General features: G+C 71.0%; 54 protein-coding genes and 1 pseudogene (2 of these 55 only partly in view). 33 read left to right on the top strand and 22 right to left on the bottom strand.

The genetic code is table 11. The features are described 5' to 3' along the window. The 3 genes from HNO83_RS06820 to HNO83_RS06830 form a co-directional block, all read left to right on the top strand. Positions 1 to 596, top strand: partial view of a hypothetical protein gene (locus HNO83_RS06820; RefSeq protein WP_175336776.1) — the 3' portion only. 178 nt of this gene lie to the left of the window's left edge; the window shows 596 of its 774 coding nt (coding positions 179-774); the start codon falls outside the window, past its left edge; it ends in the stop codon at positions 594 to 596. 67 nt (positions 597 to 663) lie between these two features. Further along, positions 664 to 2982: a phosphoribosylformylglycinamidine synthase subunit PurL gene (gene purL, locus HNO83_RS06825; protein ID WP_175336777.1), complete on the top strand. Its 2319-nt coding sequence runs from the start codon at positions 664 to 666 to the stop codon at positions 2980 to 2982. A gap of 100 nt (positions 2983 to 3082) precedes the next feature. After that, entirely contained in the window at positions 3083 to 4084 is a 1002-nt protein-coding gene (locus HNO83_RS06830; RefSeq protein WP_175336778.1) for an alpha/beta hydrolase, read from the top strand. Here the strand turns inward: HNO83_RS06830 and HNO83_RS06835 are convergent. Continuing rightward, on the bottom strand, positions 4081 to 5001 hold the full coding sequence (locus HNO83_RS06835) for a DMT family transporter (RefSeq protein WP_175336779.1): 921 nt from the start codon (positions 4999 to 5001) through the stop codon (positions 4081 to 4083). The two genes, HNO83_RS06830 and HNO83_RS06835, sit on opposite strands and share 4 nt — an antisense overlap. A 105-nt stretch (positions 5002 to 5106) precedes the next feature. Between HNO83_RS06835 and HNO83_RS06840 the strand changes: the two genes are divergently transcribed. The 8 genes from HNO83_RS06840 (at position 5107) to HNO83_RS06875 (ending at position 13149) form a co-directional block, all read left to right on the top strand. Continuing rightward, positions 5107 to 5988 (top strand): LysM peptidoglycan-binding domain-containing protein, encoded by an 882-nt coding sequence (locus HNO83_RS06840; protein WP_249776558.1) that lies wholly within the window; start codon positions 5107 to 5109, stop codon positions 5986 to 5988. Between the two features lie 196 nt (positions 5989 to 6184). Beyond that, complete coding sequence (locus tag HNO83_RS06845; RefSeq protein WP_175336780.1) at positions 6185 to 7372, top strand: LLM class flavin-dependent oxidoreductase; 1188 nt, start codon at positions 6185 to 6187, stop codon at positions 7370 to 7372. A 53-nt stretch (positions 7373 to 7425) separates the two neighbouring features. Beyond that, on the top strand, positions 7426 to 8118 hold the full coding sequence (locus HNO83_RS06850) for a CE1759 family FMN reductase (RefSeq protein WP_175336781.1): 693 nt from the start codon (positions 7426 to 7428) through the stop codon (positions 8116 to 8118). A gap of 124 nt (positions 8119 to 8242) precedes the next feature. Continuing rightward, positions 8243 to 9721 (top strand): glycosyltransferase, encoded by a 1479-nt coding sequence (locus tag HNO83_RS06855; RefSeq protein ID WP_175337012.1) that lies wholly within the window; start codon positions 8243 to 8245, stop codon positions 9719 to 9721. A gap of 116 nt (positions 9722 to 9837) precedes the next feature. Further along, the gene (locus HNO83_RS06860; RefSeq protein WP_175336782.1) at positions 9838 to 10545 is read left to right on the top strand and encodes an ABC transporter ATP-binding protein; all 708 of its coding nucleotides are present in this window, start codon (positions 9838 to 9840) and stop codon (positions 10543 to 10545) included. After that, the gene (locus HNO83_RS06865) at positions 10542 to 11873 is read left to right on the top strand and encodes an FtsX-like permease family protein (protein ID WP_175336783.1); all 1332 of its coding nucleotides are present in this window, start codon (positions 10542 to 10544) and stop codon (positions 11871 to 11873) included. The genes HNO83_RS06860 and HNO83_RS06865 overlap by 4 nt, the downstream gene beginning before the upstream one ends. Before the next feature lie 35 nt (positions 11874 to 11908). Continuing rightward, a complete protein-coding gene (locus HNO83_RS06870) occupies positions 11909 to 12223 on the top strand; it encodes a chorismate mutase (protein WP_175336784.1) in 315 nt (104 codons plus the stop codon). 2 nt (positions 12224 to 12225) lie between these two features. Beyond that, positions 12226 to 13149 (top strand): SDR family NAD(P)-dependent oxidoreductase, encoded by a 924-nt coding sequence (locus HNO83_RS06875; protein ID WP_175336785.1) that lies wholly within the window; start codon positions 12226 to 12228, stop codon positions 13147 to 13149. Between the two features lie 84 nt (positions 13150 to 13233). Here HNO83_RS06875 and HNO83_RS06880 read toward each other — a convergent pair whose 3' ends face one another. After that, positions 13234 to 13527 carry a hypothetical protein gene (locus HNO83_RS06880; RefSeq protein WP_175336786.1) on the bottom strand — a complete coding sequence of 98 codons (294 nt, stop codon included), beginning with the start codon at positions 13525 to 13527 and terminating at the stop codon, positions 13234 to 13236. Positions 13528 to 13577: 50 nt separating this feature from the next. On the opposite strand from HNO83_RS06880, the gene HNO83_RS06885 reads away from it, so the two are divergent. Further along, the gene (locus tag HNO83_RS06885) at positions 13578 to 14864 is read left to right on the top strand and encodes a GNAT family N-acetyltransferase (protein WP_175336787.1); all 1287 of its coding nucleotides are present in this window, start codon (positions 13578 to 13580) and stop codon (positions 14862 to 14864) included. Positions 14865 to 14972: 108 nt separating this feature from the next. On the opposite strand, the gene HNO83_RS06890 is transcribed toward HNO83_RS06885, so the two are convergent. Then, positions 14973 to 16259 carry an adenylosuccinate synthase gene (locus HNO83_RS06890; protein ID WP_175336788.1) on the bottom strand — a complete coding sequence of 429 codons (1287 nt, stop codon included), beginning with the start codon at positions 16257 to 16259 and terminating at the stop codon, positions 14973 to 14975. 118 nt (positions 16260 to 16377) lie between these two features. On the opposite strand from HNO83_RS06890, the gene HNO83_RS06895 reads away from it, so the two are divergent. The 6 genes from HNO83_RS06895 (at position 16378) to HNO83_RS06920 (ending at position 21186) form a co-directional block, all read left to right on the top strand. Beyond that, positions 16378 to 17040, top strand: a complete 663-nt coding sequence (locus HNO83_RS06895) for a TetR/AcrR family transcriptional regulator (RefSeq protein ID WP_175336789.1) — start codon at positions 16378 to 16380, stop codon at positions 17038 to 17040. Further along, positions 17037 to 17735, top strand: coding sequence for a hypothetical protein (locus HNO83_RS06900; protein ID WP_175336790.1), 699 nt, complete (start codon positions 17037 to 17039; stop codon positions 17733 to 17735). Before HNO83_RS06895 ends, HNO83_RS06900 begins: the two co-directional genes overlap by 4 nt. Continuing rightward, positions 17732 to 19585 (top strand): YhgE/Pip family protein, encoded by a 1854-nt coding sequence (locus HNO83_RS06905; RefSeq protein WP_175336791.1) that lies wholly within the window; start codon positions 17732 to 17734, stop codon positions 19583 to 19585. Before HNO83_RS06900 ends, HNO83_RS06905 begins: the two co-directional genes overlap by 4 nt. A 79-nt stretch (positions 19586 to 19664) precedes the next feature. After that, complete coding sequence (locus HNO83_RS06910) at positions 19665 to 19829, top strand: hypothetical protein (RefSeq protein WP_175336792.1); 165 nt, start codon at positions 19665 to 19667, stop codon at positions 19827 to 19829. 107 nt (positions 19830 to 19936) lie between these two features. Further along, complete coding sequence (locus HNO83_RS06915) at positions 19937 to 20779, top strand: metallophosphoesterase (protein ID WP_175336793.1); 843 nt, start codon at positions 19937 to 19939, stop codon at positions 20777 to 20779. Beyond that, on the top strand, positions 20776 to 21186 hold the full coding sequence (locus HNO83_RS06920) for a DUF3052 family protein (RefSeq protein WP_249776559.1): 411 nt from the start codon (positions 20776 to 20778) through the stop codon (positions 21184 to 21186). Before HNO83_RS06915 ends, HNO83_RS06920 begins: the two co-directional genes overlap by 4 nt. On the opposite strand, the gene HNO83_RS06925 is transcribed toward HNO83_RS06920, so the two are convergent. Further along, a complete protein-coding gene (locus HNO83_RS06925; protein ID WP_175336795.1) occupies positions 21183 to 21824 on the bottom strand; it encodes a TrmH family RNA methyltransferase in 642 nt (213 codons plus the stop codon). The two genes, HNO83_RS06920 and HNO83_RS06925, sit on opposite strands and share 4 nt — an antisense overlap. 93 nt (positions 21825 to 21917) lie before the next feature. Here HNO83_RS06925 and HNO83_RS06930 point away from each other — a divergent pair, with 93 nt between their 5' ends. After that, positions 21918 to 22715 (top strand): HAD-IIA family hydrolase, encoded by a 798-nt coding sequence (locus tag HNO83_RS06930; RefSeq protein WP_175336796.1) that lies wholly within the window; start codon positions 21918 to 21920, stop codon positions 22713 to 22715. Positions 22716 to 22722: 7 nt separating this feature from the next. Here HNO83_RS06930 and HNO83_RS20720 read toward each other — a convergent pair whose 3' ends face one another. Further along, positions 22723 to 25470 carry a septum formation family protein gene (locus tag HNO83_RS20720; protein WP_175336797.1) on the bottom strand — a complete coding sequence of 916 codons (2748 nt, stop codon included), beginning with the start codon at positions 25468 to 25470 and terminating at the stop codon, positions 22723 to 22725. Beyond that, entirely contained in the window at positions 25470 to 26018 is a 549-nt protein-coding gene (gene pyrE / locus HNO83_RS06940) for an orotate phosphoribosyltransferase (protein WP_175336798.1), read from the bottom strand. The genes HNO83_RS20720 and pyrE overlap by 1 nt, the downstream gene beginning before the upstream one ends. Before the next feature lie 116 nt (positions 26019 to 26134). Here pyrE and HNO83_RS06945 point away from each other — a divergent pair, with 116 nt between their 5' ends. The 6 genes from HNO83_RS06945 to HNO83_RS06970 all read left to right on the top strand — a co-directional run bounded on the left by HNO83_RS06945 (position 26135) and on the right by HNO83_RS06970 (position 30932). Continuing rightward, positions 26135 to 26983 (top strand): exodeoxyribonuclease III, encoded by an 849-nt coding sequence (locus HNO83_RS06945; protein WP_175336799.1) that lies wholly within the window; start codon positions 26135 to 26137, stop codon positions 26981 to 26983. Between the two features lie 42 nt (positions 26984 to 27025). After that, the gene (locus HNO83_RS06950; protein WP_175336800.1) at positions 27026 to 27412 is read left to right on the top strand and encodes a DUF6264 family protein; all 387 of its coding nucleotides are present in this window, start codon (positions 27026 to 27028) and stop codon (positions 27410 to 27412) included. Positions 27413 to 27502: 90 nt separating this feature from the next. Next, positions 27503 to 28360: an ABC transporter ATP-binding protein gene (locus HNO83_RS06955; protein WP_175336801.1), complete on the top strand. Its 858-nt coding sequence runs from the start codon at positions 27503 to 27505 to the stop codon at positions 28358 to 28360. Positions 28361 to 28391: 31 nt separating this feature from the next. Then, complete coding sequence (locus HNO83_RS06960; RefSeq protein WP_175336802.1) at positions 28392 to 29429, top strand: aliphatic sulfonate ABC transporter substrate-binding protein; 1038 nt, start codon at positions 28392 to 28394, stop codon at positions 29427 to 29429. Positions 29430 to 29437: 8 nt separating this feature from the next. Further along, positions 29438 to 30328 carry an ABC transporter permease gene (locus HNO83_RS06965; protein WP_249776560.1) on the top strand — a complete coding sequence of 297 codons (891 nt, stop codon included), beginning with the start codon at positions 29438 to 29440 and terminating at the stop codon, positions 30326 to 30328. Between the two features lie 136 nt (positions 30329 to 30464). Next, positions 30465 to 30932 (top strand): SRPBCC family protein, encoded by a 468-nt coding sequence (locus tag HNO83_RS06970; protein WP_175336803.1) that lies wholly within the window; start codon positions 30465 to 30467, stop codon positions 30930 to 30932. Positions 30933 to 31002: 70 nt separating this feature from the next. On the opposite strand, the pseudogene HNO83_RS06975 reads toward HNO83_RS06970, so the two are convergent. From HNO83_RS06975 to HNO83_RS06990, 4 genes and pseudogenes are all read right to left on the bottom strand, one after another. Further along, positions 31003 to 31137 (bottom strand): annotated as a pseudogene (locus tag HNO83_RS06975) (SDR family oxidoreductase); the annotation flags it as partial. Positions 31138 to 31181: 44 nt separating this feature from the next. Continuing rightward, positions 31182 to 31709, bottom strand: a complete 528-nt coding sequence (locus tag HNO83_RS06980) for a hypothetical protein (protein ID WP_175336804.1) — start codon at positions 31707 to 31709, stop codon at positions 31182 to 31184. Between the two features lie 279 nt (positions 31710 to 31988). Further along, positions 31989 to 33443, bottom strand: coding sequence for an APC family permease (locus HNO83_RS06985; protein WP_175336805.1), 1455 nt, complete (start codon positions 33441 to 33443; stop codon positions 31989 to 31991). Between the two features lie 84 nt (positions 33444 to 33527). Beyond that, complete coding sequence (locus HNO83_RS06990; protein WP_175336806.1) at positions 33528 to 34427, bottom strand: SDR family NAD(P)-dependent oxidoreductase; 900 nt, start codon at positions 34425 to 34427, stop codon at positions 33528 to 33530. 119 nt (positions 34428 to 34546) lie between these two features. On the opposite strand from HNO83_RS06990, the gene HNO83_RS06995 reads away from it, so the two are divergent. The 5 genes from HNO83_RS06995 (at position 34547) to HNO83_RS07015 (ending at position 39293) form a co-directional block, all read left to right on the top strand. Further along, complete coding sequence (locus HNO83_RS06995; RefSeq protein WP_175336807.1) at positions 34547 to 35104, top strand: DUF488 domain-containing protein; 558 nt, start codon at positions 34547 to 34549, stop codon at positions 35102 to 35104. After that, positions 35097 to 35846: a nucleotidyltransferase family protein gene (locus tag HNO83_RS07000; RefSeq protein WP_175336808.1), complete on the top strand. Its 750-nt coding sequence runs from the start codon at positions 35097 to 35099 to the stop codon at positions 35844 to 35846. The genes HNO83_RS06995 and HNO83_RS07000 overlap by 8 nt, the downstream gene beginning before the upstream one ends. 215 nt (positions 35847 to 36061) lie before the next feature. Continuing rightward, entirely contained in the window at positions 36062 to 37507 is a 1446-nt protein-coding gene (locus HNO83_RS07005) for a DUF6421 family protein (protein ID WP_175336809.1), read from the top strand. Next, complete coding sequence (locus HNO83_RS07010) at positions 37504 to 38226, top strand: SDR family oxidoreductase (RefSeq protein WP_175336810.1); 723 nt, start codon at positions 37504 to 37506, stop codon at positions 38224 to 38226. The genes HNO83_RS07005 and HNO83_RS07010 overlap by 4 nt, the downstream gene beginning before the upstream one ends. Then, positions 38223 to 39293 (top strand): threonine aldolase family protein, encoded by a 1071-nt coding sequence (locus HNO83_RS07015; protein ID WP_175336811.1) that lies wholly within the window; start codon positions 38223 to 38225, stop codon positions 39291 to 39293. The genes HNO83_RS07010 and HNO83_RS07015 overlap by 4 nt, the downstream gene beginning before the upstream one ends. A 211-nt stretch (positions 39294 to 39504) precedes the next feature. On the opposite strand, the gene HNO83_RS07020 is transcribed toward HNO83_RS07015, so the two are convergent. Genes HNO83_RS07020 through HNO83_RS07045 form a run of 6 tightly spaced genes read right to left on the bottom strand, consistent with a single transcriptional unit; the run spans position 39505 to position 45430 of the window. Further along, entirely contained in the window at positions 39505 to 40368 is an 864-nt protein-coding gene (locus tag HNO83_RS07020; RefSeq protein WP_217498803.1) for a phytanoyl-CoA dioxygenase family protein, read from the bottom strand. Between the two features lie 9 nt (positions 40369 to 40377). Beyond that, positions 40378 to 41286, bottom strand: coding sequence for a glycoside hydrolase family 43 protein (locus HNO83_RS07025; protein WP_175336812.1), 909 nt, complete (start codon positions 41284 to 41286; stop codon positions 40378 to 40380). Then, positions 41283 to 42257 (bottom strand): glycoside hydrolase family 43 protein, encoded by a 975-nt coding sequence (locus HNO83_RS07030; RefSeq protein WP_349627101.1) that lies wholly within the window; start codon positions 42255 to 42257, stop codon positions 41283 to 41285. Before HNO83_RS07030 ends, HNO83_RS07025 begins: the two co-directional genes overlap by 4 nt. Next, positions 42254 to 43153 (bottom strand): carbohydrate ABC transporter permease, encoded by a 900-nt coding sequence (locus HNO83_RS07035; protein WP_217498804.1) that lies wholly within the window; start codon positions 43151 to 43153, stop codon positions 42254 to 42256. The genes HNO83_RS07030 and HNO83_RS07035 overlap by 4 nt, the downstream gene beginning before the upstream one ends. Then, on the bottom strand, positions 43150 to 44130 hold the full coding sequence (locus tag HNO83_RS07040; RefSeq protein WP_175336813.1) for a carbohydrate ABC transporter permease: 981 nt from the start codon (positions 44128 to 44130) through the stop codon (positions 43150 to 43152). Before HNO83_RS07040 ends, HNO83_RS07035 begins: the two co-directional genes overlap by 4 nt. Beyond that, entirely contained in the window at positions 44123 to 45430 is a 1308-nt protein-coding gene (locus tag HNO83_RS07045) for an ABC transporter substrate-binding protein (RefSeq protein WP_175336814.1), read from the bottom strand. Before HNO83_RS07045 ends, HNO83_RS07040 begins: the two co-directional genes overlap by 8 nt. Positions 45431 to 45636: 206 nt before the next feature. On the opposite strand from HNO83_RS07045, the gene HNO83_RS07050 reads away from it, so the two are divergent. Next, on the top strand, positions 45637 to 46650 hold the full coding sequence (locus HNO83_RS07050; protein ID WP_175336815.1) for a LacI family DNA-binding transcriptional regulator: 1014 nt from the start codon (positions 45637 to 45639) through the stop codon (positions 46648 to 46650). Between the two features lie 53 nt (positions 46651 to 46703). Beyond that, positions 46704 to 48500, top strand: a complete 1797-nt coding sequence (locus HNO83_RS07055) for a glycoside hydrolase family 2 protein (protein ID WP_175336816.1) — start codon at positions 46704 to 46706, stop codon at positions 48498 to 48500. Here HNO83_RS07055 and HNO83_RS20725 read toward each other — a convergent pair. Next, positions 48395 to 49240, bottom strand: a complete 846-nt coding sequence (locus HNO83_RS20725; RefSeq protein WP_175336817.1) for a GNAT family N-acetyltransferase — start codon at positions 49238 to 49240, stop codon at positions 48395 to 48397. The genes HNO83_RS07055 and HNO83_RS20725 overlap by 106 nt on opposite strands. Before the next feature lie 37 nt (positions 49241 to 49277). Between HNO83_RS20725 and HNO83_RS07065 the strand changes: the two genes are divergently transcribed. Continuing rightward, positions 49278 to 49598, top strand: a complete 321-nt coding sequence (locus HNO83_RS07065) for a hypothetical protein (protein WP_175336818.1) — start codon at positions 49278 to 49280, stop codon at positions 49596 to 49598. A 70-nt stretch (positions 49599 to 49668) separates the two neighbouring features. Here HNO83_RS07065 and galU read toward each other — a convergent pair whose 3' ends face one another. The 5 genes from galU to HNO83_RS07090 all read right to left on the bottom strand — a co-directional run. Further along, positions 49669 to 50733 (bottom strand): UTP--glucose-1-phosphate uridylyltransferase GalU, encoded by a 1065-nt coding sequence (gene galU, locus HNO83_RS07070; RefSeq protein WP_175336819.1) that lies wholly within the window; start codon positions 50731 to 50733, stop codon positions 49669 to 49671. 34 nt (positions 50734 to 50767) lie between these two features. After that, positions 50768 to 52168, bottom strand: a complete 1401-nt coding sequence (locus HNO83_RS07075) for a UDP-glucose dehydrogenase family protein (protein ID WP_175336820.1) — start codon at positions 52166 to 52168, stop codon at positions 50768 to 50770. 29 nt (positions 52169 to 52197) lie between these two features. Then, complete coding sequence (locus HNO83_RS07080) at positions 52198 to 53670, bottom strand: glycoside hydrolase family 26 protein (RefSeq protein ID WP_175336821.1); 1473 nt, start codon at positions 53668 to 53670, stop codon at positions 52198 to 52200. Next, positions 53663 to 55210 (bottom strand): glycosyltransferase family 2 protein, encoded by a 1548-nt coding sequence (locus HNO83_RS07085; RefSeq protein ID WP_175336822.1) that lies wholly within the window; start codon positions 55208 to 55210, stop codon positions 53663 to 53665. The genes HNO83_RS07080 and HNO83_RS07085 overlap by 8 nt, the downstream gene beginning before the upstream one ends. 467 nt (positions 55211 to 55677) lie before the next feature. Continuing rightward, positions 55678 to 55688, bottom strand: partial view of a DUF7144 family membrane protein gene (locus tag HNO83_RS07090; RefSeq protein ID WP_175336823.1) — the end only. The gene runs 391 nt beyond the window's last position; the window shows 11 of its 402 coding nt (coding positions 392-402); its start codon lies beyond the right edge, outside the window — the gene reads right to left on this strand; it ends in the stop codon at positions 55678 to 55680.

Raw genomic sequence — 55688 nt, forward strand, 5'->3', positions numbered from 1 at the left:
GCCTGCTCGACCCGCAGCCGGCCGCCGCCCCGACCTCCACGCCGACGCCCACGGTGACGGAGACGCCGACACCCACCCCGACGGCTACGCCCACCGAGACGGCGCCGGCGAAGGACCCGGACGACCCGGCCAACTGGCTGATCGGGTTCGACGGCGTCGGACCGCTCGCCCTCGGTGCGAGCATCGTGGACGTGCCCGCGCAGGTGCCCACCTGGTCCGATGAGACCGACGCGCAGTGCCGTCCGCGGAACCTCTCCCTGGTCACGCCCGATGGCCTGCGCGTCAAGCTCTTCGCCCAGGACACCGGAACGCTGGCCGTAAGCGAGGTCCTGCTGGGCTACAAGTTCTCCGTCGACGGCGACCGCGACGTCGCGACCCCGCACACAGCGCAGGGGATCGGCGTCGGCTCCTCGAAGAACGACCTGCTCGCGGCCTACCCCGGCATCGCCATGACCCGGGACTACGGGACCTTCGCGCAGTACGGCGTCCAGGATCCCCAGGGCACGTGGATGGTCTTCATGGTCATCGAGGGGCGCGTCGAGTGGATCCAGGTCGGGCCGTCCTCCTCCATCCCGCTCGACTCCTGCCCGGCCTGACCCCGGCGATGCGCCCGGTAGACTGGAGCCCATCCCCCGCCTGCCCCGCCCAGCCAGGAGTGCCCGCGTGACCGACACCACCACCACGCACGTCGTCGACACCGTCGCGAACGCGATCGAGACCCCGGAGCGGGAGCAGCCGTTCGCGGCGCTCGGGCTCAAGGAGGACGAGTACGCGCGCATCCGCGAGATCCTCGGCCGCCGCCCCACCAGCGGCGAGCTGGCGATGTACTCGGTGATGTGGTCGGAGCACTGCTCCTACAAGTCGTCCAAGATCTACCTGCGCCAGTTCGGCCAGAAGGTCAGCCCGGCGATGAAGAAGAACCTCATGGTCGGCATGGGTGAGAACGCGGGCGTGGTCGACGTCGGCGAGGGCTGGGCGGTCACCTTCAAGGTGGAGTCGCACAACCACCCCTCGTACATCGAGCCGTTCCAGGGCGCCGCGACCGGCGTCGGCGGAATCGTGCGCGACATCATCTCGATGGGCGCCCGTCCGGTCGCGGTGATGGACCAGCTGCGCTTCGGCGCCATCGACAACCCGGACACCGCACGCGTCGTGCACGGCGTCGTCTCCGGCATCTCGTTCTACGGCAACTGCCTCGGCCTGCCGAACATCGGCGGCGAGACCTACTTCGACCCGGTGTACCAGGGCAACCCACTGGTCAACGCGCTCTCGGTCGGCGTGCTCCGCCACGAGGACCTGCACCTGGCCAACGCGTCCGGCGCGGGAAACAAGGTCGTGCTGTTCGGCGCCCGCACCGGCGGCGACGGGATCGGCGGGGCCAGCATCCTGGCCTCCGACACGTTCTCCGCGGGCGGCCCGACCAAGCGTCCGGCCGTGCAGGTCGGCGACCCGTTCGCCGAGAAGGTGCTCATCGAGTGCTGCCTCGAACTGTTCCGCGACAAGCTGGTCGAGGGCATTCAGGACCTGGGCGCCGCCGGCATCTCGTGCGCGACCAGCGAGCTCGCGTCCAACGGCGACGGCGGGATGTTCATCGAGCTCGACAAGGTGCTGCTGCGTGACCCGAGCCTCACGGCGGAGGAGATCCTCATGTCGGAGAGCCAGGAGCGCATGATGGCGGTGGTCAGGCCCGAGCTGCTCGACGCCTTCCTCGCCGTGACCGCCAAGTGGGACGTCGAGACCAGCGTGCTGGGCGAGGTCACCGAGACCGGGCGTCTCGTCATCAACTGGAAGGGCGAGGAGATCGTCAACGTCGACCCGCGCACGGTCGCGGTCGACGGTCCGGTGTACGAGCGACCCGTCGCCTACCCGACGTGGATCGACGCCCTCCAGGACGACTCGGCCTCCGTGCTCGGCCGGCCCACGACCGGCGACGCCCTGCGCGAGCAGACGCTCGCCCTGCTGGGCAGCGCCAACCTGGCCGACAAGGGATGGGTCACCGACCAGTACGACTACTTCGTCGGCGGCAACACCGCGCTCGCGTTCCCGGACGACGCGGGCATGATCCGGGTCGACGAGGAGTCGGGCCTCGGCTTCGCCATCGCGACCGACGCCAACGGCCGCTACTGCCAGCTCGACCCGAAGCAGGGCGCGCAGCTCGCCCTCGCCGAGGCGTACCGCAACGTCGCCGCCTCCGGCGCCGTCCCGGTCGCCGTCACCGACTGCCTCAACTTCGGCAGCCCGGAGAACCCCGAGGTCATGTGGCAGTTCTCGCAGGCGGTCGAGGGCCTCTCCGACGCCTGCCTCGAGCTCGAGATCCCGGTCACCGGCGGCAACGTGTCGTTCTACAACCAGACCGGCGACACCCCCATCTTCCCGACTCCCGTCGTCGGCGTGCTCGGCGTGATCGACGACGTCGCGCGCCGCATCCCGAGCGGCTGGCAGGACGAGGGCGAGAACATCTACCTCCTCGGCATCACCCGCGAGGAGCTGGACGGCTCGGCGTGGGCGGGCACCATCCACGGTCACCTGGGCGGTCACCCGCCGGCGGTCGACCTCGCCGCCGAGCGCTCGCTCGCGGAGGCGCTGCACGCGGCCGCGCAGGAGGGGCTCATCTCGTCGGCGCACGACCTCGCCGACGGCGGCCTCGCGCAGGCCCTCGCCGAGAGCGTCATGCGCTTCGGCGTCGGCGCGCGCGTCTGGCTGACCGAGATCGAGGAGCGGGACGGCGTGGACGCGGCGACCGCGCTCTTCTCGGAGTCGACCGCCCGCGTGATCGTGAGCGTGCCGCGCGAGGACGACGTGAAGTTCCGCGGCCTGTGCGAGGGACGCGGCATCCCGGTCCTCCGCATCGGCGTCACCGACGCCGAGGTCGGCGCCCAGCCGGTGCTCGAGGTGCAGGACCTCTTCACCATCGGCGTCGAGGAGCTGCGCGGCGTGCACCGCTCCACCCTCCCCGAGCACTTCGGCCCGACGGTCGCCTGACCCGCCCACGCCCCAAGCCGTCAGCTCCTGAGTTCTTCGGGCCGACACGCCGCTCCGAGGTCGAAAAACTCAGGAGCTGACGGCGCGATACGGTGTGGGGATGACACGGGCGCGCCGGGCGGCGGGGATCATCGGAGGCGCGCTCGCCGCCGCGGGCGTCGCGGCCGGACTCGCACGCTCCACGCCGTGGCCGTCTGCGCTGGTGATCCGTCGCGTCTTCGAGAAGGGCGCCGCCGAGACGGTCGCCGAGATGGAGCCGTTCGTCCCGACCGGCGGCGTGACCGCGCGGACCGGGCTGCGGTATGCGCCCGGCACGCCCGACACGACGTTCGACCTGTTCCGGTCGGAGTGCGAGGGCGGCCCGCTGCCGGCCGTCGTGTGGATCCACGGCGGCGCGTGGATCTCGGGCGCCAGCAAGGACGTCGAGCCGTACCTGCGCATCCTGGCTTCACACGGGTACGCGACGGTCGGGCTCAACTACACGCTCGGGCCGGAGGCGTCGTACCCGACCGCGGTGGAGCAGCTGAACACGGCCCTCGCCCACCTCGACGCCCACGCCGACGAGCTCGGGATCGACCGCGAGCGGATCGTCCTCGCCGGCGACTCGGCCGGGTCGCAGCTCGCCAGCCAGCTGGCCGTGCTCACCACGAGCCCGGAGTACGCGCACCTTCTCGGCATCCGACCGTCGCTGCGGCGCGAGCAGCTGGCCGCCGTGGTGCTCACCTGCGGCGTGTACGACCTGGGGGCGCTGTCGACGCTGGACGGCATCCTGGCCTGGGGCTTCAAGACGGCGCTCTGGTCGTACGGCGGCGACAAGAACTGGTCGCAGACGTACGTCGGCTCGACGATGTCCACCATCCGGCACGTCACCGGCGACTTCCCGCCCACCTACATCTCCGGCGGCAACGGCGACGGCCTCACCTGGTCGCAGTCGGTGCCGATGGCGACGACACTGCGCGGCAAGGGAGTGGACGTGACGGAGCTGTTCTGGCCGGCCAACCACGAACCGCCACTGCCGCACGAGTTCCAGTTCCACCTGAGGTTCGACGAGGCGCACCAGGCGCTGGATGCGACGCTCGCGTTCCTGAAGCGGCACACCTAGCGCGCGGCGGCCTCCTGCGCGGCGATCTCGGCCTGCCGGCGCGTGAACAGGCGCACCCGCTGTTGCGTCAGCAGGATGCCCGCCAGCACGATCGCCGCTCCGACGGGCTCGTTCCAGGTCAGGTGCTCGCCGAGGACGAGGATGCCCAGCGCCACGCCCACCACGGGGGTGACGTAGGTGACGCCCGACGTGGCGGTCGGGCCCCACGCGCGCAGCACGTTCATGTTCCAGATGTACACGACGCCCGTACCGAGCGCGCCGAGCGCGAGCAGGGACAGCAGCACCGGCCAGCTGAACGAGATGGGATGCCACGCGACGACCGGCGTGAGCAGCAGCATGATGACCGCCGCGAGCCCGATGTTCAGGAACGCGCTCGCGGTCGCGGACACCTCGCGCGGGCTGATGAACCGGCGGATGTAGCCGAAACTGAACCCGTAGCAGGTGACCGCGCCGAGGCACGCGAGCTGGCCCCACAGGCTGCCGGCCAGCGCATCCACCGCCCACGGGCCGACGACCACGACGACGCCGACGACCCCGACCAGCACCCCGAGCACCTGGTCGCGGTTCAGCTTCTCGACCCGGAACGCGGCGGTGGCCAGGATCGCGGTGGTGATCGGCGTCACGGCGTTGTAGATGCTCGCGAGGCTGGACGAGACGTACTGCTCGGCCCAGGCGAACAGCAGGTACGGGATGACGCAGTAGGTGATGGCGACGACGGTGAAGTGCAGCCAGACGATCGGCTCCCGCGGAAACCGCACACGCGTCACGAGCGCGATCACGCCGAGCGTCGCCGCCCCGAAGACCAGCCGCGCCCACGCCACCTGGCCGAACGCGACGCCCTCGAGCGCCACCTTCATGAACAGGAAGCTGGCGCCCCAGATGAGCCCCATGGCGGAGAACTGCACGGCGATCTTCACGATTCGACGCTAGCGGCAGCCACCGACCCCCCGCGCGCGGGAATCGGACACGAATGGCTGAGATCCGGCCACCGCGGATTTGGTAGCGTTCCCGGAGGGGGGAACATGGTTCGAACGATCAGGCGAGCCCGCAGCGCGGCCGCCGCAGGGATGCTCGTCGCGCTCGCCGTCGCGCTGTCGGGGTGCGCGCTCTTCGACGGAGGGGCGCAGGCGAAGCCGGTCGCTCGGCACACGACCGCCAAGCCGAAGCCGACGCACTCCGCACCGGTGACGCCGACGCCCACCGCGACGCCGACGCCGACGACTCCGCCGGGTCCGCCGCCGACGCTGACCCCCGTCCCGTCGGGCACCGCGGTCGCCGAGGCGAGCGTGGCGTCGCCGAAGGGCAGCATCCACTTCCACTACCGGATCGTGTCGAACGGCGACAACACGTACTCGATCCAGTACTCCGGCTTCACGTCGACCGTCCCGATCCCCGTCTCGGTCACGCTCATCGACGTCCCTCCGCAGGTCGGCGACGGTCTCACCTGGCACGGCGTCGCCGACCACACGCTCGGCGGTCCGACGACCGGCACGGCCGCCGCCTCGACCGCCCCGCTCGGCTACGTCGGCAACCCGTCGTATCTCGGCACCCTCGTGACCTACTCCTCCGCCGCGTCGGCCGACGGCGTCCCGGTGGAGCTCGGCCCGGGCAAGGTGCTCGCCGTGAACACGGTCCGCTGGTCGATCCCCGAGCGTGCGACCAACGTCCATCCGGTCGACGGCGGCGAGCGAGCGGGCGCGGCCGGGCGCGTGCCGGAGACGACACCGTCGGGTGCTCCAGCCCGGTATGTCGTGGCGACCGGGGACACGTTCGACGGCGTCGCGCAGCGGTTCGGTATCACCTCGCAGGACCTGCTCTGGCTGAACCCCAGCGGTCGTGCGTACGACGGCGCCCTCAACCTGCTGCAAGACCAGTCGCTGAACCTCGACCCGCAGGCGCTCTGACCTGCTCATTCGTCTGCGACTGCGGTCGTTCGGAACAACTGCGGGCTGTCGCGCAGCCGCAATCGTTCCGAACGACCGCAGTCGCGCGGCCGCCCTACCCGTTACGGGCAGCTGGGACGAGGATGGGAATACTTCGGCCCGCCTCGCGTTATATGCGTTTGCATAGAAACGGCGAGAACAATCAGAGGAGCCAGACATGCAGTACGGAATCTTCTCCGTCAGCGACATCACCCGGGACCCGGTCTCCGGTGAGACGCCGAGCGAGGCGGAGCGCATCGACGCGATCGTGAAGATCGCGAAGCACGCGGAGGAGGTCGGACTCGACGTCTTCGCGATCGGCGAGCACCACAACCCGCCCTTCTTCTCGTCGTCCCCCACGACCCTGCTCTCGCACATCGCGGCGCTCACCGAGAAGCTCACGGTGACCACCTCGACCACGCTGATCACCACGAACGACCCGGTGCGCATCGCCGAGGAGTACGCGATGCTGCAGCACCTGTCGAAGGGCCGCATGGACCTCATGATCGGCCGCGGCAACACCGGCCCGGTCTACCCGTGGTTCGGCCAGGACATCCGCCAGAGCCTGCCGCTCGCCCTCGAGAACTACAACCTGCTGCACCGGCTGTGGCACGAGGACGTCGTGGACTGGGAGGGACGCTTCCGCACCCCGCTGCAGGGCTTCACCTCCACCCCGCGCCCGCTCGACGACGTCCCCCCGTTCGTCTGGCACGGCAGCATCCGCACCCCGGAGATCGCCGAGCAGGCCGCGTTCTACGGCAACGGCTTCTTCGCCAACAACATCTTCTGGCCGAAGGAGCACTACCAGCGGCTGATCGCCTTCTACCGTGAGCGCTTCGAGCACTACGGCCACGGCACCGCTAAGCAGGCGATCGTCGGCCTGGGCGGCCAGGCGTTCATCGCGAAGAACTCGCAGGACGCGAAGGACCAGTTCCGCCCGTACTTCAACGAGGCCCCCGTCTACGGCAACGGCCCGACGATGGAGGAGTTCACGGACGCGACCCCGCTGACCGTCGGCAGCCCGCAGGAGGTCATCGACAAGACGCTGACCTTCCGCGAGTGGGCGGGCGACTACCAGCGCCAGCTGTTCCTGATGGACCACGCCGGCCTCCCGCTGAAGACGGTGCTCGAGCAGCTCGACCTGCTCGGCGAGCACGTAATCCCCGTGCTGCGCAAGGAGACCGAGGCCCGCAAGGACCCGGAGACCCCGGACGCGCCCACCCACGAGTCGCTCGTGAAGGCCAAGTACGGCGACAGCGCGCCGCGCCAGCCGCGCCCGAACGCCAACCGCGGCGACAACGTCACCGGCGCGTCCCCCTACCAGGACACCGAGGAGCAGTTCCAGGCCAGCTACCCGTCGCTCTGACGCCGGAAGCCTGGGATTCGACAGCAGTCCGAGACTCGAGAGAAGGACAGACCATGACCACATCCGACCCGCGGCCGTTCCGCGTCGTCGTCGTCAACGCGGGCGTCAGCGACCCGTCGTCGACGAAGATGCTCGCCGACCGCCTCGCCCTGCGCGTGGAGGCCGCGGCTCAGCGCGACGGACACACGGTACAGACGCTCAACCTGGACCTGCGGGAGCTGCTGCCGGAGCTCGGCGCGGCCCTCGCGTCCGGGCACCTCGGCCCGAAGTTCACCAAGGCGATCGAGGCGCTGAAGGAGGCCGACGGCATCATCGCGACGGCCCCGGTCTACAAGGCCGGCCCGAGCGGGCTGTTCACCTCGTTCTTCCAGGTGCTCGACAACGACCTCCTGATCGCGAAGCCGGTCGTGCTCGGCGCCACCGCCGGCACGGCCCGCCACGCCCTGGTGGTCGACGGCGAGATGCGGTCGCTGTTCGCCTTCCTCCGCACCATGACCGCGCCGACCTCGGTCTTCGCGTCCACCGAGGACTGGCAGGACAAGTCCCTCGGCAAGCGCATCGACCGGGCCGCGCGCGAGCTGGTCGTGCTGATGGAGTCGGAGGTGGAGGCCAAGATCACCGACACCTCGTGGGACAGCTACCAGCACGAGTTCGGCTCCGCCGGCGGCAATGAGCTGGGCATCGACCTCGGCTCCGACCTGATGCGACTTGCCGCGGGCGGGGCTCTCCCCACCCAGCGGCGGTAGCGCGGGCCGCCTTCCGCCCGCGAACAGGCCCCGGCACCGCCGGGGCCTGTTGCCGTCTGCGGGCTCGCCCTGCACGGTAGGGTGCAGGGTAGAACAGGGAGGTCTTCGGGTGGACGTTCTCACCGTGCTGCACTGGATCGGCGTGGTCGTGTGCCTGATCCTCGCGCTCTCCGGCCTCATCCCGGTGATCGCGGCGGCCGCGACCTTCGTCGTCATCCCGTTCCACGCCTGGATCAACCACTACAAGAAGGCCGCGCCGTACCTCCCCCGCGTCGCCATCATCGTGCCGGCCTGGAACGAGGGCGCCGTGATCGGCGCATCCATCGACCGGTTGATGAAGCTGGACTACCCGCGCGAGGCGCTGCGCATCTACGTCGTCGACGACGCCAGCACCGACGACACCCCGGTCGTCGTGCGCGACCGTGCCGAGCGGTACCCCGGCAACGTGTTCCTGCTCCGCCGCGAGCAGGGCGGCCAGGGCAAGGCGCACACCCTCAACCACGGCATCGCCCGCGTGCTGGAGGACGACTGGATGGAGGCGCTCCTGATCATGGACGCCGACGTCATCTACCTGCCGGACTCCCTCCGCCGCATGACCCGGCACCTGGCCGACCCGGAGGTCGGCGCCGTGTCCGCCTACATCCGAGAGGGCAGCACCGAGCGCAACTACCTCACCAAGTTCGTCGGGGTGGAGTACGTGCTCTCGCAGCCCGCCGCGCGCCGCGCGCAGAACGTGCTGGGGGCGCAGGCGTGCCTCGCCGGCGGCGCCCAGCTGCACACCCGCGAGAACCTGATCGCGATCGGCGGCCGCATCGACACGTCGTCGCTCGCGGAGGACACGATCACCACGTTCGAGACCCAGCTGCTCGGCAAGAAGGTGGTCTTCGAGCCGCACGCGCACGTGCTGGCGGAGGAGCCGAACCGCGTCGACGCACTGTGGAAGCAGCGGCTGCGCTGGGCGCGCGGCAACGTCACCGTTACCGCCCGCTACGCGAAGGTCTGGTTCCGGCCGTCGCGGAAGCACCACCTGGGCGGCGTCAGCTTCGGGATCGTGTGGTTCAGCCTGTGGCTGCTCCCGCTCATCATGATCCTGTCGTCGGTGGGGCTCGCCGGGCTGCTGTTCCTGCAGGACGAGCTCGCCACCAACGTCTTCCGCGTGTTGTGGATCTCGGCGGCGCTGGCGTACCTGTTCGTGCTGATACTGGGCTCGCAGACCGACGGAGCGACGACCAAGCACACCCTCGGGCATGTGCTGCTGTTCCCCGGGATCGTCAACATGCTGGTCATGGTGACGGCGCTGTTCCCGCCGGTGATGCTGGTCTGGCTGCCCGGCCTGTTCGGGGTCGCACTCGACGGTCCCGCCCTGTTCGCGATCACGCTCGCGATCTACATCTGGATCCCGTTCTCGATGGTCGTCGCGTGGCTCGCCCGCAAGGCCGAGCGGACGCGCGCCGGTCGCTGGCTCGCGCCGGCGCTCATCTACCTCGCCGGGTACGGCTCGCTGCTGTGCGCGATCACGTTCGACTCCTACCTCAAGGAGCTGGCCGGCACCGAGGCCAAATGGGACAAGACCGAGAAGGTCGGGCGCGTCGCCACGAGCTGAGCGGTCGTACCTGAGCCGGTCGTACCTGGGGACCACCTCCCGAGGATGAGGACCCGGCGCGAGGATGGGCCTCCCGCCCGATGCCGCCGGAGGCGCCCGGCCGCGAGGCTGGGGGCATGACCTCAGCATCCGCCGCAGCGCCCGCCCTCTCCGCGGGCGCGCTCACCAAGTCCTACGGCAGTTCGGTCGCCCTCGCGGGCGTCGACTTCCGCATCGCCCCCGGGGAGTCGGTGGCGATCATGGGCGCCTCCGGCTCCGGCAAGACCACCTTGCTGCACTGCCTTGCCGGCATCGTCGCCCCCGACAGCGGCTCCGTCGTGCTCGCGACCCCGCACGGCCCGGTCGAGGTCACCGGCCTCGACGAGCGCGGACGCTCCCGGCTGCGGCGCGAGGCCTTCGGCTTCGTGTTCCAGCAGGGCCTGCTGCTCCCCGAGCTGACCGCGCTCGAGAATGTCGCGCTCCCGCTCATGCTGAACGGCGTCGACCGCAGGGCCGCCGAGCAGACCGCGAGCATGTGGCTCGCCGCGCTCGGGCTCGCCGGCTTCGAGGCGCGGCGCATCGGGCAGCTCTCCGGAGGCCAGGCGCAGCGGGTGGCGATCGCCCGGGCGCAGACCACGGGCGCCGCGGTGGTGTTCGCCGACGAGCCGACCGGCGCGCTCGACTCGCAGACCTCGGCGGAGGTGATGGATGCGCTCATCCGCTCCACCACCGACCGCGGCCGCTCGCTCGTGGTGGTCACCCACGACGAGACCGTGGCCTCCCGCTGCTCCCGCGTGCTGCGGCTCGCGGACGGCCGGATCGTCGACGAGGTGGTGTCGCGATGACCACGCTCCGCCTGGCCTGGCTGTTCGCACGGCGCAGCGCCTCCGCCCGCTCCACAGTCGTGCTGCCGGTCGTCGCGTTCGCGGTCGTGACCGCCCTGCTGCTCATCGTCGCCGGCGGCGCGCAGTCGTTCTTCACCTGGACCGACGACATGGCGGGGCTGTACCAGGTGCTCGCCGTCGTCGCCCTCTCGCTGCTGATCGTGCCGCTCGTGGCCCTCGGCGGCTCGGCCGCGCGCCTCTCCGCCCGCCGCCGCGACGACCGGCTGGCCGGTCTGCGCCTGCTCGGCGCGACGCCCGGGATGGTGACGGCCCTCACCGTGATCGAGTCGACCGTGCTCGCGGTCGCGGGTGCGCTGGCCGGAGCGGTCGTCGCACTGGCCGCCTCCCCGCTGGTGGCACTGATCCCGTTCCGCGGCGAACCGCTCGGGTTCTCCGTGCTGCTCGGACCCGCCTGGGTCGCGCTCGCGGTGATCGGCGTCGGCATGCTCGCCGCCGTGAGCGCGGTCGTCGGTCTCCGCGGCGTCATCCTGTCGCCGCTCGGCGTGCGCACCCGGCAGCAGGCGCCGCGCGTGCGCTGGGTGCGCGTCGTCGTCGCGATCGCGGTCGTCGCGCTCGTCGCCGGCGCCATGTCCGTGGTCTCCGCTGCGCCCGGCGTCGGCATCCTGGTGACCGTGCTCGCCGTCGGCTTCGGCGGGACGGTCGCGGTGCTCAACCTGATCGGGCCGTGGGTGCTGCGGGTGGTCGCCTCGGGGCAGGCCCGCCGCGCCAGGACCGCGCGGCGCCTGCTCGCGGCGCGCAGCATCCTGGAGTCGCCCAAGGCCGCCTGGCGGCAGGTCTCCGGCGTGGCGATGACGAGCTTCGTCGCCGTCGTGGCGGGGGTCGGCGTCGCGGTGATGGATGCGGCCGCCGGCAGCGCGGACGCGCAGTCCCGGATGCTCGTCGCCGACATCCGCACCGGCGTGCTGATCACGATCGTCGCCTCCTTCCTGATGGTGGCGTGCTCGGCCGGCGTGAACCAGGCGGCCGCCGTCCTCGACCGCCGCGACCTCTACGTGAGCCTCGACCGCATCGGGATGCCGGTCGCCGAGATGAACGCGGCCCGCGGTCGCGCGGTCCTCTCGCCGCTGCGCATCACCTCGATCGGCTCGGCCGTGACGGCGGCGGTCGTGCTGTTCCCGCTCACCGGCCTCAGCCTCCTGATCTCACCGCTGACCCTGGCGACGGTCGCGGGATGCCTCGCGACCGGCATCCTGCTGGTCTGGGCGGCCCTGCGCGCGACGCGGCCGGTGCTGACCCGGGTGCTCGCGGAGCCGGCGCCCAGCCTGTGACGGTGCGGGCATGCTCCGCCCGGTAGGGTCGGAGCATGCCCGACATCAGCGACACGGAGGCCGCACTCCAGCAGCTCCAGAGCATCCGCCAGAGCATCGACAACATCGACGCGGCGGTCATCCACATGCTCGCCGAGCGGTTCAAGTTCACGCAGCAGGTGGGGGCGCTGAAGGCGGAGCACGGGCTCCCGCCGGCCGACCCGGAGCGCGAGCGCGAGCAGATCCAGCGGCTGCGGGGCCTTGCCGAGGAGAGCCACCTCGACCCGGCGTTCGCGGAGAAGTTCCTCACCTTCATCATCGCCGAGGTCATCCACCACCACGAGCGCATCGCCGGCGAGAACGGCCGCTGAAGGTGTCATGGAACCCGGCCGAGCTGCCGGACGCCCACGACCGTACCGTGGCGATCACGGGCGCGAACGCGGGCGTCGGCTACTTCACCGCCGAGCAGCTGGCCCGCGCGGGCGCGCGGGTGGTGCTCGCCTGCCGTGACCCGGAGCGGGCCGAGGCGGCCGTCGCGGCGATCCGACGGCGGGTGCCCGGTTCGCGCGTGCAGGCGGTGCCGCTGGATGTGGCCGACCGGCGCTCGGTCGACGCGGCGGCGGAGTCGCTGCTCGCCCTCGACCGGCTCGATGCGCTCGTGCTCAACGCCGGGATCGTCCACCCGCCGCGGACGCGCCAGACCGACGCGTACGGCAACGAGCTCGTGCTCGCGACCAATGTGCTCGGGCACTTCCGGCTGACCGCCCGCGTGCTCCCGGCTCTCGAGCGCGCCGGCGACGCGCGGGTCGTCGTCCTGGGCTCGCTGGCCTCCCGGTTGGGACGGCTGCGCCTCGACGACCTCCAGCTGGAGCGCTCGTACACGGGCTGGCGCGCGTACTCCGGGTCGAAGATCGCGGCGCAGGCGTTCGGTTTCGAGCTTGACCGGCGGCTGCGGGCCTCCGGCTCCTCGGTCCGCAGCATCGTCGTGCACCCCGGGTACTCGACCTCGGGGCGCACACCCGGCATCCGCGGCGTCAACCAGCCGGGCCGGCTGAAGCGCTTCGCCGACAACCTGCAGGCGGCGTGGACGCAGGGCAAAGACGCGGGAGCCCACGTCCCGGTGCGCGCCGTGCTCGATCCCGACCTCTCCGGCGGCGACTACCTCGGCCCCGCGCTGCTGACCAAGGGCGCGCCCGTGCACGCCCCGGCGACCCGCGCCTCCCGCTCCCCGCGCCTCGGCGCCCGCCTCTGGCCGCTCCTCGAGTCCGCCGCCGACGAGCCCTTCCCCCTCCCCTGAAACCTCCACCATCGAGTCCGCAAAGACTGCACACTTTTCGACGCAAAACGTGCAGTCTTTGCGGACTCGACGGAGGGCGGAGGGTCAGGCGTCGACGACGATGGTGAGGAGGCGGTGCTCGGGCGGGACCTGCGCGCGGAGAGCGGTGCTGGCGGCGGCGTAGTCGGCGCCCTCGGCCTCGACCTCACGGACGGCCGACTCCCGGATGACACCAGACGCGATCACGCGGCCACCGCGGGGCATCGAGTTGTGCACCTGCAGCAGATCGAACCCTTCGGGCACCTGCTCCTCGATCAGCGCCCGCGCCGCCTGCGCGTCGTCGGCCTCCGCCGTCAGCTCCCGCGTACCGCTGCTCTGGATGAGACCACGCACCTTCATGCCCTCAACGCTAGCTGACATCCGACCGGCCCCGCCGATACGGTGAAGGGATGGACTACCTCACCGCACCCCTCGACGAGACCTCCCGGGCGGCCCTCGCCGCGACCGGACTCCGGTACGCCGTCCTCGACAACGACGACGCCGCCGCACTGGAGGGCTGGATCCGGGCCGACTTCCGCGGCTTCCACGGCAAGCGCCCCTCGGCGGAGGTGCTGGAGGAGGCCCGCGGCAGCTTCGCGGGCCGACGCAACACGGGCGTCTACGACGACGAGGGCGCGACCTCCGACCCGGTCGGCACCGTCAACACCTGGCCGGCACCGCTCACCGTGCCGGGCGGCGCGCGCGTCGACTCCTGGGCGATCAGCTCCGTGACGGTCGCGCCGACCCACCGCCGCCGCGGCATCGCGACCGCGCTGCTCGGCGGCGAGCTGCGCACCGCGCACGCGCTGGGGCTGCCGCTCGCCATCCTCACCGTCTCCGAGTCGGTCATCTACGGCCGCTGGGGCTTCGGCCCGGCGACCTGGGCCACCGCGTGGAGTGTCGACACCAAGCGCGTCCGCTGGGCCGGCGGCGAGACGCCCGGGCGCCTGTCGTTCGCCGAGCCCGCGGAGTACGAGGAGACCGGCGCGCGCGTCCTCGACCGCGTCATGGCGTCCCGCGCGGGCGAGATCGGCCTGGAGCCGTACCTCGCCAAGCGCCTGATCGGCCCGATGAAGGGCGACCCGGACGCCGACAAGCTGCGCCTGGTCCGCTACGACTCGGCCGAGGGCGAGCCGGAGGGTTTCGTCACCTACGTCCTGAAGGACGACCCGGAGGACGACTTCACCCGCCACACCGTCGTCGTGAACCATCTCGCCGCCGCGACCCCCGAGGCTCTCCGCGCGCTGTGGCGGTTCCTCATCGAACTCGACCTGGTCGCCGAGGTGAAGGTGTGGACGCGCGGCGTCGACGAGCCGTACCAGTCGCTCGTGAACGACATCCGCGGCGCGCGGGTGACCGAGCTGCAGGACCACCTGTGGGTGCGCATCCTCGACGTCCCGGCCGCGCTGCAGGCGCGCACCTACGAGCAGGACGGCTCGCTCGTGATCGACGTCGCCGACGACCTGGGGCTCGCCGGAGGCCGGTTCCGCCTGACCGTCCGCGACGGACGCGCCGAGGTGGAGGCGACCGAGGACGCGGCGGACGTGTCGCTGCCCGTCGCCGCGCTCGGCAGCGCGTACCTGGGCCACGACGTGGTCCGCGGGCTGGCGCTCGCCGGGCGCATCCAGGGCGATGCCGAGGCGCTCGACCGTCTCTTCCGCACGGCCGTGCCCCCGCGCCTCAGTACCTGGTTCTAGCGACCGTCAGCGCGCGGGCAACCGACCCGGCCGAGTGGCGACAAGATGTCGCCACTCGGTCGGAATGGCCGCAACTACTCACCTCTCGGCGGGCCCGCCGGGCGCGGGTCAGTCGATCAGGTCGTGGCGGACGACGATCTGGTCGCGGGCGGGGCCCACACCGATCGCCGAGATGCGGGCGCCGGAGAGGCGCTCCAGGGCGAGCACGTAGTCCTGCGCGTTCTTCGGCAGGTCGTCGAAGCTGCGGGCGCCCGAGATGTCCTCGGTCCAGCCGGGGAACTCCTCGTAGATCGGTGTCGCGTGGTGGAAGTCGCTCTGCGAGGCGGGCACCTCGTCGTGGCGCACGCCGTCCACGTCGTAGGCGACGGCCACCGGGATGCGCTCGATGCCGGTCAGGGTGTCGAGCTTGGTGAGCACGAAATCGGTGACGCCGTTGATGCGTGCGGTGTAGCGGGCGACAGGGGCGTCGTACCAGCCGGTGCGGCGCGGACGGCCGGTCGTCGTGCCGAACTCGAAGCCGCGCTCGCGCAGGAACTCGCCCCACTCGTCGAACAGCTCGGTCGGGAAGGGGCCGGCGCCGACGCGCGTCGTGTACGCCTTGACGATGCCGATCACGCGGTCGATGCGGTTCGGGCCGATGCCCGAGCCCGTCGCAGCGCCGCCGGCGGTGGAGTTGGAGGACGTGACGAACGGGTACGTGCCGTGGTCCACATCCAGCATCGTTGCCTGGCCGCCCTCGAACAGGACGTACTTGCCCTCCTCCAGCGCCTGGTTGAGCAGCAGGGAGCTGTCGACCACCATCGGGCGCAGGCGCTCGGCGTAGGCGAGCAGTTGGTCCACGACCTCGTCCACGCCGATCGCGCGGCGGTTGTAGACCTTCACCAGCAGGTGGTTCTTCTGGTCGAGGGCGCCCTCCACCTTCTGGCGGAGGATGTTCTCGTCGAAGAGGTCTTGAATCCGGATGCCGACGCGGTTGATCTTGTCGGCGTAGGTCGGGCCGATGCCGCGACCGGTGGTGCCGATCTGGCGCTTGCCGAGGAAACGCTCCGTGACCTTGTCGATCGTGCGGTGGTACGAGGTGATGACGTGCGCGTTCGAGCTGACCTTGAGGCGCGAGACGTCGACGCCGCGGGCGATCAGGGCGTCGAGCTCCTCGAACAGCACCTCGATGTCGACGACGACACCGTTCGCGATGACCGGCGTGACGCCCTCGGTGAGGATGCCGGAGGGCAGCAGGTGCAGTGCGTACTTCTCGTCCCCGATGACGACCGTGTGGCCGGCGTTGTTGCCGCCGTTGAACTTGACGACGTAGTCGATGCGGCTGCCGAGGACGTCGGTCGCCTTGCCTTTGCCTTCGTCGCCCCACTGGGCGCCGATGATCACGATCGCGGGCACGTTTGAGTCCTCTCGATGGGTGGAACGCGTCGGCGCCACGCGGACGGCCGTCGCACTCGATCCTATCGCGAGCCACGAAGTTGCACACAAGTGTGCACGAATGGCGTACACTGGACGCATGCCCACCGAATCCACCCGCGCTCCACGCCGCGACGCCACGGCGAACCGCGAAGCCCTTCTGGGTGCCGCTGCTGCCGCGCTCAACGAGGACATCGACGCATCGCTCGAGAGCATCGCCGCGCGCGCCGGCCTCAGCCGCCGTGCCGTCTACGGGCACTTCGCCACCCGCGACGAGCTGCTGGTCGAGGTGTTCACCCGCGGCGCCCGCCGGCTGGCCGCCCTGCTCGACCCGGTGTCGCATCCCGACCCCCTCGTCGAGATCGCCCTGTTCGGCGCGACCCTCTGGGCCGAGGTGGAGCACGTGCGGGTCAGCGCAGCGCTGGCCGTGCGCGGGCCGCACCGCGAGCTGGTCGGCACCGCCCTCGACCCCGCGCGTGAGCGGCTGCGCGAGACCGTGGGGCGCGGAATGGAGTCGGGCCGGATCCGCACCGACCTCGACCGCGAGACGGTCACCCGGCTGATCGAGAACGCCGCGGTGTCGGTGCTCGACGAAGCCACCCGGGCGCGGCTGACGCCGGAGGCCGGCCACCGGCTGGTCATGCTCGCCGGGCTCGGCGCGGCCGGGCTCGGCTGGCGGGAAGCGGGCCAGCTGATCGCCTCCACCCCCGAACTGGCGTTCGGCGCCGCAAGCGGTGCACCGAAGGGAGGCGACGCCCGATGAAGATCGTCCTCGACCACGTCGGCAAGGGGGCGGCGCTCCCGGAGACCTCCGCGACCTTCGAGACCGGTCGCGCCACCCTCGCCCGCGCCGAGACGGAGCAGCGCCCGACCGTGCTCGGGCTCATCGCGTCCGGGAGGATGCGGCCCGACACCGGCAGCGTCACCATCGACGGCGCCACCGACTACTCGGCGATGCGCCGCCGGATCGCCCTCATCGACGCCCCCGACGTGTCCGAGCCCGCGGCGGACGTCACGGTCGCGGGCATCGTCGCCGAGGAGCTGATGTTCGCGGGCCGGGCGTCGCATCCCGTCGCCGTCGGCCGCACCCTGCGCGAGCTGGGCGCGGCGGAATGGTCGCGCTCGGCGATCGGCACGGTTCCGCCGACGGTCCGCATCCGGCTGCTCGCCGAGCTGGCGCTGCTGCGGAAAGGCGTCGACGCGCTCGTGATCGTGTCGCCCGACCGCCACGGCGGCGACCCGGTCGAGTGGTGGCGCTTCGCCCGCGAGCTCGCGGGCCGCGACAAGGCGGTGCTGGTCGTCGCCGGCGACGCCTCCGCTGCGGCCATCGCGGCCGCCTCCCTCGTCTCCCGCATGGATGAGACGGGCCCGGACGGCACCAGACCAGACACCTTCGACGAAGACCCCGGCCGGGACGACACCGACGATCTCCCGGACCAGATCGTGGAGACAGCATGAAGATCCCGCAGATGATCGCGGCGGAGTTCCGCCGCCTCACGGCCAGCCCGATGTCCATCGTGGCGCTCATCGCCCTGATGTGCGTCCCGGTGCTCTACGGCGGCCTGTACCTGTGGGCCAACCAGAACCCGTACGCGAACCTCAACCGCATCCCCGCAGCCATCGTGGTCGACGACACCGGCGCGACGGTCGACGGCAAGACGGTCAACTACGGAGACGACGTCGCCCAGCAGCTGATCGACGACGGCTCGTTCCAGTGGCACCGGGTCGCCTCCGGGTCGGCGGCGAGCGGCGTGGACGACTCCAAGTACGACTTCAGCATCACCTTCCCGAAAGACTTCTCGTCGGCGCTCGCGTCGGCCTCCGGCACCGACCCGCACCGGGCGGTCGTCACCCTGACCACCAACGACACCAACAGCTACCTGGCCTCCACCATCGGAACCCAGGCGGCGGAGAAGATCCGCACCTCCATCGTCAAGCAGGTCAACGAGCAGGCGGCGAAGCAGTTCCTGCTCGGGCTCGCCGACATCCGCTCCAACCTGGTCACCGCCGCCGACGGTGCGGGCAAGCTCGTCGACGGCAGCGCGACCGCGCAGTCGGGCGCCTCGCAGCTCGCCGACGGCACCGCGCAGCTGTCCTCCGGGTCGCAGGAGCTGGCGACCAAGCTCGGCCAGCTCGCCTCCGGCGCCCAGCAGGTCAGCGACGGCGCCGCCAAGGTCGCCACGGGCAACCAGCAGCTGGCCGCGAAAGCCAACGACGCCGCGGCCGCCGCCGCCCAGATCGCGGCGGCCGCACCCGCCGCGCAGCAGGACCTGCTCGCCCGGCTGCAGGCCGCGGGCGCCACCCAGGCGCAGCTCGACCAGGTGAAGGCGGTGCTCGGCGACCTCGACACGAAGGTGCAGGCGGGCAACAACCAGATCCAGGGAGCGGTCGGCGAGATCAACCAGCTCGCCTCCGGCGCCGGACAGGTCGCCGACGGCGCGTCGCAGGTCGCGTCGGGGTCGCAGCAGGCCGCCGCGGGTGCAGGCCAGCTGGCCTCCGGAGCGTCGACCGCGGCGACCGGCGCGGCCCAGCTCCGCGACGGGCTCACCACCCTCCACGACGGCACGGTGCAGCTGAGCGACGGGCTCAAGTCCGGCGTCGACCGCATCCCGGACAACTCCCCCGCGCTGCAGAAGAAGCAGGCGTCGACCATCGCCGACCCGGTGAACCTGAAGAACGACTCCATCACCTCCGCCGGGACCTACGGCGCCGGCCTCGCGCCGTTCTTCGTGGCGCTGGCCGGGTGGATCGGCATCTACGCGCTGTTCCTCATCGTCAAGCCGGTCTCGCGCCGCGCCATCACCGCACTGCACTCGCCAGTCAAGATCACGCTCGCGGGCTGGCTCACGCCCGGGTTGCTCGGCGCCATCCAGATGGTCGGCCTGTTCGCCATCGTCGCGGGCGCCCTGGGCTTCCGGATCGACAACCCGCTCGGGATGTACGGGCTGATGGGGCTCGCATCGGTCACGTTCGCCGCGATCATCCTGGCGCTCAACGTCTGGCTGGGCAGCGTCGGGCAGTTCCTCGGCCTCGTGCTCATGGTGCTGCAGCTGGTGACCGCGGGCGGGACGTTCCCCTGGCAGACGCTGCCCGGTCCCCTCGCCGCGCTGCACCACGTGCTGCCCATGTCGTACGCGGTCGACGGCATCCGGCAGCTGATGTACGGCGGCAATCCGGCGACAGCGTGGGCGGACGCCGGAGTGCTCGGGCTGTGGTTGCTGATCGCGCTGCTCGTCTCGGCCATCGGCGTCACCCGGATGACGCACTTCCGCACCCTGCGCGACCTGCGCCCGTCCCTCATCGGGTAGGGGCCGGGCACCCCTGGTGGGCGCCCCGTCGCGGGGGATAGGGTTGCGCCCACCAGCATCCGACACAGGGAGGACCACCATGGCCGATCTCGAAGTGCAGGCGGCGCTCTCGCAGGCGCGACAGGCGGCCAGCGCCGCGACCTTCGACATCCAGAAGCTGCCGGAGGACTCGATCGAACGGCAGGCGCTGCACAACCTCCTCACCGCGGTCGACGCGATCATCGAGGCGCTCGACACGGAGTGAGCCGGGCGCGGCCTCGCGCCGAGTGGTGACATGCTGTCGGAACTCGGCCGGAATAACCGCATCGAGTCACGGCTCGGCGTGCCGGTGGTCGCCGGTAGGGTGGCCGCGTGACCGACGAAGTCCTCCGCATCCTGCATCTCTCCGACACGCATCTGTATGGCGACGGGCGCCTGCACTACGGGATCGTCGACACGCTCGCGGGCCTCGACCGGGTGCTGGCGCGCGCCGGCTCGCTCGCCGAGGTGGATGTGGTGGCCGCGTCGGGCGACCTGTCCGACGACGGCAGCGCCGACTCGTACCGGCGGCTGAAGGGCACGATCGAGCCGTGGGCGGCCGAGCGCGGGGCGGCCGTCGTCTACGCGATGGGCAACCACGACCTGCGCGACGGGTTCGAGGAGGTGCTCGGCGCGCGCGAGACGGTCACGACGGTGCGCGGCTTCCGGATCGTCACGGTCGACACGAGCGTGCCCGGCGCGGGCTACGGCAGCGTCGACGGCTCACAGCTCGACCGGCTGCGCGACGTGCTCGCCACCCCGGCGGAGCACGGGACGATCGTGGTGCTGCACCATCCCCCGGTCGCGCCGACGACGCTGCTCTTCCAGACCCTGCGGTTCGTCGAACCGGAGCCGCTGCTCGACGTGTGCTCGGCAGGAGACGTGCGCGTCATCCTCGCCGGGCACTACCATCACGGCCTGGTCACCGAGGCCGGCCCCTCCGGCATCCCGGTGGTCGTCGCCCCGGCGGTCGCCAACACGACCGACGTGCTGTGGCCGCCGCCGCGCGAGCGCGCGGTGCGCGGGGCCGGGTTCGCCTGGGTTCAGGTGCCGGTCGACGGCCCGGTGCGGGCGCACGCCGTGACGGCGCCGGCGCCCGACGACGGCGCGACCGTGTACGACCTCGACGCAGAGGCGGTCCGGCGGATCGCGGACGACGCGGGATGGCGGGGATGACCGCGGCCGCCGGCGGCGGCTACTCCGGCACGCCGCTATGGAAGAAGCTCGGGCTCAAGCCCGGCATGCGCGTCTCGGTGCTGCACGCCGACGAGGGCTGGGAAATCCCGCTCGACGGGGCGCCGGAGGTCACCTGGGTCGGAGACGAGCCGGCCGGGCTGATCGTCGCGTTCTTCCGCTCGGCCGCCGAGCTGCTGGCCGAGCTGGACGACCTCGGCGAGCGCATCCGGCCAGACGGGATGATCTGGGCGGCCTGGCCTCGGAAGGCCGCCGGGCACGTCAGCGACCTCAGCGATTCCGTCGTGCGCGAGGCCGCGCTGGCCCGCGGCCTGGTCGACGTCAAGGTCGCCGCGATCGACACCGACTGGTCGGGCCTGAAGCTCGTCTGGCGCCTCGCCAACCGCTAGCGCGGCGGGAACGGCACGTGCTGGGTCACCCACGCGTGCATCGCGACCGCGGCGGCGGCGGAGGCGTTGATCGAGCGGGTGGAGCCGAACTGGGTGATCTCGACCACGGCGTCCGCCGCATCCAGGGCCGCCGCCGAGAGCCCCGGGCCCTCCTGGCCGAACAGCAGCACGCATTCGCGCGGCAGGGCGAACATCTCGATCGGCACGGACCCCGGCACGTTGTCGATCGCGATCACCGGCAGCCCGGCCTCCCGAGCCCAGTCGACGAACCCGGCCACATCGTCGTGGTGCGTCACGTGCTGGTAGCGGTCGGTCACCATGGCGCCGCGCTTGTTCCAGCGGCGACGGCCGATGATGTGGACGGTGTCGGCGGCGAAGGCGTTGGCGCTGCGGACGATGGAGCCGATGTTCATGTCGTGCTGCCAGTTCTCGATGGCCACGTGGAACGGGTGCCTGCGCTGATCGAGGTCGGCGACGATCGCCTCCATGCTCCAGTAGCGGTACCGGTCGATGACGTTGCGGGTGTCGCCGTGACGGAGCAGCTCGGGGTCGTAACGCGCGTCGTCCGGCCAGTCCCCCGGCCACGGCCCGACGCCGTTCGTGCTCAGCTCGTGCGTCGGGTCAGGGGTGTCGTTCACTCGCTCAGCGTATCCGGGGCGCGGCCGGCCTCACCGCGGCGGGGATGCGGCCTCTAAGCTGGTCGCATCCGAATCCCGGCGAAAGGGGCCCGTGTGACGAGTCGCGACGAGATCGAATGCTGGCTGACCGACATGGACGGCGTGCTGGTGCACGAGAACCAGGCGCTCCCGGGCGCCTCCGATCTCATCCAGCAGTGGCGCGACCAGGGCACCCCGTTCCTGGTCCTCACCAACAACTCGATCTTCACGCCGCGCGACCTCGCCGCCCGGCTGAGGACCTCGGGCCTGGATGTGCCGGAGGAGTCGATCTGGACGTCCGCCCTCGCCACGGCGGACTTCCTCAAGTCGCAGATGCCCGGCGGCAGCGCGTACGTCATCGGCGAGGCGGGCCTGACGACCGCCCTGCACGAGGCGGGTTTCATCATGACCGACACGAACCCGGACTATGTGGTCGTCGGAGAGACCCGCAGCTACTCGTTCGACGCGATCACCAAGGCGATCCGCCTGATCGGGAAGGGCGCGCGGTTCATCACCACCAACCCGGACGCGACCGGCCCGAGCGCCGAGGGTCCGCTGCCCGCGACGGGCGCGGTGACCGCCATGATCACCAAAGCGACCGGCCGCGACCCGTACGTGGTCGGCAAGCCGAACCCGATGATGTTCCGCTCCGCGATGAACCGCATCGGCGCGCACTCCGAGAACACCGCGATGATCGGCGACCGGATGGACACCGACGTCGTCGCCGGGATCGAGGCCGGGCTGCACACCATCCTGGTGCTCACCGGCATCAGCGACCGCACCGAGATCGAGCGCTACCCGTTCCGCCCCGACGAGGTGCTCAACGGCGTGTACGAGCTGGTGTCGGCGGCGCCGATCGAGACGGAGCTCTGAGACCGGCTCAGCCCGTGGGGCCCGGGCCGGCGACGGACGAGGTGAGTGCCTCGCCGCCGGAGCGGTTGACGAAGCAGTAGTAGGAGCGCTGTCCGTCCTTCCACTGCTGCTCGGTGGCGGGGAACGACCCGACGACCTGCAGGTCCGGGTAGGCGGCGGCCGCGTTCAGGTCGACGACGCCGGAGGCGGTGCACAGGCCGGGGACCTGCGCGGCGAGCGCATCCGCACCGGGGTACGGCGCGGCCGGGTCGGCGGACAGCAGGTTCGTGTACACGAGCTGTGCGGCGTGCGGTGTCGCGCAGTCGACCACCGTGAACTCCTGCGCCCACACGGAGGTGAACGGCTGGACGCACTCCCCACCGCCGAGCGCATCCCACGGATGCGTCCCCGCGCCGACGGGAGCCGGCTTCGGCGTCACCGTGGCCACCGGGGTCGGGGTCGGCGTCGGCTTCGGGGTCGGCGTGGCCGAGGTGCTGGCAGCGGGGACCGGCTGCGCGGCGCCGAACAGCGACGGGATGCGGGTGCCGAGGGCGAACAGCCCGATCAGCACCAGCAGGACCGCCAGTCCGCCGGCCATCGAGAACAGGATGCGGTTGTTGCGCGAGCCCCAGAGGCCGGGAGCGGCCGGTGCGGCGGTCGGGCCGGCAGCGGCCGACGGCGAGGTGGAGGCCGTGACGGGGGTGGACGGCTGCGCGGCGGTGGGGGCCGCGCTCGCAGCGGCGCCGGTGGCGGCGGCGCCGGTGGCGGCGGCGCCGGTGGCGGCGGGCCAGACGGTCGCGGCGGTCGCCGCGGCCGCGGCGGAGTCGGCTGCCGGTCCGTCGGTGGCGGCGGCATCGTCGATGCCGTCCGCCTCGTCGGTGTCGGCCAGAGCGTCCGACGACGGGAGGTAGAACGGCACGGTGGGCGCGAGTTGGGGTCCCTCGAGGGCGGCCGCGGGCTCCTGCTCGGCCTCGTCGAGCGCCTCGTCGCGGGCCGCGGCCGCTGACTCGTCCTCGGTGTCAAGGGTGTCGGCCTCGGTGTCGGCGTCGGTGTCGTCAGTCGTAACCACGTCGCCGAACAGCTCGGCAAGTCCGTCCGACTCGTCGCCGTCGGCGGTCCCCTCCGCCGCGGCCGGAGCGAAGACTCCGCTCTCCGATGCCGCCGCGATGCTCGCGGCGTCGATCGGGCTGGTCGCCGGCGACGGCACGCCTCCCAGCGCGACCTCGGCCTCGGCCGCCGGGATCTCCGGCTCCGAGGGCAGCACTACCGGGAACGCCGCGGTGGGCGCAGGCTCGGGGGTCTGCTCGAAGGGCGCAGGCTCGAAGGTCAACGGTTCGGAGGGCGCAGGCTCGACCGGCCGCGTCGCCGCCTCCGGCTCGGACGGAAGGGAGTGCTCGGCCGGCAGCGTGGGCGGTTCCGGACGGCTCTCCGAGCGAAGCAGCGCATCCAGCTCCGGCGCAGCGGCGCGGTGGGCGGCCGTGTCCGTTGCGGGCTCGAACAGAGCCGCGGCGTCGATCGGCGGGAGCACCGGGTTCGTCGGAGGCTCGGGTTCGGCGGCGCGCCGGTCGAACCAGGGGTCCGGCTGGTGCGAACCCGCCCACTCGGTCGATGGCGGCTCGGCGGCGGGGCCGGGGCCGGGCGCCGGGGGCGTCGTGGGAGCAGGCGGCACGGCGCCTGGGACCAGCGGAATGATGCTCGTCGTGTCCCCGATGACGGAGCGGGCGGACGGTCCGCCCTCCTCCGGCGCGCCGAAGCCGAGCAGGGCAGCCAGGCCGTGTCCGCTCTCGTCGGCGTCGCCGGCGCTCGTCGGCGTGGACGGCGGATCGAAGATCGTGCGCGGCTGCTCCGGCTCCGCGGGCTGTGGCGGCTCCGCGGGCGGGATGACCCAGGACCCGGCGGCGATCGGTGTCTCGACGGTGGGAGGCTCCGGCTCGCCGGAGGGCGCGGCGGCCTCGGGCGACGGTTCGAACAGCGGTGAGCGGTACTCCGGCGCCGGGGTCGGCTCGACCTCAGGAACGGCGGCCGCGGCCGGTTCGTCCGGCAGCACTCGTCCGTCCTGCTCCGGACCTTCGGCGACGAGAGCGTCGAACACCGACCACGTCTCAGACGGCTGCTCCGCCGGCTGCTCGGCGCTCGGCCCCTGCGCCTCCGGCTCTGCGGCCGGCGTCTCCGGAATCGCGGGCGGAGTCTCCTGCGGCTCCGAGCCCTGGAACGACGCCCACGCGGCAGCCTGCGCCTCCGCGGCAACGTCGTGGGCAGGCTCCGGGTTCTCTGCCGGCGCCACGTCCACCGGGGGCGCGTCGTCCGGCTCCGGCTCCGGCTCCGGTTCCACAAGAGGATCGGCGCCCTCGCCGGGAGTCAGGTTCCAGTTGAAGGCGACCGGGAACTCCGTCTCCGTCTCGGTCGCGGCGGCGACTGGGGCGGCGACAGGTTCCTCCGGCACGACAGTACTGCCCAGCAGTTCGTCGAACGCGGCCGGTTCGCTGGTCGCGACGTCGTCGGAAGCCGCCGATGGCACCTCCTCGGAGGTGGGCACCTCATCCTGCGCCACGGTCGGCTCCTCAGCCGCCTCAGCCGCCTCAGCCGTCTCGGCCCAGCCGGTCCCGGCATCCCGCTCGGCCGACCGCCGCCCGACGCGGCGGCCGCCCGTCAGCTGCTGCAGCAGCCACTCGGAGCTGCCGAATTCCGGCTGTTGCGCGTCCGCATCGGGCCCCGGCTCACCGGCGCCGCCGGCACGGCCGTGGTCTGCTGCGCCCCTCCCGCGCTCGTCGGACACTAGGCCAGCCCCAGGTCCTTCAGGCCGATCGCGGCGAAGTAGGGGTAGCCCGCGGCCTCGATGGCCTCGCGTGCGCCGGTGTCGCGGTCGACGACCACCGCGACGGCCGCGATCTCGGCGCCGACCTTCTTCAGAGCCTCCGCGGCCTTGAGCGGCGAGCCGCCGGTGGTGGAGGTGTCTTCGAGCACGATGACGCGCTTGCCCTCGAGGTCGGGCCCTTCGACCTGCTTGCCGCGGCCGTGGTCCTTCGGCTCCTTGCGCACGACGAAGGCGTCGTACTCGAGGCCCTGGGCGGCGCCCTGGTGCAGGATCGCCGCGGCGACCGGGTCGGCGCCCATCGTCATGCCGCCGACCGCGAAGACGTCGGGGATGTCACGGATGAGGTCGATCATCACGCGACCGATGAGCGGCGCGACGCGGTGATCGAGGCTGACCTTGCGCAGATCGACGTAGTAGCTCGCCTTCTTGCCGCTGGTGAGCGTGAAGTCGCCGTGGAAGACGGCCTCGGCGGCGATGTAGTCGATGAGCTGCTGTCGTGTGTCGGTCACATCCACGATTCTAGAGGGGAACCCGCCGGTGACCGGGAGTTGTCCACAGGCGGTGGGCCGTCCACGAACGCCTCGCCGGCTCGGATGACGTCGGCGGCGGCCGATACGATCGGGGCATGCGCGTCGCCACCTGGAATGTGAACTCGATCCGCACCCGCGTGACCCGGGTGGTCGATTGGATGGTCCGCGAAGACGTCGATGTCCTGGCGATGCAGGAGATCAAATGCAAGCCGGAACAGTTCCCCTACGCCGCGTTCGAGGAGGCCGGGTACGAGGTCGTGCTGCACGGCCTCAACCAGTGGAACGGTGTCGCGATCGCCAGCCGCCTCCCCCTCGAAGACGTCGAGATCGGCTTCCCCGACATGCCCGGCTTCCTGAAGGACCACGACGGCCCCGACCTTCCAAAGGAGGCGCGGGCGATCGGCGCGACGGTCGAGGGCCTGCGGCTCTGGAGCCTGTACGTGCCGAACGGCCGCGCCCTGGCCGACCCGCACTACGTCTACAAGCTCGACTGGCTCGCGGCGCTCGCGGCCGACACCCAGCGCTGGCTCGCCGACGATCCGGGCCTCCAGCTCGCTCTCATGGGCGACTGGAACGTCGCCCCGCTCGACTCCGACGTCGGCGACCCCAGCCTGGTCCCCGGCCTCTCGACCCACATCTCGCCGCCGGAGCGCACGGCCTTCGCCGCCTTCGAGAAAGCCGGCCTCACCGACGTCGTCCGCCCGATCGTCCCCGACGGCTACACGTACTGGGACTACAAGCAGCTGCGCTTCCCGCGCAACGAGGGCCTCCGGATCGACTTCATCCTCGGCTCCCGTGCGTTCGCCGACCGGGTCGTGGATGCGAGCATCCACCGCAACGAGCGCAAGGGCGACGCCCCCAGCGACCACGTCCCCGTTCTCGTCGAGCTCGCGCAGCCGGCCGGCGACGAGGACGACGACGACCGTCCCATGATCTTCGGCTGAGACGCAGCGAGCAGACGCAGCGAGAGGAGACGAGACGAGACGATGACGACCCCGCCGCCCGGTTACGCACCGCCGCCCGCTCCGCGCCGTCCCGTCGAGGTGTGGGACCTCGTCACCACGATCGTCCTCCTGGTGATCGGCGGGGCGATCACCATCGGCCTGACCTTCTTCGCGTTCTTCCTCGTCTTCGCGAGCGACCCGTGCGGCGCCTCGACCGTGTGCGACACCGGCCGGATGAGCGCAGGCTTCTTCGTCGCGCTCCTCGGCCCTGGCGCGGTCGCCGTGGCGACCACCATCGTCGCGGTCGTGCTGCTCGTGCGCAGGCGGATCGCGTTCTGGGTGCCGCTCGCAGGCATCGTGCTCGCGGTCGGCGTGTGGATCGGCGGCGCCGCGCTCGTGATCTCCGGCGTCCCCGGCGCCTCGCTCTGACGCTCCCGAGGCACGGCTGGGCCGCTTTCGTTACGTAGCGTTTCAGCGGCCCAGCGGGCGGGCGCCGCCCCTCGGTAGCGTCGGAGCACCATGACCGCCGCTCCGTCCTCCGCCTTCCCCGTCGCCTTCGACGGCGTCGGGCGCGCCTTCGAGGTACGGGACACGCGCGACACGCGGTCCGCCGAGCGGCAGCGCGTGGTGCTGCGCGACGTGTCCCTCCGCATCGCGCCGGGCGAGGTCGTCGCGATCCTCGGCCCGAGCGGCTGCGGCAAGTCGACGCTGTTGCGCATCGCGGGCGGACTCGACACCCCCACGGGCGGCGCCGCCCTGATCGACGGCACCCCGGTCGCCGGCGTGGATGCGCGCTGCGCGGTCGGCTTCCAGGAGCCGCGCCTGCTCCCGTGGCGCTCGCTCGCCGACAACGTCGCGCTCGGACTCCCCCGCGGCCTCGACCGCGCCGCTGGCCGAGAGCGCGTCGCCCGGCTGCTCGACCTCGTCGGGCTCACCGCCTCTGCGGCCCTCCGGCCGCGCGAGGTCTCCGGCGGCATGGCGCAGCGCGCCTCCCTCGCCCGGGCTCTCGCCCGCAATCCCGGCGTCCTGCTGCTCGACGAGCCGTTCGGCGCCCTCGACGCGCTCACCCGGCTCCGCATGCAGGACCTCCTGCTCGACGTCCACGCGGCCGCGCCCACCACGATCCTGCTCGTCACCCACGACGTCGACGAGGCCCTGCAGCTCGCCGACCGCGTCGTCCTGCTCGGCACCGAGCCGGGGCGCGACGGCTCCACGATCCGCAGCGTCACCACCGTTCCCGGCGCTCGTCCGCGCGATCGCGGCTCGGCGGAGCTCGCCGCGCTGCGCGCGGACCTGCTCGACGGCCTGGGCATCGACCGCCACGGCCGCGCCCACGGCGAGCACCGCACCACCGCACTCCCCGTCTTCCCGTACTGAAACCCCTACGCACAGCGACCCGAGAGGCATCATGCGCCGCACATCCACCATCCTGACCGCCGCCGCGGCCATCGCCGCGGCCACGAGCCTCCTGCTGACCGGCTGCGTCGCCGGCGAGGGGGCCGCAGCCGGCTCGGAGAGCACCGCCGGCGTCACCAAGGGCGGGACGCTCAACATCGACTTCGCCACCTACAACCCGCTGAGCCTCGTCATCAAGAAGGAGGGATGGCTGGAGAAGGCGCTGAAGAAGCAGGACATCACGGTCAACTGGGTGCAGTCCGCCGGCTCGAACAAGGCCAACGAGGCCCTGCGCTCCGGTGCCATCGACGTCGGCTCCACCGCCGGCTCGGCCGCGCTGCTCGCCCGTTCCAACGGCTCCGCGATCAAGACGATCGACATCTACTCGCAGCCGGAGTGGTCGGCGATCGTCGTCGGACCGAACTCCCCGATCACCTCGGTGAAGGAGCTCAAGGGCAAGCAGGTCGCCGCCACCAAGGGCACCGACCCGTACTTCTTCCTGCTGCAGTCGCTGGAGGCCAACGGCCTGTCCGCCAGCGACGTCACCATCCAGAACCTGCAGCACGCGGACGGCTGGGCCGCCCTGCAGAACGGCTCGGTGGACGCCTGGAGCGGCCTCGACCCGATCATGGCGAACGCCGAGAAGTCGGGCGCGAAGCTCATCTACCGCAACGTGAAGTTCAACACCTACGGCTTCCTGAACGCGACCGAGTCGTTCTTGTCGTCGAAGCCGGACGTGGCTCAGACCGTCGTGAACACCTACGAGTACGCGCGGGCCTGGGCGCAGAAGCACCCCGACGAGACGGCGAAGATCCTCTCCGACGTCGCCGGCATCGACCCGGCCGTCGCCACCACGGTCATCACCGAGCGCACCAACCTGGACGTCTCCAACGTGCCGGGGAAGGCGCAGCTGGCCGTTCTGAAGAAGGTCGGCCCGATCTTCGTCCAGTCGGGCGACGTCCGCTCGCAGGCCGACATCGACAAGGCGCTCGACACGCTGCTCGACCCGGCGTTCGCCACGAAGGCCGACCCGAGCGCCATCGGGGGCTGACGGAGACCATGACGACGAGCAACGCGCCGGGAGGCGACGGCCCGCTGATTTACGTCGGCGGCACCGGGCTGGCCGGTGGAGGCGGCACCTCGGTCGCCCGCGAGCGGCCGCGCCCGGAGCCGCCGGGCTCCCGCATCCCGCGGGCCTCCCGCCGCTGGGTGCGGATCGCCGCGGGATTCCTCATCCCCGTGATCCTCCTCGTCGCCTGGCAGCTCGCCGCGACCTCCGGCGCGTTCACGTCGTCGCAGCTGCCGACACCCGCGATGGTGTGGGAGGCGGCGGTCGACCTGGCCCAGCGCGGGCTGCTCGGGCAGTACGTCGCGATCTCGACCCAGCGCGTGCTGATCGGTTTCGCCATCGGCGCGGCGCTCGGCCTGCTGCTGGGGGCGCTGGTCGGGCTGTCGCGCTGGTCGGACATCCTGTTCAGCCCGACCCTCGCCGCCATCCGTGCCGTGCCGTCGCTCGCCTGGGTGCCGCTGCTGATCCTGTGGTTCAAGATCGGCGAGGACTCCAAGATCATCCTGATCGCCATCGGCGCGTTCTTCCCCGTCTACACGACCGTCGCCGCGGCCCTCAAGCACGTCGACCGGCACCTGGTGGAGGCGGGGCGCGCGTTCGGCCTGAACGGCGTGCGCCTGTTCACCACGGTGCAGCTTCCCGCCGTGCTGCCGTCGGTCATCTCCGGCCTCCGGCTGGCGCTCGCCCAGGCGTGGCTGTTCCTCGTCGCCGCCGAGCTGATCGCGTCGTCGATGGGGCTCGGCTTCCTGCTGAGCGACTCGCAGAACAACGGCCGAACCGACCGCCTCTTCCTCGCGATCATCCTCCTGGCCGTGCTCGGCAAGATCACGGACTCGCTGCTCGGCCTGTTCGAGCGCTGGGCGGCCCGGCGCTGGGCGTGAGCACGCCGTAGCGCGGGCAGGGTCGTTGGGCTTTCCACGATCCGGCTGAGAAATCCATCCCCTACTCCCCCCGCCCTACCCGGCCTAGCGTCGGCTCCGATCGCGAAGAACGAGAAGTACAGCGAAAGGAGCCGACATGGCTGCAGTGACCGAGTCCATCGACGTGAGCGTGCCCGTCACGACGGCATACAACCAGTGGACCCAGTTCGAGTCCTTCCCCCACTTCCTCGACGAGGTGGAGGAGATCACCCAGGTGGATGAGACCACCAACCACTGGCGGGTCAAGATCGGCGGTGCTGAGCGTCAGTTCGACACCGTCATCGCCGAGCAGATCCCCGACGAGCGCGTGGCGTGGAAGTCGGTCGCCGGCGACACCGAGCACGCGGGCGTCGTCACGTTCCACCGCCTCTCCGACACGGAGACCAAGGTGACGGTCCAGCTGGAGTGGGCGCCGTCGGACGCGCTGGAGAAGGTCGGCCAGGTCTTCGGCCTCGACGACCACGCGGTGAAGAAGGACCTCAAGAACTTCAAGGAGTTCATCGAGTCGCACGGCGGCGAGACGGGCGCCTGGCGCGGCGAGGTCGACCGCGGCGAGACGGTCTGACCGCTCACCCTCGAAGACGCGAACGGCGCCGGTGGCCTGACCACCGGCGCCGTTCTCGTGCGTGCGCGGACTACAGGGCGGGGCGGCCGCCCGTCACCGCCACCCGCGCCCCCGAGATGTACGAGCCCTCGTCGGAGGCGAGGAGCACATACACCGGCGCGAGCTCGGCCGGCTGGCCCGCGCGCCCGAGGGGTCGAGCGCGGCCAGCCCCGCCACCGGGCGGGGGACGCGTAGCGGGGTACGCGGCGTCTAGCGGCGACGTGTCGGGACAACGGCGGCGACCAGCCCGGCCACTCCCAGAATCGTGCCAGTCGCGAGACCCGCAAGAAGCGGGGCACTGAACTCGGACGTCGCCATCCCGCTGTTGTCCAGCTTGAACCCGCCCTGAGGGTTCCCAAGTTCGCAGCTGACCGTCACCTCGCCGGAATGGGCAGGAGTGAACGTGTACACCTTCGGATAGATTCGACGCTCCCGCGTGGTGACATGGTTGCCATCGGAGCTCGCATCCTCGCTCGTCATGACCATCGGTGTGCCGCCACGCGAATCCTTCAGCGCGATGGACTCGCCACTCGCGGAACTCGCCGCGCAGTAAACGCGTTCCCGAGCCGACGATTCGTCGACGTAGAGAACGACGTTGTTGCGCGAGTCTGCGTGGAAAGTGACCTCTTCACTAGACTCGAACGCCTCTGATGGGAAGTGGTGCCCGCGTTCCGCAGCGGCGTAAGAAGCACCGAATCCGCCGAGCACCATCACGCCGAGGGCGATGAGCGCGGACATCGGGATCGCCACGAGTCCCAGGATCCGGCGCGCCCCGAATCGACGTCTCGTTGCCATTGTTGAACGCATGGGTCTCCTCCGCCTACCGGCCGATGTCGCCGGCCCCCTCGAAATTCCGCCGCAACATCAGTAAGGACCTGCAGGGTCGCCACGTTCTTACGCTCCGCGTCCCGCCCCGCCGGGATTCACGGGCGAGAGGAGGAGCAGGAGGGCTGGGTTTCCAGCAGCAGGCCTTGCGACGGAACGATCCGTTCGCTCACGAGGCTGGAGGCGCGCAGATCATCGCCGGGAAGTCGGCTCTTCCTTCACGCTCGCACCGGGCTTCCCCTCCCCAGTCTCCCGCCGCTTCGCGGCCGCGGCGTAGATGCGCTCCGCCGCCCAGAGCAGCACCCCGATCGCGAGCAGTCCGAGCGCGATCGTGTACTGGCCGCCCGGGCGGCCGGATGTCCAGGGGAAGACCAGGTACAGGCAGGTGATGGCGCCGACGATCGGGAGCACGGTCGGCGCACGGAAGTGCTTGTGGTCGACCGGCTGCTTGCGCAGCACGAGCACCGCGACGTTGACGACCGCGAACACCGCGAGCAGGAGCAGGGATGTCGTGCCGCCGAGCAGCGCCACGATCGAGCCCTTCGGGTCGAGCGACACGTAGCCGATCAGGGCGACCGCGAGGGCCGTGGTGAACAGGATGGCCGTCCACGGCGTCCTGCGCTTCGGCGAGACCTTCGCCAGGAACGGCGGCAGCACCTTCTGCCTGCTCATGCCGTAGAGCAGGCGGCTGGCCATCATCATGTTGATGAGGGCCGTGTTGGCGACGGCGAACATCGAGATGAACGGCAGGAGGTCGTTGATCGGGAAGCCCGGAGCCGCCGCCTCGACGGCGGTGACGAGCGGGGTCTCACTGCCGGCGAGCTGTCCGATCGGCACGAGCGCCACCACGGTGATCGACACCAGCACGTAGATCACGGCGGCGATGCCGAGGCCGCTGAGCATCATCTTCGGGAAGATGCGGCTCGGCTCCTTGGTCTCCTCGGCCATGTTGACCGAGTCCTCGAAGCCGACCATCGCGAAGAACGCGAGCGAGGTGGCCGTGCTGACCGCCAGCAGGACGCCCTTGTCCTCCGGGGTCTCGAACGCGACCACCCGCGACCAGTCGGCGTTGCCTCCGGCGATCGCCCACATCCCGATGAAGATGACGAGCAGCAGGCCGGAGAGCTCGACCAGCGTGAGCACCACGTTCAGCCAGACGCTCTCGGACACGCCGCGGAGGTTGACCAGCATGATCAGCACGATGAACGCGAGCGCGATCAGGAGGGTGGTGAGGTTGTCGTTCGGCAGGCCGAACCCGATCGTCAGGTTCACCGCGAACGCGCGGGAGGCCGTCGAGGCCGACGTGATGCCCGAGGTCATCACGATGAAGCACACGATGAACGTGAAGAAGTGGACGCCGAACGCCTTGTGCGTGTACAGCGCCGCCCCCGCCGCCTGCGGGTACTTGGTGACCAGCTCGAGGTAGGAGAACGCGGTCACGGTCGCCACGGCGAAGGCGAGCAGGAACGGCAGCCAGGCCGCTCCGCCCACCTCTGCGGCCACCTGACCGGTGAGCGCGTAGACCCCGGTGCCCAGGATGTCCCCGACGATGAAGAGCAGCAGCAGCCCGGGACCGAGTGCGCGTTTCAGCTCGGGCTGCTCAGGCTCGACGGTCTTGACCACCTGGGTCCACGACGGATCGCTCACGCTCGGCTCCCTTGTTCGATCGTTCGGAAGCCCACTTTATGTGAGTTCTCACAGAATTTGCAGGGGTGGGCGGCCGCAATCGGCCTAGCCCTCCCTCCCGGTGAAGTCGTCCATCGAGTCGTAGACGCCGAACACGCGGCCGGCGATCGCATCCCACGCCCGCACCGGCAGGATGCCGCGCAGCGTCTTCGCCAGCCCGACCGTCCACGGCAGCATCAGCATCGGCCTGCCGGCCAGCATCGCCGTCCACACCCGGTCGACCACGTACTCCGGCGTCATCACCGGGGTCAGGAGCGGCCCGCGCGCACCCTCGAACATCCCGGTGTCGATGTAGCTGGGGGCGACCGTCGTCACCTTGACGTGCCCGAAGCCCTGCCGCTTCAGCTCCAGCCGGACGCTGTCGCTCCAGCCGATCACCGCCCACTTGCTCGCCGCGTACACGCTCATGCGGGGGTTCGCGATGGTGCCGGCGGCGGACGCGATGTTGACGATGCGGGCCTCGCGGGCGCTCTGCAGCATCCCGGGCAGGAACTCCCGCGTCACGTACATGGGCGCGAGCGCGTTGACCTGCATGGTCGGGCGGGTGTCCTCGCCGTTGTCGTGCTCCCAGAAGAACTTGCCGCGCACGATCCCGGCGTTGTTGATGAGCACGTCGACGCCGCCCAGCTCCTTGCGCACCGCCTGCGCGCTCTGCGCGATCGCTCCCAGCTCCGAGAGGTCGACGACGTACGGCAGCACCGTGGTCGCCGGGCGCCCGGCCGACGAGCTGGGCGAGCCCTCCGGCGCGCCCCACGCGGCGGCGGTGCGTCCGGCGAGGATCTCGCGGCGCAGCCGGTGCGTCAGCTCGGTCAGAGCGGCCTCATCGCGGTCCCACAGCACGACGGCGCGCGCTCCTTCGAGCACCGCGCGCTCGGCATACAGCCGCCCCATCCCGGAGGCGGCGCCGGTGATCAGCACACGTGCGCCACGAACCGTCCTCGCCATGCCTCCATCATCGCAGGCCCGCGACTGCTGCGCCCCGTAGCGTCTGCGACTGCGCGCCCGGGCGCACACGTGACGAGGGGCCGCAGAAGCGACGCGGCGTCGGGGGTACCGTCCTCCGCATGCCCACCGTGTTCACGATCGGCCACTCGACGCGCGGCTTCGACGAGGTGGTCGGGATGCTGCGCGTCAATGGCGTGACGCTGCTCGCCGACATCCGGCACTTCCCGTCGTCGCGGCGTCTGCCGCAGTGGAACCGCGACGCGATCGAGGCCGCACTGCCGCCGGACATCGGGTACCGCTGGCTGGAACGGCTCGGCGGCAGGCGGCACACGCCCGCCGGCGTCCAGGGCCCGAACGGGTACTGGCGGGTGGCGGCGTTCCGCGCGTACGCGGACTACATGGCGACGCCGCCGTTCGCCGAGGGGCTGGACGAGCTGCTCGCCCTGGCGCAGACGTCGCGGCCCGCGATCATGTGCAGCGAGGCCGTTCCGTGGCGCTGCCACCGCCGCCTGGTGACGGATGCGCTGCTGGTGCGCGGCGTCGAGGTCTTCGACATCCTTTCCGAGACGTCCGTGCGCCCGGCAGTGCTGACCCCGGCGGCTCGGATGGTGGACGGGCACCTCGTCTACCCTCCGGAGGGTGCGGCCGCCGCCGCGCTACCATCGCGGGATGGATGAGCCGGTCGCGCACCTGGTATCCCAGCTCTCGGCGCTGCCGGGCGTTCGGGCGATCGCCCTCGGCGGATCGCGGGCCACGGGCGACGAGCGCCCAGACAGTGACTGGGACCTCGGCGTCTACTACCGCGGCGGCTTCGACCCCGAGCTCGTGCGCGCGCTCGGCCATCCCGGCGAGGTGTCGGAGCTCGGCGGCTGGGGCGGCGGCGTGTTCAACGGCGGCGCATGGCTGCAGGTCGGAGGCATCCCCGTCGACCTGCACTGGCGCGATCTGGACGCGGTGGAACGGGAGATCGCCGACGCCGAGGCCGGACGCATGCACATCGAGCCCTTGGCGTTCCACCTGGCCGGCATCCCGGGCTACCTCCTGCTCGCGGAACTCGCCATCGCCCGCGTGCTGACCGGTGAGCTCCCGCGGCCGGCCTTTCCGCCCGCGCTGCAGAGGTCGGCGCCCGCGGTGTGGTCCGGCAATGCGCGGATGCACGTCGCCTACGCGCGCAGTCACGCCTCGGCGGGCAGGCTGGCGCAGTGCACCGCCACGCTGACCGTCGCTGCGCTTCAGACCGCGCACGCCGTGCTGGCGGCGAGGGGCGAGTGGGTCACCAACGAGAAGCGGCTGCTCGACCGCGCCCGCCTCCGCTCCATCGACGGCATCGTCGCCGATGCCGCCCCCGACCCCACCGCCCTGCTCGCCACCTGCGACCGGGTCGAGGCGCTCTGCGCCCCCGTCTGGGACGCCGCCTGACGAACGAGTGGACGCAACACGCCGTACGGCGTCCCGTCGGCGCGGCGTGTTGCGTCAACCAGGTGCCGCGCGGCCGGCGAATAGCTGCGCCTGCGCGGCGGATCGCGCACTTTTCCGCCGGAATGGGCAACAAAACGCTTGCGATCCCCGGATAGGCTCGATTCATCCACTTCACTGCCGCGTGCGAGCGGCCGACCAGCGACGGGAGGTTCGTCATGTCTCAATTCGTCCAGAACTACACCGCAGACGCGATTGTCGGAGAGCCCGAGGTCGTCGAGGACGGCCGCCCGGTCCGCGAGGTCGCGAACGACCCCGCCTGGCTGCGCCTCAAGGACGCCGCCGTCGCGCTGCAGGCGCTCCAGGTCAAGGACGGCTCGGTCGAGCAGGAGTCCGATCGGCCGGCCGCCGCGGAGCACGTCCGCACCATCGTCGACTCGATCGCCGCACTCGCACCGGCGTTCCCGCACGACGCGTCCTACCTCGCCGCCCTGCAGCGCGACTTCGCCCGCTGGGCGGACGAGGGCTTCGGCGTGCCCGACTTCCTCGACTCGCTGAACGAGTTCCAGCCGCAGCAGCACCGCGTGGACGGGCTCGGCCACCTGGTCGTGTTCCCGATGTACACGCAGAACGGCAGCCCCGACCGTCACGTCGAGGCGCTGCTGGTCGAGGTGATCTGGCCGGAGTTCGTCGCGGAACTGGAGGCAGGCGACTACGGCAACAAGCTGTTCGTCGCGCTGCGGTTCGTCGACTTCACGCCCGGCTACGACACCAACTCCGCGGTGCTGTTCCCGGAGACCGTCGCGATGCGCGAGATCCCGCAGTTCACCTGGGGGGCGATCTTCCAGGACCGCGAGGCCGCGCGCTACCGCCGCGTGGTGCGCGCCGCCGCCGAGATCACCAAGCTGGAGCTGCCGGACGACGCGGCCGCGATGCTGGACGACCAGCACCTCACGGAGGAGACCTTCGTGATGTGGGACATCATCCACGACCGCAGCCACATGCGCGGCGACCTGCCGTTCGACCCGTTCATGATCAAGCAGCGGATGCCGTTCTTCCTCTACTCGCTGGAGGAGCTGCGCTGCGACCTGACGGCGTTCCGCGAGTCGGTGAAGCTGGAGCGCGAGCTCAGCGCCCTGCCGGAGTCGGAGCTGTCGGATGCGCAGCGCGCGATCCGCGATCACGCGCACCTGGTGCAGTACGCGGTGATCTTCGACCGTATCTTCCGCTTCGCGATCACCGGCAGCCGGGTGCGCAACTACGACGGGCTCGGCGGCCAGCTGCTGTTCGCGTGGATGCACCAGCACAACGTGCTGCACTGGACCGACACCCAGCTCACCATCGACTGGGAGAACGTGCCCGACGTGGTCGTCGCCCTCAGCGACCGGATCAACGACCTCTACTGGCGGTCGATCGACCGGCCGAAGGTGGCGCACTGGCTGGCGGCGTACGAGATGCTCACCGAGACGCTGACCCCGCACCCGGCCTCCAACTGGGCGCGCGGCCTCTCGGACGAGGTGCTCGCCGGTCCGCCGAAGGGCTACACCGACCAGGTGCTGGACGACGAGTTCCCGCTGTCGATGTTCTACGAGGCACTGAACAAGAAGATGGCGGCGGTCATCGAGTCCACCGCCGGAATCACCGGCACGACGGACGCCGTATGACCGACGCTCACGCGGCGCACCCGGCGGCCCGGCCCTCCTCGGAGGCCGGGCCGTCCGGCGCGGCGGGCAGACTCGTCCTCCTCGCCGGGGCGACCAGCGCGTCCGGCGAGGCCGTCGCCCGGGCGCTCGTCGCCGCGGGCGCCCGCGTCCTCGCGGTCGGCACCCGGCAGGAGGCGCTGGATGCCCTGGAGGCCGCGGTGCCGGGCGTGGACACGCGCGCCTGCGATCTCGCCGACCGGGACGCCGTGGCCGAGCTGGCCATGCGCATCCACCTGAAGTTCGGCCACCTCGACGGTCTCATCCACCTCGTCGGCGGCTGGCGCGGCGGCGGCGGGTTCGCCGGGCAGAGCGACGAGGACTGGGACTTCCTGGAGCGCGCCTTCCGCACCCTCCGCAACACGACCCGCGTCTTCTTCGACGACCTCGCCGCCTCTCCCGCCGGGCGCCTGGCGATCGTCTCGTCGACGGCGGTCGACAAGCCCTATCCCGGCGGCGCCAACTACGCGGCGGCGAAGGCGGCCGCCGACGCCTGGGTCCGCGCGATCGCGCAGGGCTTCGCGAAGCAGGCGCCGCAGTCGGCGGCGACCGTGTTCGTCGTGAAGTCGCTCGAGGGCCTGGAGGCCCGGCTCGGAGACGAGGTCGTGGGGCTCTGGGATGCGGAGGCGGCCTCGGTCAACGGTCAGCGCATCCCGCTCACGCCTGGAAGGATGGAACCGTGACGCTTCAACTCCACGACCTCACCCTTCGCGGGTTCGCCTCCGACAACTACGCGGGTGTGCATCCCGAGATCCTCGACGCCATCTCCGCCGCCAACAGCGGTCACCAGATCGCGTACGGCGAGGACGTCTACACCGCACGGCTGCACGAGGTGTTCGCCGAGCACTTCGGCGAGGGCGTCGAGGTCTATCCGGTCTTCAACGGCACCGGAGCGAACGTCGTCGGGCTGCAGTCGATGCTGCCGCGCTGGGGCGCCGTCGTCTGCGCCAAGACCGCGCACATCAACACCGACGAGGCCGGCGCGCCCGAGAAGGTCGCCGGCATCAAGCTGCTGACCGTGGAGACGCCGGACGGCAAGCTCACCCCCGAGCTCATCGACCGCGAGGCGTGGGGATGGGGCGACGAGCACCGGGCACAGCCGCTCGTCGTGTCCATCACGCAGACGACGGAGCTCGGCACGGCCTACACGGTGGAGGAGATCCGCGCGATCGCCGACCACGTGCATGCCAAGGGCATGAAGCTGCACATGGACGGCTCGCGCATCTCCAACGCGGCGGCCACCCTCGGCGTGCCGCTGCGGGCGTTCACGACCGACGCGGGCGTCGACGTGCTCAGCTTCGGCGGCACGAAGAACGGCATGCTGTACGGCGAGGCCGTCGTCGTGCTCAACCCGGCGGCCTCCGAGGGGCTCATCTACCTCCGCAAGCTGAACATGCAGCTCGCGTCGAAGATGCGGTTCATCTCGGCGCAGCTGATCGCGCTGCTCACCGACGACCTGTACCTGCGGTCGGCCGGGCACGCCAACGCCATGGCGACGCGGCTGCGGAACGCCCTGGAGGCGGGCATCGCCGACGGCAGCATCCAGGGCGTCGGCTTCAGCCAGGAGACGCAGGCGAACGGTGTGTTCGCGACCCTGCCGACCGGCGTCGCGGATCGTCTGCGCGAGCACTTCCGGTTCTACGACTGGGATGCGGCCAACAACGAGGTGCGCTGGATGTGCTCCTTCGACACCACGGAGGACGACATCGACGCCTTCGTCGCCGCCCTCAAGCAGGAGCTCAGCGCCTGACCAGCCGCTTGCCCCTCAAATTGGGGACAGGCCGGGGTACAAAAATGTCCTCCATTTGACCTACACAGACCGGTCTTGTCGTGTATTCTCGAAGAGCGCCGGGGGAACCCGAATAATCCACCGGCGTAACCCCGAACGTATGCCGGGCCGTAGGAAGAAACCCTAGTCTTCCTACAGCCCGGCATCGTGGTTTAACGGCGGACGCCCGGCTTCACGCGTCGCCCATCATGAGGCCCTCGATCGTGTGCTTCTGGGTGATCGGGGTGAGCTCGTCCACGATCGGGCACACGAGGTGCCGCTTCACGCGGTCCGGGAGGCTGTCGTAGAAGTTCCGGGTCACGGCCATGTCGTGGTGCTCCGCGTTCCCCGCGCCCGGCGCATCCACGCCGAGCACCAGAACAGGACGGGACAGCTGCGACGTGTTCTCGGTGCCGCGGTGCAGCGTGAGCGCCGACCGGGCGGAGATGTCGCCGCGCAGCGGGTACTTGCGCACGGCGCGCTCCTGGAGGCGCGGGTACAGCTCTCTCACCGGGAACATCTCGTGTTCGAATCCCTCGGGGAGGTCCCACTGCGTGCCGAGCGCTATCTCGAACGGGCCCATGTCCTCGGCGGTGTCGACAGCCGTCAGATTGAAGGCCAGCGAGGTCAGGCGGCCGGTCCGCTTCGTCTCGTCGGGCATCGGGAAGTCGCGGTGGAACGGCTGGTCCTTCGCACCGGGACCCGGCACGTCGAAGCCGAGCTCGACGATCTGGTAGTCGGGGCCGAGCACCGCCTCGCACACGCCGCGCACCCACGGGTGGTCGACGATGTCCAGCCAGCCGTGCAGCTGCTCGGGATGGAGCTCCACGTAGTAGCGCTTGGTGCCACGGCCGACAGCGCCGCCCGGGCGGCCGAGCGCCTCGGCGAACGCCGCATCGATGTCCTCGCGGAGACGATCCGCCCATTCGACCGTGAAGGCGCCCTTCTTGCCGACGATGCCGTCGGCGTAGAGGGCGGCCACGGCGTCCGCAATCCCGGGATCGACTCCTGCGGTGTCCGGCATCGACGGGGTGACGCGGGGGACGTCGGCGGTCATGGCTTCTCCCTAGTGTTCGACGTGGACGGCGCCGAGGTGCAGCTGCCGCATGGTCGCGTCCGCGTTCCAGGAGTGGAACGCGATCACATCCGTTCCGTCGGGTGAGACGGTCAGCGAGTTGTGGCCCGGGCCCCGCAGGTCGCCGCCGCTGCGCAGGAGCGGCGGCTGATCCACGTGCCCCCAGGGGCCGAGCGGATGGTCGGCGACGGCCACTCCGACCGCGTAGCCCTCGCCGGTCCACGCGCCGCCCGAATAGGTGAGCCAGTAACGGCCGTCGCGGTGGAGGACGGCCGGGCCCTCCAGCGTGTGCCAGTCGAAGCGCCGGTCATGGATGAGCCGGTCGCGCTCGTAGAGCTGCCAGTCGGCGTTCGGTGCGAGGACCGCGACGGCCGGATCGTCGAGCGACGCCATCCCGGCGCCGAGCGGGGCGACGGCGAGGTGCGTTCCCGGCCGCTCATGGTCGAGCACGTCCCGGGCGAAGAAGAGGTACCAGCGGCCATCGACGTCCTGGAACGGGTGGGCATCGATGGCGAAGACCTCATCCGGGGTGAGGTCGACGCCGAGATCACGGAAGGGTCCGGTGGCGGAGTCGGCGCGGGCGACCCGCAGGTGGTGGCCGTCGATGCCGCGGCCGACCGAGTAGTACATCCAGAAGCCCTCGTCGGTCTCCGCGACCTCCGGCGCCCAGTAGTCGTCGCCGAAGCCCTGGGGCAGACGCTCGAGCACCGCGCCGGCGCTCTGCCAGGCCGCGAGGTCGGGCGAGACGAGGGCCTCGAAGACCCGGTCGTCGTCGCTGCCGGGATGCGTACCGTAGGCGACGTAGCCTCCGTCCCGCAGCCGCAGCACGAACGGGTCGGCGAAATAGCCGGCCCAGACCGGTCCCCAGTGCCGGGCGACGCGGAGGCCTCGCCCGGTCACGGCGACGGCTCCGGCAGGCCGTTCCGCCAGGTGACGGGGACGGCATGCATCCCGCGGTAGGCGAACGCCTCGTCCCACGAGTGGAAGAGCAACCAGTCCTCGCCGCGGAAGGTCACCAGGTCCTCACCGCCCGGTCCGAGGTAGCGGCCCTTCGAGCCGGAGGTGGACAGCAACGGGTTCTTCGCCTTCGCATAGGGGCCAAGGAGGCTCTTCGCCGTCGCGGCGCCGGTCGCGTAGGAGGAGTCGCCGTAGTCGTTCGCAGAATAGAGGAGCACGTACTGGCCGTCGTGCCGAACGATCACGGGAGCTTCGATGAGGTGCCCCTCCCACGGCTCGGTCTGCTTGATCAGGCGCGTCGGCTCGCCGGTGAGGGAGGCGCCGTCTGCCGCGAGCGGCTGCGCGTAGAGCCAGGTGTCGAAGCCGCAGCAGTTGCCGTCGTTCTTCCAGACCAGGTAGCGCTGTCCGTCCGCGTCGATGGTTACGCTCGCGTCGATCGCGCCGCCCTGATCGACGGGACAGACGAGCGGCTTGTCGGCTGTCGAGGTGAACGGACCCTCCGGTCGGTCGGCGAACGCGACGCCGATGCACTGGTAGCGGCTGGAGGCATCCGATGCGGTGAAGTAGAGGGCGAACCGGCCGCCCGCGAGCCGGGCCGGTCCGGGCGCCCAGGTCTTGCCCGGGAGCGCCCACGCAGGAAGGTCGGGCATCGCATCCCGGTCGCTCAGCGTCCACGTCTTCATGTCGTCGCTGGTGGCGAGCTGGACGTTCACCGCCGGCGTGTTCGTCGCGTACGCGTAGACGCGGTCGCCGACGACCAGGGCACCGGGGTCGGGGAAGTCGCTGTCGATCTGGAACGGCGCGATCGTGGGCGACGGCTCCGCGCTCGGCGCCGAGCCCGCGGAGCACCCCGCGAGCCCGGCGGCCAGAGCGCACGCCGCGACGGCCGCGACCGCGAGGCGGCGCACCCTCACCCCTTGACCCCGCTGGTGGCCACGCTCTCGACGATCTGCTTCTGGGCGAAGAAGAACAGGATGAGCACCGGCACCGACGCGATCACCGCGCCCGCCATGACGATGGCGTAGTGGGTGGAGTAGGCGCCCTGCAGCTGCGACAGGCCGGGCTGCAGTGTGAGGTTCTCCGGGCTGAGGAGCACGTAGACCGGCCACAGGAAGTCGTTCCAGTTCGCCAGGAAGCTCAGCACCGCAAGGGTCGCCAGCGCAGGCCGGGCGAGCGGGAGGACGATCTGCAGGAAGATCCGGAAGTCGCCTGCGCCGTCGATGCGAGCCGCCTCCTCGATCTCCGCCGGCAGCCCGACGAAGAACTGACGGAGGAAGAACACGCCGAACGCGCTCGCGGCACCCGGGATCGTGATGGCCCAGATGGTGTCGAGCCACCCCAGGTTCTGCACGATCAGGTAGTTCGGGATGAGGAAGATCACCGGCGGCACCAGCAGCGTCGCGACGATCAGGCCGAACACGATCCGCTTGCCCCAGAACTCCAGGCGCGCGAGCGCATACGCGGCCATCGACGCGGTGACCAGGATGATCACGGTCTGCAGCGCCGCGGCCGCCAGGCTGTTGAGGAACCAGCGGAACACCGGCTGCTGCCCGCTCGCCAGGGTCGTGTACGCATCGGTCGAGAACGGGTTGGGGAACGCCGAGTACGGGTTCCGGATGGCGTCGCCGTCGGTCTTGAACGACGTCAGCAGGATCCACACCAGCGGGAGGATGACGATGAGCGCGAGCACGATCAGCACGGCGTAGAGGACGCTCTTCCGCAGCGCCCGCTGCGGGCTCTGCCTGCGGCGGCCGGGCACCGCACGCGGTGCGGCGGTCTCTTCCCGGACGGGGGTGGTGGTCGTCGTCATGAGGCGCTCTTCTCTGCCCGCTCCCGCTGGAGCCGGAAGTTGATGATGCTGATGATCGCCAGGAACGCGAACAGCACGTAGCTCATCGCCGAGGCGGCGGCCATGTTGTTCTGCGAGAGGCCCTGGTCGGCGATGTACATGATCGCCGTGCGCGTCTGGTTGCCCGGGCCGCCCTTGGTGATCAGGAACGACTGCCCGAACATGTTGGCGCTCGCGAGGATCGTGATGGTGACCACGAAGGTCATCACCGAGCGCAGGCCAGGGAGCGTGACGCTGAAGAACTGGCGCACGGCGCCGGCGCCGTCGAGCGCGGCGGCCTCGTACAGGTCGGGGCTGATGCCCTTCAGCCCGGCGAGGATGATGACGGTGTTGAACCCCATCGTCCACCACACGGTCACGCCGGCGAGGGTCACCCAGACCCAGGGGGTGTCGACGGTCCAGGGGAGGTTGTCGGGCAGGCCGAGCATCCCGAGCAGGTGGTTGACGATGCCGGACTGCGTGTCGAGCAGGTACTTCCAGATCACGCCGATGACGGCGACGCCGAGCACGTACGGCGCGAAGAAGATGCCGCGGAAGAACGATCCCGCCCGGATCCGCTGGTTCAGCAGCACGGCGACCAGCAGCGGGATGATCAGCAGGAAGGGGACGCTCGCGAGCGTGAAGATGCCGGTCGCCGACATCGACTGCCAGAAGTCGCCGGAGGTCGCGGAGCCCGGCGTGAAGAGGTCGAGGTAGTTCTTCAGCCCGACGAACGACTGGTTGACCCGGAACGGGCTCCAGTTGGTGAGGCTGATCCACAGGCCGAACACCGCGGGCCCGAGAACGAAGACGACGAACAGCACCAGGAACGGCGCGAGGAAGAGGTACGCGACGCCGGTGCGCCGCGGAGCGCCGGGCCGCCGGGAGCGGCCCGAGCGAAGCGGGCGTGGCGCCCCGGTCTCCCGGGGCGCCACGATCGAAGCGGTGGTCTCAGTCACCGTACTTCTCTTTGTTCTGCTTCAGCAGGGTGTTCGCCTTCGCGACCGCGTCGTCGAGCGCCTGCTTCGGGTCCTTCTTGCCGGTGATCGCCTCGTTCACCGCGGTGGTGATGGTGGCCTCCACGGTGGTGATGCCCGGGGCGATCGGCTCGTAGTGCGCGTACGGCAGCTGGTCCAGGAACGGCTTCAGGTTCGGGTAGGTCTGCACCAGCTTGGGGTCGTCGCGGACCGAGTTCTTCGCGGGGAGCTCACCGGTCTTGGGCCAGTCGGCGGAGTTGTCGTTCATCCACTTGACGAACGTCGCGGCGGCCGCGGTCTTGTTCTTGTCCTGGCCCTTGTTGTTCATGAACATCCAGTGGGTGGACGAGGACCACACGGCCTTCTGGTCGCCGATCTGCGGGACGGCGGTGGCCTCCCACTGCAGCTTGTCGAACGCGGTGTTCGTGGTCTGCCAGACGCCGTTCCAGTTGAACGCGGTCTTGCCCGCGATGAGGGCGTTGATGTTGCCGTCCTGCGCCACGTCGGCCGGGCTGTAGCCCTTCTTGATGAGGTCGGTCATCCAGGTGAGCGCCTTGACGCCCGCGTCGGAGTTGAAGGTGGCCTTCGTGACGTCCTTGTCGAACAGGTCGCCGCCGAACTGCCAGAGCAGGCTCTCGAACTCGAAGGTGCCGGTGAAGACGTAGCCGTCGACCCACTCGCCCTGCACGCCCGCGGCCTTCAGCTTGTCGAGCGCCGCGAGGTAGCCGGCCTTGTCGGTGGGGATGCTGTCCACGCCCGCCGACTTCAGGACGTCCTTGTTGACGTAGAGGCCGAGCGGGGTGACCGACCACGGCACGGCGTACTGGCCGCCGTTGTACTTGCCCGCGTCGAGCAGGCCCTCCGGGAAGTCGCTCGCCTTGTAGCCGAGCCCCTTCACGATGTCGTCCGCCTTCAGCACGAGGCCCTGGGCCGCATAGGTGGCGATGTCGTCGCCGTGGCCGACCGCGACGTCCGGTCCCTTGCCCGCCTTGACTGCGAGGGGCATCTTGCGGGCGATGTCGGCCCACTCCATCGGGACGTCCTTGACGACGATGTTCTTGTGCTCCGAGTTGAACTTGTCCACCAGCTTGGGGACGAGCACGGGTGCTGCGCCGCCCGTCCAGCCGTTCCAGAAGCTGATGGTGACCTTCGGTCCGGTGTAGTCGCCGGAGGAGACTTCCGCGCCTCCTGCGCCGCCGCTGCTTCCGCAGGCGGTCAGCGCGAGCCCGAGGCCCGCCGTGACCGCGAGTGCGATCGCGCGTGCGGCGAATCGCTTCTTCATGTGATCTCTCCCTTGAGTGAGCCGTTCGCGCAACCCCGGTGACCGGGTGGGCGCGTGGACGGTGGTGCTTGAGCCGGTACGTCGGCACGTGGGGGCGAATTTACAGCGCTGAACACACCGTGTCAACCCGGATATGCCTGCATGGGGAGCGTCGCTGTAGAGTGACGCAGCGAACACCCTCGACGATGACGCGGAACGGAGCGGCGATGGCGGTCAGACTTCAGGACGTGGCGGAGCACGCCGGCGTCTCCATGAAGACAGTGTCCAACGTCGTGCGGAACTACGCGCACGTCAGCCCGCAGATGCGCGAGCGGGTGCAGCGCGCCATCGACGAGCTCGGCTACCGCCCGAACATCATGGGGCGCCGCCTGGCCACCGGGCGCACGGGCCTCCTCGCCCTGGCGTTCGCCGACGTGACCCTGCCGTACTTCGCCGAGCTGGCGCGCGTCGTCGCCGACGAGGCGGAGCGGCGCGGCTACCGCGTGCTGCTCGAGCAGACCGAGGGGACCATCGAGGGCGAGCGCGCCGTGGTCTCGGCCGGCGAATCGGGCCTCGTGGACGGCATGATCTTCCAGCCCAGCGTGATGAACTCGGCCGAGCTCGCCCAGTCGCGCATCGACATCCCGCTCGTCGTGCTCGGCGAGAACGCGGCCCCGCTGACGGTCGACCGGATCATGATCGACAACGTGGAGGCGGCCCGCGCGGCGACGGAGCACCTGCTCTCCCTCGGCCGCCGCAGGATCGCGTTCGCCGGCCACGAGGCCTCCCGGCCGACGCGCACCTCCAAGCTGCGCATGGCCGGGTACCAGCAGGCGCTGGAGGACGCGGGTCTCACTCCCGATCCCGAACTGCTCATCTCGAGCGTCTCGGTCACGGCGGGCAACGCGGTCCGCGGCGTCGGCGCCGCGCTCGACGCGGGACTGCGCTTCGACGGCCTGGTGTGCCGCGACGACCTGGCCGCGATCGGTGCACTCCGCGCCCTTCAGGAGCGCGGCATCCGGGTGCCGGACGACGTCGCGATCACCGGCTGGGACAACACCCCCATGACCGCCGTCACCTACCCGTCGCTGACCACCGTGGCGCCCGACATGCGGGCGCTCGCCGCACGCGCCGTCGAGATGCTGCTGGAGCGGGTCGCGGGATTCGACGGGATGGGCCGGCACGAGCTGGCCCCGTTCTCCCTCGTGACCCGCGAGAGCGCCCCCGCACTCGCCTCGTAGGTCCGGCGGATTTCCGACTTTACAGCGCTGCACGATTCGTGCATGCTGGTGGGATGCTCACCGAGGAACGCCGCGTCGCCGCGGCCACCGCGCAGGACGGGCGCTACCCGCGCCCCCAGCTCGTCCGGGCCGACTGGCTCGACCTCTCCGGTCCGTGGACGTTCGCGTTCGACGACGACGACCGCGGCCGCCGGGAGCACTGGGAGTCGTCCGGCCCGCTGAGCGGCGTCATCCAGGTCCCGTTCCCGTTCGAGTCGGCGGCCTCCGGGGTCGGCGACACCGGGTTCCACCCCGTCGTCTGGTACCAGCGCACGGTGCTGCGCGACGAACTGCCGTCGGGCGAGCGTCTGCTGCTGAACCTGGGAGCGGTCGACCACGCCTGCGAGGTATGGGTGGACGGCCGCTCGGCCGGCACGCACGAGGGCGGCTCCACGCCGTTCACGCTCGACATCACCGATCTCGCCGACCTCGCCGGGGACCGCGACCTCACGCTGACGATCCGGGCGGAGGACGACCCGGCCGACGTCGCCCAGCCGCGCGGAAAGCAGGACTGGCGCCACCACCCGCACTCCATCTGGTACCACCGGACCACGGGCATCTGGCAGCCGGTCTGGCTGGAGGCCGCCCCCGCCGTGCGCGTGGAGCAGCTGCACTGGCTGACCGACGTGCCCGCGGGCGAGGTCACCGCCCAGGTGAGGCTGAGCCGACCGGCACCCGCGGGCACCACCGTCCGCATCGAGGTCGCCCTCGGTGCGGAGCCGCTCGCGAGCGTCGAGGTGGCGGTGGCGGGCCGCGAGGTGGAGGTGCCGTTCCGCATCCACCGGCAGAGCAACGGGCAGGCGTACGAGGAGCTGCTCTGGTCGCCCGCGCACCCCACCCTGCTGGACGCGACCGTGCGGCTGCAGGCGCCCGACGCTCCTGCCGACGTTGTCGCGTCCTACCTGGGCCTGCGCTCGGCGGCGGTGGAGGGCGGCCGTTTCCTGCTCAACGACCGTCCGCTGTACCTGCGGTCGGTGCTCAACCAGGGGTACTGGCCGGAGTCGCACTCCGCTGCGCCGAGCGCCGACGCCCTCCGCGCCGAGGCGCAGCTCATCCTGGACCTCGGCTTCAACGCCACGCGTGTGCACCAGAAGTACGAGGACCCGCGCTTCCTGTTCTGGGCGGACAAGCTCGGTCTGCTGGTGTGGGGCGAGGCGCCGGCCGCATACGCCTTCACCCCGGAGGCCGTCCGCCGCAGCATCGCGGAGTGGTCGGCCGTGCTCGACCGCGACCGGTCGCATCCCTCGATCGTCACCTGGGTGCCGCTCAACGAGAGCTGGGGCGTGCAGCACCTCGCCCACGACCCGCGGATGGTGTCGTACGCGAAGGCGCTGGTGCAGCTGACCAAGACGGTCGACCCGTCGCGTCCGGTCATCTCGAACGACGGCTGGGAGCACGCGGACTCCGACATCCTCTCGATCCACGACTACGACCACGACCCGGCGCGGATCGCCGAACGCTACGCGACGCGCGAGGGCATCCTCGGGGCGGAGTTCACCTTCCCCGGCCGGCGGCTCATCGTCGACCCGGCCCAGCGCACGGATGCTCCGCTGATGCTCACCGAGTTCGGCGGCGTCTCGTACACCGACGACGGCCCGGCCGACGCCTGGGGCTACTCCACCGCGACCAGCCCCGAGGACCTGGTGGAGCGGCTGCGCGCGCTGGTCGGCGCGGTCCGCGCCTCCGCGCCCCTCGCCGGCTACTGCTACACCCAGCTCGCCGACACCGGCCAGGAGACCAACGGCCTGGTGTTCGAGGACCGCCGCCCGAAGGCGCCGATCGAGGAGCTGCGGGCGATCTTCGGGGGCTGATCGAGGGGACGCGACCAGTAGGCGTAGCCGGAGGCGCGGCGGAAGCCCAGCGATGCGTAGAGCGCGTGCGCGGCGGCGTTGCCGGCGAGCACCTGCAGCCACAGCCGTTCCACGCCGTGCCCGGCCGCGGCGGCGGCAAGCGCCCCGGCGAGAGCGCGGGCGAGCCCGCGCCGCCGCGCCTCCGGACGGGTCGCCACCGCGAACAGCCCACCCCACTCGCCCACGAGGGCGAGGCGCGCCACGGCGTCCGGCGCCGCGGGGTCGCCGGCTGACGCGTAGAGCGCGGGGCCGCCGGTGAGGATGCGCGCGGCCACCGCGCGCTCGGCCTCGCCGCCCCGGCCGTCGACGGACCACCAGGTGCCGATCCAGGCCTCGCCGGGCTCGCCGTCGATCCGGATGCCGTCCCCATCCACCGGCGGCACCCCGGCCCGCTCCGCCACCAGGATGTCGGTCTGCGAGTGCTCGCGGTAGCCGCGTGCGGCGAGGAGGGCGCCGAGCCCGGGCGCGGACGCCGGGCTCACCTGGAACACGGCGGGCAGGGACCGGGCCGCGTACCAGTGCTCCGCCGCATCCACCGCCGCGCACGGGTCGGCGACCGGACCAGCGGTGAGCGCCGAGTTCGCGCGGTTGGTGACTCCCGATGAGGCGCGGAGCGTCCAGGCGTCGAGCGGCTCGCGCTCAAGCGCGGGCCAGCCGCGGTCGGCGAGGCGATCGAGGGTCGCTGCATCGGGATCGGGCACCTGTCGACGCTAGCGCAGGCGGCGTACCGTGCATGCCATGAGCGACACCCACACCCGAGACGCCCACGCGGACGTCCTCCCCGAAGCCGAGGTGGCCGGCCTCAGCGCCAAGACGGTCGCGCACGTCATCCACTACCGCCGCAAGACCTACGTGACGAAGCCCTCGGAGGGGTACGCCCTGCTCAAGCGGGTGCGGACGCTGCTGCGCGACGGGACGACCGACCTCGTGCCCCTGGTCCACCGCGACGGCTTCGTCTGGCTGGCGGTCGGGCCGAGCATCCCGATCGCGATCGACGAGATCGAGACCGACCAGGGCCACAGCGAGAAGCACACCCTCAAGCGGCTCGGGCTCGACTGACGAACGAGAGGACGCAGCACGCCGCCATCCACGAGGGATGACGGCGTGCTGCGACCGAGGGATGCGGCGGTCAGGCGCCCGCGACGGGCACCAGGTCGCGCTCGGGGGCGGGAGCGTCGGCCTTCGTGGCGGCAGGCTTGGGCTTGACCACGACGGGCTTGACCGCGGCGGGCTTGGCGGCCGCGGCGGGGGCAGCGGCAGCCGGCGTGAGCGGCAGCGTCGGAATGGGCGCGGTCTCCGCCGGACCGGCGGTCGTCGCGAACTCCTTCAGCCACGGCAGCAGCTCCGGTCCGAGGTCCTCGCGGGCCACGGCCATCTGCACGATCGCCTTCAGGTAGTCCAGCCGGTCGCCCGTGTCGTAGCGGCGTCCCTTGAAGATGACGCCGTGCACGCCGCCGGTCCACGCGGGAGCGGTGGCCAGGCCCTCCAGGGCGTCGGTCAGCTGGATCTCGCCGCCCTTGCCCGGCTCCGTCTTCTCCAGGATGTCGAAGATCTCCGGGCGGAGGACGTACCGGCCGATGACCGCATAGTTCGACGGAGCGTTCTCGCGGCTCGGCTTCTCGACGAGGCCGGTGATGCGCACCACGTCGTCGTCGTCCGTCTCCACCACCGCGGCGGCGCCGTACAGGTGGATGGACTCCGGCGGCACCTCCATCAGGGCCACGACGGTCGTGTTGAGCGCGTGCTGCACCTCCAGCATCCGGGAGAGCAGCGGGTCGCGGGCGTCGATGATGTCGTCGCCGAGCAGGACCGCGAACGGCTCGTGCCCGATGTGCATCTTCGCCCGGAGGACCGCGTGACCGAGGCCCTTCGGGTCGCCCTGCCGCACGTAGTGCATGTCGGCGAGCGAGGTCGAGTAGCTGACCTTGAGGAGCTTGTCGAGGTCGCCCTTCTTCTCGAGGGCGTCCTCGAGCTCGGCGTTGCGGTCGAAGTGGTTCTCGAGCGCGTTCTTGTTGCGCCCGGTCACCAGCAGCACGTCGTGCAGGCCCGAGGTGACGGCCTCCTCGACCACGTACTGGATGGCCGGCTTGTCCACCACCGGCAGCATCTCCTTGGGCATGGCCTTGGTCGCGGGCAGGAACCGCGTCCCCATGCCCGCTGCCGGGATCACCGCTTTCGTCACGTAACTGGTCATGATGGTCTCCTTGCGGTCGTTTCGGTCCGGCGGTTCAGCGGACGGGGGTGAGGGCGGCGAGGTCGTCGGCGAGCGGCGCGACCTCCGGGACCGTGCCCATGGCGTAGACGCTCCAGCCTGCGCGGCTCCAGGCGGAGGCGTCGAGGCAGTTGCGGCCGTCGATGACGTTGCGGCCGCTCACGATCGCACGCAGCTCGGCCGGGTCGGCGGTCGTGAACTCGTCCCACTCGGTGAGCACGACCGTCAGGTCGGCGCCGGTGAGCGCCTCCTCCATCGAGTCCGCGTAGCCGAGGGTCGGGAACAGTCGCTGCGCAGTGGTGCGGGCCTGCGGGTCGTAGACGACGACCTGCGCGCCCCGAAGGTGCAGCGCGGCGGCGACGTTGAGCGCGGGCGAGTCGCGCACGTCGTCGGTGTGCGGTTTGAAGGCCGCGCCCAGCACGCCGATGCGGCGGTTGAGCACCGAACCGCCCAGCGCCTTCAGCGCCAGGTCGATCACGCGCTGGCGGCGGCCCATGTTGATCTCGTCGACCTGCTGCAGGAGGCCGACCGCCCCGTGCGCGCCCAGCTCGTTGGAGCGGTGCATGAGCGCGCGGATGTCCTTCGGGAGGCAGCCGCCGCCGAAGCCGAGGCCGGCGTTGAGGAACTGCCGCCCGATCCGCTTGTCGTGCCCGAGCGCATCGGCCAGGAGCGTGACGTCCGCGCCGGCCGCGTCGCACACCTCGGCGATCGCGTTGATGAAGGAGATCTTGGTGGCGAGGAAGGCGTTCGCGCTCACCTTCACCAGCTCGGCCGTCGGCAGGTCTGCGACGAGAACGGGCGACCCCTCGGCGATCGGCTTCTCGTAGATGCGGCGGAGCGTGGCCTCCGACTTCGCCGACGTGCCGCCGAACACCAGCCGGTCCGGCGAGAGGGTGTCCTCCACCGCCTTGCCCTCGCGCAGGAACTCGGGGTTCCACACGAGCTCCACGTCGATCCCGGCCGGGGCCGCGTCGGCGATGATCGCCCGCAGCCGCGCGCCGGTTCCGACCGGAACGGTCGACTTGCCGACGATGAGGCCGTCGTGCGTGAGGTTCTCGGCGATGCCGCGGGCGGCGGCCTCCACATAGGAGAGGTTCGCGGCGAACGAGCCCGACTGCTGCGGCGTGCCGACGCAGATGAAGTGGACGTCGGACACGGCGACGGCCTCGGCCAGGTCGGTGGTGAAGCTGAGGCGGCCGGCGGCGACGTTCCGGCGGATGAGCTCCGGCAGGCCGGGCTCGAAGAACGGCGCGCGGCCCTCCTTCAGCTCCTCGACCTTGCGCGGGTCGGTGTCGACGCCGACGACGTCGAAGCCGAGCTCGGCCATGGCGGCCGCGTGGGTGGCTCCGAGGTAGCCGGTGCCGATGACGCTGATGCGCGGTGCCGGCTGGTCCTTGATCTTCTTGGGAGCGGTCATGGCGATCGTCCTTTCCAGTGGTCGGTGGGTCAGGGAGCCGGCGTGAGGGCGAAGTCGTCCTCTGGCCGGGTGAGTCCGGTGATGAAGGCCGACAGCGAGTCGGCACGGGAGTCGATGCGCCAGTCGTTGGTGGCGCGCACGCCCTCCACGTAGCTGGTGACGGCGAGGTTGAACCAGGAGAACCCGATGATGTCCTCGTTCTCCGGTTTGGCGAGTGCTTGGAAGAAGGAGGTGATCCAGGCCGCCTTGTGCCCCTCCGTCTCCGACGCGCCGACCTCGGCGAGCATGATGGGCTTGCTCGTGATCGAGCGGAGCTTGTCCAGGCTGGCCTTGAACGTGTAATCGAAGCTGAAGTCGTTGTCCGACTTGTACGGCGGGCGGAGGTAGCCGGAGAGGCCGACCCAGTCGACGTACGCGTCTCCGGGGTAGAGCGACTCGAGGTAGCCGGGCGCTTTGTGCGACGCGGGCAGGTTGTTGACGATGTTCGGCGCCCAGATCCACATCACGAGGTTGTTGGCGCCCTCCTGCTGGAAGATGTCGTGGACGTGCCGCCACATCTTCGCGTAGTCGCCGACGTTGTTGCCGTTGATCGAGTTGCCCTGCCCGTCGGTCTCCGACCACGGGTACCAGATGCCGTTCATCTCGTGGTCGAGGCGGATGCCGAGCGGCAGGCCGGTCGCGACGATGTCCTTCGCGTACTGGTGCAGGTAGGCGTCGAAGTCGCCGCGGATGATGTTCGGCAGCGAGTACGCCGGAGCGTCCACGGTGTCGTTGCCCGCGTTGATCGGGCGCGACTCCCACGTCATCATCGGCAGGCGACCCTGCTGCCAGGACCGGGTGACCGCGTTGGCGCGGAAATTCTCGTCCCAGCCGCTGAAGTAGCCGACGACGTTCGGCGAGACGCCGACCTTCGCGCTGGTGGCGTCGAAGGTGGCCCAGTTGAAGGGGGCCTGCTCGGTGTACATCCCGTAGTAGCGCTTCGCCGGGCTGAGCAGTTCGGCACGCGACGGCGCGGTGATCGGGGCCGCGGCGCTTCCGCCGCTGGAGCCCTTGCCGCCCGCGGCGGTGGAGCCGGATGCGGTGGACCCGCTTCCGGACTTCCCCTGCGCCGCCGCCAGCTGCGCCTGCATGCTGGCCAGCCGGCCCTCCGCCGCTGCGGCCTTCTGCTGGGCCGCCGCGAGCTGCTTGGCCGCGGACGCCTGAGCCGCGAGGGTCGACTTCTGCAGGGCGGTGAGCTTCCCCTTCTGCGACGCGATGGTCTCGGTCGCCTTGTCGAGGTTGCGCTTCAGCTCGGCGTTCTGCGCGGCGAAGGGCGTCACGACCTCGGCGGCCTGGTCGACGGCCTTGCGCAGCGGGGCGCCGGTCGGCGACACCCAGACGTAGGCGGAGATGCCGACGAGCACGGCGGTGAGCACGAGCGCCGCGACGGTCGTCGCCTGCGAGCGGGACTTGGACTGGGACCACCAGGCGGCGGCCCGTGAGGGGGCGGTCTGGTCAGACAAGGAAGAGAGCCTCCAGGGTCAGGATCGCGATTCCGATCAGGTAGGGGATGGCCGCGAGCGGGTTCAGGCGGCGGCGCGCGGCCTTCGGCGCAGGCGCGTGGGCTGCGGCCTCGGCCGCGCGGGCCTCGGCGGCCTTGGCCTCTGCGCGGGTGGCGACGTGCGTGCGGGTGGCGAGCGCGGTCGCGGTGGTCATGCCGCCGACAGCATCGGGCAGGGCCGGAGCCGCGGAGGCAGAGGAGGCCGTCGCGGCCGTGTGCCGGGCGATCTCCTCTTCGGAGCTGACCTCTCCGGGGCCGCCGGAGTAGGCGCCGGCGCGGGTGCCCCATCCACTGGCGTGCGCCATGCGGAAGAACCCGATGAGCCGGATCGGCATGAGGAAGAAGGTCGAGACGATGATGAACACCGGAAGGCGGAAGAAGTCGCTCGGCTTCTCGGAGAGGTGCCGGATCTGGCGGATCGACATGCTGATCACGGACGACGCCACCATCAGCGCGACGACGGTGAGAATGCCGCCCTCGATCCCGTAGGACTTCAGGAAGCCCTCGTAGAAGTTGTAGCCGCCGCCGGTGATCGACCGGTAGATCCAGCCGCCGATGACGCCCGCCAGCATGAACGGCAGGATGATGTCCATCACGAAGAAGAACGCCAGCACCGGGGCGTGGCCGAGCATCCACGGGAGCATCCGCATGGTGTTGTACTGGCTGCCGCGCGCCCAGCGGAGCTGCTGCTTGAACAGCTTCTTCACCTTCAGCGGGGCGTCGGTGTAGACCAGGCTGGTGTGCTGGTACACCGTGCGGTAACCCTCCTTGAGGGTGAGGTTGGTCAGCGTGCGGTCGTCGGAGACCTCGAGGAAGACGCCGAGGAACTTCTCGGTCATGAACTTGTCCATGACGCGCATCAGGATCGAGCGGCGGAAGGCGATCGTGCGGCCGGGCAGGCAGCCGATCTGGCCGACGACGCTCTGCGCGGGCATCGAGTACAGGGCGCGGGAATTCTCCAGCCAGTCCGCCCAGCGGGTGATCCAGCTGCGGGTGGGCTCCAGGATGCGCTGCTTCGTGGTCACGCCGCCGACGCGCTCGTCGGCGAACGGCTTGACGAGCTCGGCGAGGGTGCCCTCGGTCCAGATGGTGTCGGAGTCGACGAGCACCGTGATCTCGCCGGTCGACATCTTGGTGCCGATCATGACGGCGTTGCGCTTGCCCGGGATGGGCGTGTGCACCCAGCGGACGAGGGGCGCGAACTCCTCGCACACCTCCGCAAGCTCCGGGTTGGGCGCGCCGTTGATGACGACGATGATCTCGCCCGGCTTCTGCTCGACCATACGGCCGAGCACGTCGCGGAACAGGTCGAGCGGCTCGTCCACCACCGGGACGACGACGCTGGTGGTGCCGTGGAACTCGCCGGTGTAGGCGCGGTAGCGGCGGGACATGAGCGCCTTGACGATCCAGATGACCCAGATCAGCGCCGAGTAGATCGCGAAGAGGTAGAACTCGGGGTGCCCGCCCAGCATATGGCGGAGCTGAAGAAGGAAGATGAACACGGACGGGACCTCTCACGGTGGTAGTGGGGGTGGCATCCACAGCACTGGGGATCTGGTCGGGTTCGGGTGATGACAGTTCTACGGGGCTCAGAGCTGCCCCGCAAGTGGGGGTCGAACGGGTCGCCTCGGCGTGTTGCGTCACCCCCCGGAGGGCGGTGTCCGTCGACACGCGGACACGGCCTGACGAGAGTCCGTGACGGCGCGGCGGATTCTTCGAGAACTCGAAACTTCCCGGTCAAGCCTCAAATCCGCTGCTTTCGGAGCGTCGATCCGGCGGCGACGCCGACGCGCCCGGGATACGTGAAATCTGTACCCCGGAGGTGGGTCATGGGAGGTCGCTGCGAATGTTACGAACTTTTACAGCTACGACACATCTTGTTCACACAACGAGCCCGTCGGCACTGGTCGCGCCGACGGGCTCCGTCGTTCCCCCCTGGTTCCCCCGCCGCCCCGAAGGGCGGACGATCTCAGTCCCTCC

Source organism: Leifsonia sp. C5G2 (genome assembly GCF_013359685.1).
In the GTDB taxonomy this organism is placed as follows: Bacteria; Actinomycetota; Actinomycetes; order Actinomycetales; family Microbacteriaceae; genus Leifsonia.

Excerpts from the sequence above, each read along its gene's own strand:
- HNO83_RS06830 (WP_175336778.1), top strand. The coding sequence starts at position 3,083 with ATGACACGGGCGCGCCGGGCGGCGGGGATCATCGGAGGCGCGCTCGCC.
- HNO83_RS06840 (WP_249776558.1), top strand. The coding sequence starts at position 5,107 with ATGGTTCGAACGATCAGGCGAGCCCGCAGCGCGGCCGCCGCAGGGATG.
- HNO83_RS06845 (WP_175336780.1), top strand. The coding sequence starts at position 6,185 with ATGCAGTACGGAATCTTCTCCGTCAGCGACATCACCCGGGACCCGGTC.
- HNO83_RS06850 (WP_175336781.1), top strand. The coding sequence starts at position 7,426 with ATGACCACATCCGACCCGCGGCCGTTCCGCGTCGTCGTCGTCAACGCG.
- HNO83_RS06860 (WP_175336782.1), top strand. The coding sequence starts at position 9,838 with ATGACCTCAGCATCCGCCGCAGCGCCCGCCCTCTCCGCGGGCGCGCTC.
- HNO83_RS06865 (WP_175336783.1), top strand. The coding sequence starts at position 10,542 with ATGACCACGCTCCGCCTGGCCTGGCTGTTCGCACGGCGCAGCGCCTCC.
- HNO83_RS06870 (WP_175336784.1), top strand. The coding sequence starts at position 11,909 with ATGCCCGACATCAGCGACACGGAGGCCGCACTCCAGCAGCTCCAGAGC.
- HNO83_RS06880 (WP_175336786.1), bottom strand. The coding sequence starts at position 13,527 with ATGAAGGTGCGTGGTCTCATCCAGAGCAGCGGTACGCGGGAGCTGACG.
- HNO83_RS06885 (WP_175336787.1), top strand. The coding sequence starts at position 13,578 with ATGGACTACCTCACCGCACCCCTCGACGAGACCTCCCGGGCGGCCCTC.
- HNO83_RS06895 (WP_175336789.1), top strand. The coding sequence starts at position 16,378 with ATGCCCACCGAATCCACCCGCGCTCCACGCCGCGACGCCACGGCGAAC.
- HNO83_RS06900 (WP_175336790.1), top strand. The coding sequence starts at position 17,037 with ATGAAGATCGTCCTCGACCACGTCGGCAAGGGGGCGGCGCTCCCGGAG.
- HNO83_RS06905 (WP_175336791.1), top strand. The coding sequence starts at position 17,732 with ATGAAGATCCCGCAGATGATCGCGGCGGAGTTCCGCCGCCTCACGGCC.
- HNO83_RS06910 (WP_175336792.1), top strand. The coding sequence starts at position 19,665 with ATGGCCGATCTCGAAGTGCAGGCGGCGCTCTCGCAGGCGCGACAGGCG.
- HNO83_RS06920 (WP_249776559.1), top strand. The coding sequence starts at position 20,776 with ATGACCGCGGCCGCCGGCGGCGGCTACTCCGGCACGCCGCTATGGAAG.
- HNO83_RS06945 (WP_175336799.1), top strand. The coding sequence starts at position 26,135 with ATGCGCGTCGCCACCTGGAATGTGAACTCGATCCGCACCCGCGTGACC.
- HNO83_RS06950 (WP_175336800.1), top strand. The coding sequence starts at position 27,026 with ATGACGACCCCGCCGCCCGGTTACGCACCGCCGCCCGCTCCGCGCCGT.
- HNO83_RS06955 (WP_175336801.1), top strand. The coding sequence starts at position 27,503 with ATGACCGCCGCTCCGTCCTCCGCCTTCCCCGTCGCCTTCGACGGCGTC.
- HNO83_RS06960 (WP_175336802.1), top strand. The coding sequence starts at position 28,392 with ATGCGCCGCACATCCACCATCCTGACCGCCGCCGCGGCCATCGCCGCG.
- HNO83_RS06965 (WP_249776560.1), top strand. The coding sequence starts at position 29,438 with ATGACGACGAGCAACGCGCCGGGAGGCGACGGCCCGCTGATTTACGTC.
- HNO83_RS06970 (WP_175336803.1), top strand. The coding sequence starts at position 30,465 with ATGGCTGCAGTGACCGAGTCCATCGACGTGAGCGTGCCCGTCACGACG.
- HNO83_RS06980 (WP_175336804.1), bottom strand. The coding sequence starts at position 31,709 with ATGTCCGCGCTCATCGCCCTCGGCGTGATGGTGCTCGGCGGATTCGGT.
- HNO83_RS06990 (WP_175336806.1), bottom strand. The coding sequence starts at position 34,427 with ATGGCGAGGACGGTTCGTGGCGCACGTGTGCTGATCACCGGCGCCGCC.
- HNO83_RS06995 (WP_175336807.1), top strand. The coding sequence starts at position 34,547 with ATGCCCACCGTGTTCACGATCGGCCACTCGACGCGCGGCTTCGACGAG.
- HNO83_RS07000 (WP_175336808.1), top strand. The coding sequence starts at position 35,097 with ATGGATGAGCCGGTCGCGCACCTGGTATCCCAGCTCTCGGCGCTGCCG.
- HNO83_RS07005 (WP_175336809.1), top strand. The coding sequence starts at position 36,062 with ATGTCTCAATTCGTCCAGAACTACACCGCAGACGCGATTGTCGGAGAG.
- HNO83_RS07010 (WP_175336810.1), top strand. The coding sequence starts at position 37,504 with ATGACCGACGCTCACGCGGCGCACCCGGCGGCCCGGCCCTCCTCGGAG.
- HNO83_RS07020 (WP_217498803.1), bottom strand. The coding sequence starts at position 40,368 with ATGACCGCCGACGTCCCCCGCGTCACCCCGTCGATGCCGGACACCGCA.
- HNO83_RS07035 (WP_217498804.1), bottom strand. The coding sequence starts at position 43,153 with ATGACGACGACCACCACCCCCGTCCGGGAAGAGACCGCCGCACCGCGT.
- HNO83_RS07045 (WP_175336814.1), bottom strand. The coding sequence starts at position 45,430 with ATGAAGAAGCGATTCGCCGCACGCGCGATCGCACTCGCGGTCACGGCG.
- HNO83_RS07050 (WP_175336815.1), top strand. The coding sequence starts at position 45,637 with ATGGCGGTCAGACTTCAGGACGTGGCGGAGCACGCCGGCGTCTCCATG.
- HNO83_RS07055 (WP_175336816.1), top strand. The coding sequence starts at position 46,704 with ATGCTCACCGAGGAACGCCGCGTCGCCGCGGCCACCGCGCAGGACGGG.
- HNO83_RS07065 (WP_175336818.1), top strand. The coding sequence starts at position 49,278 with ATGAGCGACACCCACACCCGAGACGCCCACGCGGACGTCCTCCCCGAA.
- galU (WP_175336819.1), bottom strand. The coding sequence starts at position 50,733 with ATGACCAGTTACGTGACGAAAGCGGTGATCCCGGCAGCGGGCATGGGG.
- HNO83_RS07075 (WP_175336820.1), bottom strand. The coding sequence starts at position 52,168 with ATGACCGCTCCCAAGAAGATCAAGGACCAGCCGGCACCGCGCATCAGC.